The following is a 56701-nucleotide window of genomic DNA, read 5'->3' as shown; positions in this document are numbered from 1 at the left end:
TGGCCGGCGACCTCGCCGACACCCGCGCCGACCTGGCCACCGCGCGCCGCCGGGCCGGGCTGATGGCCCGTGCGCAGTACCGGGGTCCGGGGATCGCCCCGTACCTGCAACTCCTCGTCGCGCGCGACACGGAGACCGCCCTCGACCGGAAGCAGGTCATCAGCCGCGCCATCGGCAACCAGGCCGCCGTCGTGGCCCGGCTGGAGTCGGGCGCCAAGCGGCTCGACGCGCTGACGGGCTCGTCGCGTCGGGCGCTGGCACGGCAGCGGGAGCTGACGGGCGAGCGGAAGCGGCGCCGGGACCGGGTGGACGACCGGCTGGCCGAGGTGTCGGAGGCGCTGGCCGAGCTGACGCCGGCGAAGCTGGCGGCGCTGGACCGGCTGGAGGTGCGGGGGGCGGAGGCGGACCGGCGGGAGCTGATGGAGCCGGGCGGGGAGGACGACGGCCGCCCCGGCGGCCGGGAGCCGGGGAGCGGGGCGGAGGGCCGCGGGCGCGCCGCCGCCGCCGGGGCGGGAGCGGCGGCGGACGGCAAGTCCCGCGGCGGCTTCGGCGGTACGGAACGGGCCCGGAAGCCGGGTGCGTGGGGCGGCGCGGACCGGGAGCCGTCGCGCGCCGGGCGGCGGGCCGTCTCGTACGCCCTCGACCAAGTCGGCAAGCCGTACCGCGCGGGCGCCGGCGGGCCGCGGGCCTTCGACTCCTCCGGGCTCACCCAGCGGGCGTGGCGCAGTGCGGGCGTCCGCATCCCGCGTACGGCACGGGGCCAGTGGCGGGAGCTGCGCCGGGTGCCGCTGGCCGGGATGCGGCCGGGGGACATCGTGGTGTACCACCGCGACGCCTCGCACGTGGCGCTCTACCTGGGCCGGGGCCGGGTGGTGGAGGCCCCGCGCACGGGCCAGCGGGTACGGGTCGTACCGGTCACCATCCGCCCCCTGCGCGGCGCCGTACGACCCGGCTGACCGCCGCCGGGGGTCAGCCGGTCAGTTCGCCGCGCAGGCCCGGGGTGAGGACGTGGCCGACGCGGCCGACGAACAGTTCCATGTGGTACGCGGCGACGCTCAGGTCGCAGTCCGGCTCGGTCAGCACGCCGAGCAGCGAGCCGTCACCGGCCTGCATCACCACCAGGCAGCCGTCCTCCATCGCCACCATCGTCTGCTTCACCCGGCCGCCGTCCATGACGTCCGCGGCCCCGTTGGTGAGGCCGCCGATGCCGGAGACCACGGTGGCCAACTGCTCGCCCGCCGACGCGGACTGCGGCGGGGCGGCGAGCAGGGGGAGCCCGTCGGCGGAGACGACGACCACGGACCGTACGCCGGGCACCTCCGCGGTGAAGTTGTCGAGCATCCACCGCAGGCTGCTGATGGTCTCCCGCTGGTCCTGTGTGCTGTTCACGTGCTGGCTCCCTGCTCCTTCGCTTCCCATGTCGCGGCCTCCGCGGCGGCGGCCCGCCGCCCGTCCCGGCACCCCTGCTGGAGCCCGCCGAGGAGCCGCCGCACCTCGCGCGCGTCGACGGCCTGCCGCTCCGGCTGCGCGGGTACGGCGGCCACGGGCGCCCTGGTCCGCGTGCCCGCGGCGGGGGCGGCGGCCACGACGGGCCACCCGCCGGACGACTCCGCACCGCGCTGCGCCGCGAGGGCACGGGCGGGCGCGGCACCGGCGGGCGCGAGCGCGGGGTGGCCGGGGGCGGGGTGACCGGGGACCGGGTGGTCGAACCCCGGTTCGTGGTGCCCCGGTCGGCCGGGCGCCGGGTGACCGGCCACCGCAAGGCCGGGAGCGGGGTGGCCGAACGCCGCATGCACGGCCGCCTCGCGGTCGGAGGCCGCACCGTGCGCCGCCACCCCGTGCGCCGCAGGGGCGCCGGTCGCCGCACCGCCGGGCACCGTCCCGCCTGGCCGGCGCCGCGGCAGCATCCCCGCCTCGGCGCGCACCCATCCGCCGGTCCGCGGCGTGGCCGCGGGCCGCGCCGACGCGAACGGCGGCGGCGACTCCAGTACGCCGCCGTCGGGCGGCGGGGCGGAGCGCTGCGGCCCGACCCGTACGGCCGCCGCACCCCCGTCCCGTACGCCCAGGCCCCCCGCGCGCGCACCCAGACCCGCACCCGGCTCCGCGACTACGCTCCCCCGCCCGCCGTCGTCCGTGCCCCCCGCTCCGGGCAACGCCACGGCGTGACCGGCATCCCCGCCGAAGGCCGCCGCAGGAGCACCGCCCGCGAAGTCCACCGCGCCGCCGCCGACCGCACCGCCCCCCGCCGGGTCCACCAGCAGCCGCGCCGGAAGCCGCACTTCCGCGTCCAGCCCCCGGTCCCGCTGGCGCAGCTCGACGCCCACGCCGTGCCGCGCCGCCAGCCGCGCGACCACGTACAGCCCCAGCCCCAGCGCCTCACGCGGCGCGGGCCCCGGGTCGACGTCGGCGAGCCGTGCGTTGAGGTCGTCGACCCGCCCCGCCGGGCTGATGCCGATGCCCTCGTCGCGTACGACCAGCAGCAGGTCGCCCGTCCCCAGCAGCCGCCCGGTGAGCAGCACTTCGGACTCCGGCGGGGAGCAGGACGTGGCGTTCTCCAGCAGCTCGGCCAGCAGGTGGCTCGCGTCGCCGGAGGCGAAGCCCGTGACCTGCATCTGCGGCACGTCCGGGGAGAGCACCACCCGCTGGTACGACTCGATCTCGCCGACCGCCGCGCGCAGCACGTCGATCAGCGGAACGTTCGCGCGCCGCGTGCCGCGGTGGTCGGCGCCGGCGAGCACGAGCAGGTTCTCGCTGTGGCGGCGCATGCAGGCCGCGAGGTGGTCGAGCCGGAAGAGGGTCTCCAGCGTGCCGGGTTCCTGCTCGTGCGCTTCCAGCTCGTCGATGAACGACAGTTGGCGCTCGACCAGGCCCAGCGTGCGGCGCGACAGCCCGACGAACGTGCCCTGCACGCTGGCCTGGAGCCCGCCGATGCGCTCGGCGAGCGCCGCCCGCTCGCGCAGCAGCGAGTCGCGCTCGACGACGTGGTGCTCCTTCGCCTCCGCCAGCTCGGCGCGTACGGCGGCGAGTTCGGCCTCGGCGGCCCGGGCGGCCCGGGCGCTTCCGGCGCCGCCGGCCTCGGTGCCGGAACCGTCGGCGGTGTCCGCGCCGCGTCCGCCGCGCGCCGCGTAGACGACGACGCCCACGGCCAGCAGCACGCACAGCGCGAGCAGCGCGCCGTGCAGTTGGAGCGTGCTCATCGCCTGGGCCCGGCGCGCGGGGTCCGCGGCGCGGACGGTGCGGAGCGCGCCCACCAGGCCGGGCGCGCCCGCCGCGAGCACGGCGGCGCCGACGACGAGGTACGCGGCCCTGGCGCGCGGCGAGGGGCGCGGCGAGGGGCGCGGTGCGGTCGGCGGTGTGGTGGGCTGCGCGGAAGTCTGCGCGGCGGGCGCATCGCCGCGCCGCGACCGCCGCTGCGGCCTGCGCCGGTCGCCGCCCTCCTGCCGATCCGGCTGCACGGGGGTCCGCAATCGCCCTCCTTCAACTCTTTGTCCGCGGCGCCATGTCCATTCATTTCGGACTGTTTGTGACGGAGTCCGATAGCGCCTCGGTCCCGGTGGTTGACCTTGGCAGCAGGGGTCGCGCGCGTGCGGACTTTGCCCCGGCGCTCACTCGAACGAGTGAGGGTTGTTTGCCTGCGGGCCGCCGGGCCGTCCGCTCCGCGTCGGGGGCCGCACGGCCCGTACGGGCAGACTGGGATCATGCGCATCGAACTGGCCGGCGCCCCCGCCGTACCCGAAGCCCCGAACGAGGACTACGCCGCCGTGGCCCTGCCCGCCTCCGGCGCCGGCGGCGCCGCGGTGGTGCTGGACGGCGTGACGCCGCCGCGGGACGGGGACACCGGCTGCGTCCACGGGGTGCCCTGGTTCGTGGCGCGGCTGGGCGGCGCGTTCCTGGAGCTGGCCGGCGCCCGCGAGGGTTCGCTCGCGGACTGCCTGGCGGCGGCCGTCCGCCGTACCGCCGCGGCGCACGGCCCGGCCTGCGACCTGACCCACCGGCGGACGCCGCAGGCCACGGTGGCGGCGGTGCGCTGGGACGGCGAGACGGTGGAGCACCTGGTGCTGTGCGACGCGGCGCTGCTGCTGGAGGGGCCGGACGGCGGGGTGCGGCCGGTGCTCGACCTCAGGCTGTCGCGGTTGCCGCGGGACCGCCCCGCCGAGGAGTGGCGCAACCGCGAGGGCGGCTTCTTCACCGCCGCCGCCGACCCGGAGGTGGCCGCGCGGGCGGTGGTGGGCAGCGTGCCGCGTACGGAGGTGGTGGCGCTGGCGGCGCTGACGGACGGGGTGACGCGCTGGACGGAGGTGTTCGGCCTCGGCGACTGGGCGGCGCTGCTCCAGCGGGTGCGGAAGGCGGGGCCGCAGGGCGTGGTGGAGGAGGTGCGGGCCGCGGAGGCGGCGGACGCGGACCGCAGCCGGTACCGCAGGGGGAAGGTGCACGACGACGCGTCGGCGGTGCTGGTGGAGCTGTAACGGGCCCGGACGGCCGGACGGCCGGACGGCCGGACGGCCGGGAGACCGGGGCCGGAGGCCCGGGAGTCCGGCGAAGCCGACCGGGCCGGCGGGCCGCCGATCCGGCGGAGTGCGGGCAGGAGCAGGACGGGCGTGGCCCGCGGGGCCCCTACCGCACCCGCCCGCCCGCGTTCAGCTCGTTGAACCGGCCCAGCAGCCGGGCCAGTTCGGCGACCTCGCCCCGGTCCCACTCGGCGAGCCGGTGGACGTACTCCGCGTGCCGCGCCTCGCGCACCTTCAGCACCCGCCGCCTCCCCTCCTCCGTCAGCCGCACGAGCGCGGCGCGGCCGTCTGCGGGGTCGGGCTCGCGGTCGACGAGGCCCAGTTCTTCGAGGGTGTGCAGTTGCCGGCTCACGGTCGCCTTGCCGATGTTGAAGTAGCAGGCGAGTTCGGTGGCGCGCCGTCCGCCGCCCTCCAGTTGGGCCAGCATGGCGTACGCGCCGGGTTCGAGCCCGGGGCCCACCTGGCGGGCCATATCCGCCGCGATGCCGCGGGCCCGGCGGTAGAAGACCGCCAACTCCCGCTCCAGATCGAGGAAGACGTGGTCCACACCATTTCCCTCGTTCTCCTGCTCGCCTCCGGGGGTTTCGGCCTTGTGCACGTCAGGGGCCCTTCCGGCTTTCCGCGGGCTGAAAGTTTTCTTCAGAAGCGGCAGAAGCCGCAGCTCCCCCAGTATTTCGCAGGCGTAGACCAAAGGCACCTGTCGGACCCTCTTTCGCTCGCTCACCCGCTGCGCTTACCTTCGGCGCAGCACGTAGTGACATGGTCACACCAAGCATCGGGCCAGGGCCCAGCAGGCGTACGAGGACGGGCCACCGCCGCCCCGCCGCTCCCGCCGCACCCCCGAGCCGGCAGCACCACACGCCCGGCACCTCCGCACCCCTCCTCCTACCGGCACCACCGGAACCCCGGCACTACCGGAACCACGGCAACACCGGCACCACCGGCACCACCGAGGAACCCCCACACCCGGAGGAACGCATGTCATCCCGAGTCCGCATCCGCCCGCGCACCGCCCGCCGCTCCCTCGCCGCCGCCATCGCCGTCGCGGCCACCTCGCTCTCCCTCGTCGTCGGTCTGACCAGCCCGGCCGCCGCGGCCGGCAACCGGCTCAACCCCAACCCCCGCGACATCGAGCGCGGCGAGGCGTACATGGGCGCCGGCATCCGCCTGCACGAGGGCACCGGCGCCCCCGGGGCGTCCGGCGCCGCCGGCGGCCAGGAGGCCGGCCCGCTCGCGACCGTCGAGGGCGTGGACGTCTCCAGCCACCAGGGCAACGTCAACTGGTCCACCCTCTGGAACAGCGGCAACCGCTTCGCGTACGTCAAGGCCACCGAGGGCACCGGCTACAAGAACCCGTACTTCGCCCAGCAGTACAACGGCTCGTACAACGTCGGGATGATCCGCGGCGCGTACCACTTCGCCCTCCCGAACGGCGCCAGCGGCGCCGCCCAGGCCGACTACTTCGCCAGCAACGGCGGCGGCTGGTCCCGCGACGGCAAGACGCTGCCGGGCGTGCTGGACATCGAGTACAACCCCTACGGCGCCACCTGCTACGGCCTCAGCCAGGCGTCGATGCGGAGCTGGATCAGCTCCTTCCTCACCCGCTACCGCGAGCGCACCGGCCGCTACGCGGTGATCTACACGAACACCAACTGGTGGACCCAGTGCACGGGCAACTACGGCGGCTACGCCGGCAACCACCCGCTGTGGGTCGCCCGCTACGCCTCCGCGCCGGGCACCCTCCCGGGCGGCTGGGGCTTCTACACCTTCTGGCAGTACACCTCGACGGGCCCGACGGTCGGCGACCACAACAAGTTCAACGGCGCCTACGACCGCCTCCAGGCACTCGCCAACGGCTGACCCGGGCGCACACCGCCCCGCCGGCCCCCGCCGGTCTCCCCGGAGCTGCTCCTCCGGGGAGACCGGCGGTACCCGTCGGCCCCCGCGCACGCCGAACGGCCCCTCCCGGGTGGGTGGTCGGGAGGGGCCGAGTCCGTGCGGGTCGCCCGGCGGTCAGGCCGCCAGGGGGACCTCCGGGCGGTCCGGCTCGGCCGCCGCGCCGGCCGGCGTCAGGGCCAGCTCCAGCACGCGGCGGACGTCCGAGACCGGGTGGACCTCCAGCTTCTCCAGCACCTCGGCCGGCACGTCGTCCAGGTCCGGCTCGTTCCGCTTCGGGATGATCACCGTGGTGACCCCCGCGCGGTGCGCCGCCAGCAGCTTCTGCTTCACGCCGCCGATCGGCAGCACCCGGCCCGTCAGCGACACCTCACCGGTCATCGCCACGTCCGTGCGCACCTGCCGGCCGCTGAGCAGCGACGCCAGCGCCGTCGTCATCGTGATGCCCGCGCTCGGCCCGTCCTTCGGGACCGCGCCCGCCGGTACGTGCAGGTGGATGCCCCGGTCCTTCAGGTCGGCCACCGGCAGTTCCAGCTCCGCGCCGCGCGAGCGCAGGAAGGAGAGCGCGATGTGCGCCGACTCCTTCATCACGTCGCCGAGCTGGCCGGTCAGGGTCAGCCCGGAGGCGCCCGACTCGGCGTCGGCCAGCGACGCCTCGATGTACAGCACGTCGCCGCCGGCGCCCGTCACCGCCAGGCCCGTCGCCACGCCGGGGACCGCCGTGCGGCGCTCCGCGGGGTCGGTGGCGGCCTCCGGGGTGTGGTGCGGACGGCCGATCAGCGGGCGGAGCTGTTCGACGCCGACGGGGTAGGGCAGCTTCGCGTCGCCCAGTTCGTGCTGCGCCGCGATCTTGCGGAGCAGCCGGGCGAGGGAGCGTTCCAGGTTCCGTACGCCCGCCTCGCGGGTGTACTCGCCGGCGAGCTTGCGCAGCGCCTCGTCCTCGATGGCGACCTCGCCGGCCTCCAGACCCGCGCGTTCCAGTTGCCTCGGCAGCAGGTGGTCGCGGGCGATGGTGACCTTCTCGTCCTCGGTGTAGCCGTCGAGGCGGACCAGTTCCATCCGGTCCAGCAGCGCCTCGGGGATGGCTTCGAGGACGTTGGCGGTGGCCAGGAAGACCACGTCGGACAGGTCCAGCTCGACTTCGAGGTAGTGGTCGCGGAACGTGTGGTTCTGCGCCGGGTCCAGGACCTCCAGCAGGGCCGCGGCCGGGTCGCCGCGGAAGTCGGAGCCGACCTTGTCGATCTCGTCCAGGAGCACGACCGGGTTCATCGACCCGGCCTCCTTGACGGCCCGTACGACGCGGCCGGGCAGCGCGCCGACGTACGTACGCCGGTGGCCGCGGATCTCCGCCTCGTCCCGGACGCCGCCGAGCGCGACGCGGACGAACTTGCGCCCCATGGCCCGCGCCACGGACTCGCCCAGCGACGTCTTGCCGACGCCGGGCGGGCCGACGAGCGCGAGCACCGCGCCGCCGCGCCGGCCGCCGACGAGGCCCAGGCCCCGGTCCGCGCGGCGCTTGCGCACCGCCAGGTACTCGGTGATGCGCTCCTTGACGTCCTCCAGGCCCGCGTGGTCGGCGTCCAGGATCTCCTTGGCGCCGGCGATGTCGTACGCGTCCTCCGTACGCTCGCTCCACGGCATCTCCAGGACCGTGTCGAGCCACGTCCTGATCCAGCCGCCCTCGGGCGAGGCGTCGGAGCTGCGCTCCAGCTTGTCGACTTCCTTCAGGGCCGCCTCGCGGACCTTCTCGGGCAGGTCGGCGGCCTCGACGCGGGCGCGGTAGTCGTCGGACTCCTCGCCGTCGGGCTCGCCGTTCAGCTCGCGCAGCTCCTTGCGCACGGCCTCCAACTGCCGGCGCAGCAGGAACTCGCGCTGCTGCTTGTCGACGCCCTCCTGGACGTCCTTGGCGATGGACTCGGCGACGTCCTGCTCCGCCAGGTGCTCCTTCAGCCAGCGCGTGGCCAGCTTCAGCCGGGCCACCGGGTCGGTGGTCTCCAGCAGCTCCACGCGCTGCTCGGTGGTGAGGAACGGCGAGTAGCCGGCGTTGTCGGCGAGCTGGCCGACGTCGTCGATCTGCTGCACGCGGTCCACGACCTGCCAGGCGCCGCGCTTGCGCAGCCAGTCGGTCGCGACCGCCTTGTACTCCTTGGTCAGCTCCGTGACGGCGCCGGGAACGGGATCGGGTACGGACTCCTCGATCTCCGTGCCCTCCACCCACAGCGCCGCCCCGGGGCCGGTGGTGCCTGCGCCGATACGGATCCGGGTGACGCCGCGGATCAGCGCGCCCGGGTCGCCGTCGGCCAGCCGGCCGACCTGCTCGACGCGGCCGAGGACACCGGTGCCCACGTACGTGCCGTCGACCCGCGGGACGAGCAGCACCCGGGGCTTGTGCCCGCTGCCGCGCGCCGCGGCCTGCGCGGCCTCGACCGCGGCCCGGACCTCGCCGTCCGAGAGGTCGAGCGGCACGACCATGCCGGGGAGCACGACCTCGTCATCGAGCGGCAGGACGGGCAGGGCCAGCGGCGCGTTCGAGCTGGACTCAGTAGCCATTGATCTCCCCTTCGGCATGCAAGTTGAGTTACATGGGCTCAACCCGGAGGGGTGCCGTGATGTTCCCGGCCGTCTGTTCGCTGTCAGCGATCGGGCAGGATGGGGCCATGAGCAGCCAAGACGACGCGGCGACCGCGGTGACGGTCGACCGCAGGTCCGGCCCGTACGGGGAGGTCGTGCTGCGGCGGCGCGGCATACACCACGAGATCATCGCCAACGGCGTCTTCCTCATGGATACCTCGGACGGCCGCTCCGAGCGACTGCTGATCCGGGCCGCCGCGGACGCCGTGCGCGGCGGCCCGGATCGGGCACCGGCGGTGCTGATCGGCGGCCTCGGCGTGGGCTTCTCGCTCGCCGAGGCGGCGGCGGACCCGCGCTGGGCGCGGATCACGGTGGTCGAGCGCGAGCCGGCGGTCGTCGAGTGGCACACCGGCTCCCCGGCGCAGCCCCCCGGCACCGCGGCCGGCGGACCCGTACCCGCAGCCGCCGCAGCCGCAGCCGGCGGGGCCGAAGCCGCGCCCCTGGCCCGCCTCAGCGGCCCCGCCCTCGCCGACCCCCGCGTCGCACTCGTCCAGGCCGATCTCCTCGACCACCTCGCCACCACGCCCCACCGCTACGACGCCGTCTGCCTCGACATCGACAACGGCCCCGACTGGACCGTCACCGAGGGCAACTCCGGCCTCTACGCCCCCGCCGGCCTCGCCGCCTGCCGCGAGCGCCTGACCCCCGGCGGCGTCCTCGCCGTCTGGTCCGCCCGCCCCTCCCCCGACTTCGAGGCCGCCCTGCGCACCGCCGGCTTCACGGACGTACGCACCGAGGAGATCCCGGTCCGCCGCGGCGTACCGGACGCCGTCCACCTCGCCGTCCGCCCACCGGACACCGCACCCGCAACGCACCCCGGGGCTGTCCGTTCCCCGTAGCCGAGGCGTGTCACCTCCCCATACGCTGCTAGCTGAACCGGAGGGCCTACGGGGAAGAGACGGCGAGGGCCACGAACACATGGCAGACAGACAAGCCCTGAACGGCCGTGCCGACCACGCGGCCGCAGTGACGCCCGGTGCCCAGCGCAGGGTGCTGGTCGTCGAGGACGACCCGACCATCGGGCAGGCGATCTCGGCGCGGCTGCGCGCCGAGGGCTTCCAGGTACGTACGGCCGGAGACGGCCCGGCCGCGGTGGCGAGCGCGGCGGAGTGGGGACCCGACCTGCTCGTGCTCGACGTGATGCTGCCCGGCTTCGACGGGCTGGAGGTGTGCCGCAGGGTGCAGGCCCAGCGGCTCGTGCCGGTGCTGATGCTGACCGCGCGGGACGACGAGACGGACATGCTCGTCGGCCTGGGCGTCGGCGCCGACGACTACATGACCAAGCCCTTCTCCATGCGCGAGCTGGCCGCGCGGGTGCACGTCCTGCTGCGCCGCGTGGAGCGCGCCACGCTCGCGGCGGGCGCCTCCCGGGACGACACGCTGCGCCTGGGCGAGCTGGAGATCGACCACACCGAGCGGCGGGTGCGGGTCGGCGGGGACGACGTCCATCTGACGCCGACGGAGTTCGAGCTGCTGGCGTGTCTGGCCAACCAGCCGCGGGCGGTGCTCTCCCGCGAGCAGCTTCTGGTGGAGGTGTGGGAGTGGGAGGACGCCTCGGGGACGCGCACCGTCGACAGCCACATCAAGGCGCTGCGCCGCAAGATAGGCGCCGAGCGGATCCGTACGGTCCACGGCGTGGGTTACGCGCTGGAGACCCCCGTCACATGACGGTGCCGGACGGCGGCGGGGCGGAGCCCGGGTTCTGGCGCCGGGTGTGGGACGCGCTGCGCCCGCTGGACCCGGTGCGTTCGGTGAACGCGGCGCTGGGCGCCCTGGTCATCGGCTCGGTGGTGATCGCCACCGGCCTGGTGTGGGTGGCCATCCGCTCCTCCACCGAGGTCCGGCTGATCACGGTCTTCTCGCTGATCGCCTCGCTGCTGATCACCCAGTTCGTGGGCCAGCGGCTGACGTCGCCGCTGGTGCAGATGACCGCGGTCACCCGCGCCATGGCGCACGGCGACTACACCGCCCGGCTGGCCACCCGCCGCCGGGACGAGTTCGGCGAGCTGGCGCAGACGTTCAACCGCATGGCGGCCGACCTCCAGTCCGTCGACCGGCACCGCAAGGAGCTGGTGGCCAACGTCTCGCACGAGCTGCGCACCCCGATCGCCGCGCTGCGCGCCGTGCTGGAGAACGTGGTGGACGGCGTCTCCGAGGCCGACCCGGACACGATGCGCACCGCGCTGCGCCAGACCGAGCGGCTGGGGCGGCTGGTGGAGCAGTTGCTCGACCTGTCGCGGATCGACAGCGGGGTGGTGCCGCTGCGGCTGCGGCGGTTCTCGGTCGAGCAGTACCTCGCGGGCGTCCTGAAGGAGGCGCACTTCGGCAGCGGCGCCCACGGCGCGGCCGACGCCCCGGAGGCGAACGGCGACGCCCCCGGCCCCCGCGGTCGCGGGGACGTCCGGCTGCACCTGGACGTCTGGCCGCCCGAGCTGGTCGTACGGGCCGACGCCGAGCGGCTGCACCAGGTGATGGCGAACCTGATCGACAACGCCGTGAAGCACAGCCCGCCCGGCGGCCGGGTCACCGTGCGCGCCCGCGCCGGCGCCCAGCCCGACGGGCTGGAGGTGGAGGTGCTCGACGAGGGCCCCGGCATCCCCGCCGCCGAGCGGCACCGGGTCTTCGAGCGCTTCAACCGCGGGCGGGAGACCGGGCTGCTCGGCGACCACGGTGCGGACGGCGGGGGCACCGGGCTGGGGCTGGCGATCGCGCGCTGGGCGGTGGATCTGCACGGCGGCCGGATCGGTGTGGCCGAATCGCCCCGCGGCTGCCGGATCAGGCTCACCCTTCCGGGTTAACGCTCGTTCGTGACTTGACCTACACTTGACCTTGCCAGAGCGTGGGAACGCCCCGGCAACGGCGGCAGAGCAGCCGGTGAATGGCCCCGTACGACAACGGGAAGCGGCGCCACCGCCTCGATGCCCCCATGCCGCACGCGGGCAAACTTTCTTTATTTCCCGCCAATTCCTGGACCCAAACCACGTTCGCATTGTGACTTACGCGACCTCCGGCGGGTGCGGCCTGCACGTTCCAGCTCGGGGGGCGTAGCCTTGTTTTCCGCTGTCCATCACCTTGTGAAGCGGAAGAGGGCGGTTGCCGCCGTGTCGTCACAGTCCCCTAAGAGCAGCTCGTCGAGCGTCCGGACCGAAGAGCCCAGCCAGGGCCGAGACCCTGCTGCCGCCTTCGGTCCCAACGAGTGGCTCGTCGACGAGATCTACCAGCAGTACCTCCAGGACCCCAACTCGGTGGACCGGGCCTGGTGGGACTTCTTCGCCGACTACAAGCCGGGTACCGCCGGCGGGAACCAGGGGGCAGTGACCCAGGCGGCGCAGCCCGCCACCGCCACGGCCCCGTCGCCGGACGGTGCGGGGCCCGCCGCGCCACCGGCCCCCGCGGCCCAGGCCCCGGCCCAGACCCAGGCGCCGGCTCCGGCCACGCCGCCGCAGCAGGCCCCGGCGCCCGCCGTCGACGGCCGGCCCGCGGCCCGGCCGCCGGCCCAGACCGCGGCTGCGCCCACCGCGCCCACCGCGCCGGCCGCGAAGCCCGCGGCCAAGCCGGCGGAGAAGCCCGCGGCCAAGCCGGCCGCGAAGCCCGCCGCCGCCCCGGGCGAGGGCCCCGAGCTGGTCACCCTCCGGGGCCCGGCCGCCGCCGTCGCCAAGAACATGAACGCCTCGCTGGAGCTGCCGACGGCCACCTCGGTCCGCGCGGTCCCGGTGAAGCTGCTCTTCGACAACCGCATCGTCATCAACAACCACCTGAAGCGCGCCCGCGGCGGGAAGGTCTCCTTCACGCACCTCATCGGGTACGCGATGGTCCAGGCGATGAAGCTGATGCCGTCGATGAACCACTCCTTCGCGCAGAAGGACGGCAAGCCCACCCTGGTCAAGCCCGAGCACGTCAACCTCGGGCTGGCCATCGACCTCGTCAAGCCCAACGGCGACCGCCAGCTCGTCGTCGCGGCCATCAGGAAGGCCGAGACGCTCAACTTCTTCGAGTTCTGGCAGGCGTACGAGGACATCGTCCGCCGCGCCCGCGCCAACAAGCTCACGATGGACGACTTCACCGGGGTGACGTGCTCGCTCACCAACCCCGGCGGCATCGGCACCGTCCACTCCGTGCCGCGGCTGATGCCCGGCCAGTCCATGATCCTCGGCGTCGGCGCGATGGACTACCCCGCCGAGTTCCAGGGCACCTCCCAGGACACCCTGAACCAGTTGGGCGTCTCCAAGGTCATGACGCTCACGTCGACGTACGACCACCGCGTCATCCAGGGCGCCGCCTCCGGCGAGTTCCTGCGGATCATGAACCAGTTGCTGCTGGGCGAGAACGACTTCTTCGACGAGGTCTTCAAGTCCCTGCGCATCCCCTACGAGCCGGTCCGCTGGCTCCGCGACATCGACGCCAGCCACGACGACGACGTCACCAAGGCCGCCCGGGTCTTCGACCTGATCCACTCCTACCGGGTCCGCGGCCACGTGATGGCCGACACCGACCCGCTGGAGTACAAGCAGCGCAAGCACCCCGACCTCGACGTCAACGAGCACGGCCTGACGCTCTGGGACCTGGAGCGGGAGTTCGCCGTCGGCGGCTTCGCCGGCAAGTCGATGATGAAGCTGCGCGACATCCTCGGCGTGCTGCGGGACTCGTACTGCCGCACCACCGGCATCGAGTACATGCACATCCAGGATCCGAAGGAGCGCAAGTGGATCCAGGAGCGCGTGGAGCGCCCGCATGACACCCCGGAGCGCGAGGAGCAACTGCGCATCCTGCGCCGGCTGAACGCCGCGGAGGCGTTCGAGACGTTCCTCCAGACGAAGTACGTCGGCCAGAAGCGCTTCTCGCTGGAGGGCGGCGAGTCCGTCATCCCGCTGCTGGACGCGGTCATCGACGCCGCCGCCGAGTCCCGCCTCGACGAGGTCGTCATCGGCATGGCGCACCGCGGCCGGCTCAACGTGCTGGCGAACATCGTCGGCAAGTCGTACGCGCAGATCTTCCGCGAGTTCGAGGGGAACCTCGACCCGAAGTCGATGCACGGCTCCGGCGACGTGAAGTACCACCTGGGCACGGAGGGCACCTTCACCGGCCTGGACGGCGAGCAGATCAAGGTCTCGCTCACCGCCAACCCCTCCCACCTGGAGGCCGTCGACCCGGTGCTGGAGGGCGTGGTCCGCGCCAAGCAGGACATCATCGGCAAGGGCGGTACGGACTTCACCGTGCTGCCGCTGGCGCTGCACGGCGACGCCGCGTTCGCCGGCCAGGGCGTGGTGGCCGAGACGCTCAACATGTCGCAGTTGCGCGGCTACCGCTGCGGCGGCACCGTGCACGTCGTCATCAACAACCAGGTCGGCTTCACCGCCCCGCCGGAGTCCGCGCGTTCCTCGATGTACGCCACGGACGTGGCCCGCATGATCGAGGCGCCGATCTTCCACGTCAACGGCGACGACCCCGAGGCCGTCGTGCGCGTCGCGCGGCTGGCCTTCGAGTACCGCCAGGCGTTCAACAAGGACGTGGTCATCGACCTCATCTGCTACCGCCGCCGCGGGCACAACGAGGGCGACAACCCGCAGTTCACCAACCCGCAGATGGTCGAGCTGATCGACAAGAAGCGCTCGGTGCGCAAGCTCTACACCGAGTCCCTGATCGGCCGCGGCGACATCACCATGGAAGAGGCGGAGCAGGCCCTCCAGGACTTCCAGGGCCAGTTGGAGAAGGTCTTCACCGAGGTACGGGACGCCACCGAGACGCCCGCGCCGGCGGAGGTGCCGGCGCACGCGCTGCCCGGCTTCCCGGTGGCCATGGACACGCACATCTCCGAAGAGGTCGTCAAGCGGATCGCCGACTCCCAGGTGAGCCTGCCCGACCAGGTCTCGGTGCACCCGCGGCTGCTGCCGCAGTTGCAGCGCCGGGTGTCGATGGTCGAGGACGACACCATCGACTGGGGCATGGGCGAGACGCTGGCGTTCGGCTCGCTGCTGATGGAGGGCACCCCGGTCCGGCTCGCCGGCCAGGACTCCCGGCGCGGCACGTTCGGCCACCGGCACGCGGTGCTCGTGGACCAGAAGACCGGCGAGGACTACACCCCGCTGAACTACCTCGCCCCGGACCAGGCCCGCTACAACGTCTACGACTCGCTGCTCAGCGAGTACGCGGCGATGGGCTTCGAGTACGGCTACTCGCTGGCCCGCCCGGACTCCCTGGTGCTGTGGGAGGCGCAGTTCGGCGACTTCGTCAACGGCGCGCAGACCGTCGTGGACGAGTTCATCTCCTCGGCCGAGCAGAAGTGGGGCCAGACCTCCGGCGTCGTGCTGCTGCTGCCGCACGGCTACGAGGGCCAGGGCCCGGACCACTCCTCGGCCCGTATCGAGCGGTTCATGCAGCTCTCCGCGCAGAACAACATGACCGTCGCGATGCCCTCGCTGCCGTCGAACTACTTCCACCTGCTGCGCTGGCAGGTCCACAACCCGCACCACAAGCCCCTGGTGGTCTTCACCCCGAAGTCCATGCTCCGGCTGAAGGCGGCGGCGTCGCGGACGGAGGAGTTCACCACGGGCGGCTTCCGGCCGGTCATCGGCGACGACTCCGTCGACCCGGCGGCGGTCCGCAAGATCGTCTTCTGCTCCGGCAAGGTCTACTACGACCTCGACGCCGAGCGGCAGAAGCGCGGCGCCCAGGACACCGCGATCGTCCGGCTGGAGCGGCTGTACCCGCTGCCCGGGGCGGAGATCCAGGCGGAACTGGCGCGCTACAGCGGTGCGACGAAGTTCGTCTGGGCCCAGGAGGAGCCGGCCAACCAGGGCGCGTGGCCGTTCATCGCGCTCAACCTGGTCGACCACCTGGACCTGATCATCGGCTCCCAGCCGGTGCCGGAGGCGGACCGGCTGCGCCGGGTCTCGCGCCCGTCGTCGTCCTCGCCGGCGGTCGGCTCGGCCAAGCGCCACCAGGCGGAGCACGCCCAGTTGCTCGCCGAGGTCTTCGACCTCTGAGCCGTACGGAAGCACGGAAGGGCCCCGCTCGCGCGGGGCCCTTTCGCGTACGGGGTGCGGGGCGGCACCCCCGGGCTACGTCGGCTGCGGCTCGAAGTCCCAGTACGGGCGCTCCCGGCGCCGCGACGCGAGGGTGTGCGGGTGGTCGGCGCCCAGGGTGTCGCTGAGGATCTGGATCGCCTCCCGCTCCACCTTCTTCGCCTCCTGCGAGCGGCGCAGCGACCGCAGGTCGTCCACGAGCGCCATCATCGCCGACAGCGCCATGGGGTGCTTGTCGCCGAGGACCTCCCGGATGGTGCCGAGCGTCTGCCGGCTCAGCTCCTCGGCGTGGTCCGGGGAGTCCATCCGGTTGCGGGCGGCGGCGGCGTTCAGCGCGCAGCCCAGCGTCCACGGGTGCGTGGGTCCGACGGCGGCGGTCATGCGGGTGAGCGCCAGCTCCGCGATCTCGGACGCCTCCTGCCAGTCGCCGGTGGGCCACAGGGCGAGCCCGACGTTGCCCAGGGTGCCGGCGGTGAACGGGTGCTGCTCGCCGAGCATCGCCTCGTACCGCCGGTTGACCGACGCGGCCAGCTCCCGCGCCCGGCGCAGGTCGCGGTGCTCGCGCAGGAAGGTGGCGTAGTCGGCCTCGACCATCAGGGTCTCGGGGTGCCGGGGGCCCTGGACCTGGGTGAACCGCTCGACCACCGACTCCATGAGGGTCTCGGCCTCGGTGAGCCGGCCCAGGCGGCGCAGGCAGAGCGCGAGGTTGTGCTCGGCGCGCAGGGTCTGGGGGTTGTGCTCGCCCATGACCTGGCGGTGCAGCGCGGCGTTGCGCTGCTGCCGGGAGTGGGCCTCCTCGTAGCGGCCGAGGAGCCGGAGCATCCAGGCGTAGCGGGTGCCGGAGGCCATGGTCTGGTGGTGGCGCGTACGCAGCCGCCGCTCGCGCTCGACGAGCACGCCGCGGTGGATCTCCAGCGCGTCCTGGTAGCGACCGAGGAGGGCGAGGGAGAAGGCGAGGTTGCTGCGGAGCGACATGGTGCGCGGGTGGTCGGTGCCGAGGAGGTCGGCGTACTTCTGCCGTACGTCGTCGAACGCCACGCGCGCCGCCTCGTACTCGCCGAGGCCCAGCAGGGCGCCGCTCAGGCCGTTTCTGGCCTGGAGCAGGTCGGGGTCCTCCTCGTCCCGCACCGGGGTCAGCACGTCCACCAGGCGCCGGCCGGCGGCCTCGGACTCGCGGTAGCGGCCGAGGTTGCGCAGCGCCTCGGCGTGCCGGTGCACCAGCGTGATCATCGAGCGGTGCGTGGGTTCGAGCCGGATGCTCCAGGGGGCGAGCGTCAGCTCGCACATCTTCAGGGCGGCGCGGTACTCGCCGCGCTGGAGCAGGTAGTCGATGCAGTGCAGGACCAGTTCCTGCACGGCCGGGTCGGCGCTCTCCAGCGCGCCGGCCGGCTCCAGATGCGGCAGCAGCTCGGCGTACCTCCCCCACTCCCGGGTGTCCGTGGGGCGCCGGGGGTCGGCCGCGGCGAGGATCCGGCAGGCCGTCGCCGACATCGCCTCCCGCTCGTCCTCGGGCAGGTCGCTCCGCAGGAAGCGATGGTACAGACGGTGCATTTGGACCTTTTCGACCTCGGTCTCCGGCGAAGGGTCGGTGAGGTAGTCGATGGTGACCGCGGTGGACTCCGACAGCCGGCGCAGGGCGGAGTGCCAGCTAATGGGATCGCCGGCCAGCTCCGCCAGATACCTCGGCAACTGGTCGCTGCGCTCGACGATGCGGGACACCGGGATGGTGTCCGGGGAGAAGAAGGCGAGCAGGTTGAGCATCGCCGCCGCGGCCGGGGCCTTCTCGCGCATCCCGTTGAGCGTTATCGACCAGCTCGTCAGGAAGCCCATCGGGTAGTCGGAGCCGATGCTGATGCCGACCTTGCCGGGTTCCTTGTCGCGCAGCAGCTCGATGTACTCGGCCGGCGCCATCGTGCTGGAGTCGAGCCACGCCGCGGTCTGGCTCAGCACCAGCGGCAGGTCCTGCACCGCCTCGGCCAGCCCGTCCGCCTCGGCCTCGGAGAGCCGGGGGGCGCGGCGGCGGGCGAAGGCGACGCTCTCCTCGCGGGTGAAGTGCGGGACCTCGATCTCCTGGGCGCCGCCGCTGACGGCCCAGTCGCGGGTGCGGGTGGTGATGAGCACGTGCCCGGCGCCCTCGGGGATGAGGTCGTCGAGCAGCTCCATCTCGTCGGCGCTGTCGAAGACCAGCAGCCAGCGGCGGTACGGGCGGCCGGTGCGCAGCGCGTCGCGGACGCGCCGGACCCGCTCGCCGATGTTGCTGCCGACCGGGAGGTTCAGCCGTACGGAGAGGTCGGCGAGCTGCTCGCGGGCCGTCATGCGGTAGTTGGCGTTGACGAACCAGACGACGTCGTAGTCGTTGCCGAACCGGTGGGTGTACTCGATGGCGATCTGGCTCTTGCCGACGCCGGAGATGCCGGACAGCGCGATCCTGGCGCCCTGGCCGGCGGCGCCGGAGGACAGCGTGCCGTGCAACTGCTCCAGGATGTCGTCGCGGCCGGTGAAGCGGTAGTTGCGGCGGGGGGTGTTGAAGACCACGGGCGGGTCGTTGGGGAACCGCGGTGCCCGCTCGGGCTCGCGGTCCGGCCGCACCGGCGCGTCCGGGTCGATGCCGAGCCGGGTGAGGACCCGGCGCCGGGCTTCGACGGTGCCGAGGTCGCGGAGGTCCACGGGCGCCAGCGCCGCCGCGGCGACGGGCATCCCGGTGGCCACGCTGGCGGCGGCGAAACGGTGTCCGTGCTGCGGGATGACCGTCCGCAGGGCGTCGTTCCACTCGTCCTCGTCACGCGGGCCGAGGCCGAAGAACCAGTCGTCGAGCAGCAGCAGGATGCGGTCGGGCGCCGCCAATAACCCCGCCAGCTCGTCGGCCAGCGGGCGGCCGGGCGCCGGGCTCCAGCGCAGCATCGCCGTGGGGTGTCCGAGCAGTTCGAGCTGATGGGCGATCCAGGCCGCCCACGGGCGGTTGAACCCCGCGTAACTGATGCTGATGGGCTCGGCCATACGACCGTCTCCCTCCACAGTCCCAGCAGGTCTTATCCTCCGCACAGTATCCCATCTGGTGGCCCGTCAGCTCACGCACGGCGGCCCCGCGGTGACCTTCCGTTGCGCCGTCACGGCGGTCGCCAGGCGGTGGGCGACGTGCCGGATCAGCCGCTCCAGATCGGCGCAGTACACGGAGGGGTTGCGGAACCCCTCGCCGGCCCGGAAGCGGTGCGCGTAGTTGCCGCCGCCGCACACCCCGACCACCGGGCAGCCGCGGCACTGCGCGGACAGCGCCCGCAGCCCCAGTTGCCGGGCGGCGATGCCGGGGTGGTTCAGCGCCTCGTCGAAGGAGTTGCGGAAGACGTCGAGGCCGGTGCCGGCCGCGCCTTCGTAGACGGACTTCAGCGAGTCGATCTGCTCGATGGCGCCGTCGGTCTCCACCACCAACGCCGTGACCGGGGAGAGGCCCACGGCCTCCGTGCCGCTCGGCCGGCCCAGCAGCAGCCCGAGGATCTCGGTGAACAGCCGCACCCGCGGCGACGGCCGGGGCAGGTCCCACCACCGGTCGAAGACCTCGCAGAGCCAGTCGCCGTACGGGGTGGGGCCGCGGCCCGGCGCGCGGGCGGGCGGCGCCGACCAGTTGGCGTGCGGCAGCAGGAAGTCGACGGCCGGCGGCTCCAGGGCGCACAGCGAGTCCAGCACGGCGGCCGGCGAGGCGGTGACGTCGACCGTGCACAGGATGCCGCCGTGGCTGCCCGGGTGCCGGCGCAGCAGCCGCGCCGCGCGCTCCAGCGCGGGCCAGGCGGGGCGGCCGGCGTGGTCGACGCGGCGGCTGTTCAGCCCGGGGGTGCCGCCGTCGGCGCTCAGGCCCACCCGGATGCCGCCGGCGGCGAGCGTCGCCAGCGCGGACTCGGTGAGCAGCGTGCCGTTGGTCTGCACGCCGACGGCGACGGTGCACTCGGCCGGCAGCGCCGCGCGCACCAGTGCCGTCTGCCGGACCAGCGAGGCGGCGCCGGCGAGCAGCGGCTCGCCGCCGTGCAGTTCGATACGGATCCGGCGCAGCCCGTGCGCGCGTACGTGCTCGGCGATGCGGTGGGCGGCGCGGCGGGTGGTGGCCTCCGGCATCCGGGCCGGACGGCCGCGCCAGCCGCTGTCGGCGCCGTGGTAGACGTAGCAGTAGGTGCACGACAGGTTGCAGCGGCTGTGCACCTTCAGGATGAACTGCCGGAACGGCACCGCCCGGACGCCCACGGCGCGCAGTAGGTCGACGTCCAGCAGCCGGCCGGGCCAGGGCGCCTCCTGCTCCGCGCCCGTGCCTCCGTAGTCCATGCGGCTCCCCGGTCCCCCGAGTCCGGGCGGTGGAGACCCACCGCCCCTGAATGCATGGCGCACAAGTCACACGGGTGAAACCCGGCGGCAGCCCAACTGACTGTTTCTGTACGTAAACTGCCGCGATCCGGCCGCCCGGCATCGTCGGCGGGCTGCAAGGTGGCGTCGGCCGGAGTGTGCGCCGTGACGTTGCGTCGACGTCCTCGTCGTCGTCTTCGTCGAGGTCTTCGTCTTCGTCTTCGTCGACTTCTTCGTTCTGGTCGACGTCCTACTCGTCGTCGTCGGGGCCGTTGTCGAAGCAGGCGCCGGCTTCATCGTCGGACGGCCAGTTGCGGAGCAGGTGGGCGACGGCTCCCGCGAGCACCGGGGGTTCGCCGGCGGCGGCCACCGCGTACACGTCGACATCGCTGAAGTCGGGCAGAAGGACGGCCGGTCCTGCGGCCGACGGTCTCCCGTCCGGCGCCGCCGACAGGGGGTTCTCCACGTGTACTCCTCCGGAAGGGTGTGAGAGTCCTTCCCCGAACAGTCGTGCAGCAAAACGGACCCGGCTCAGTCCTCGGCTTCGAGCGTACGGATCCGCTCCCGGGTCAGCGCCGCCCCGGCGCTGTTCGTCTCCTCCGCGCGGCTCCACTGCTCCCACGCGTCGCGGTACGCCCGGAGCGCCGCCGCGCGCCCCGCCGTCGGCTCCAGCATCTGCGCGCGCCGGTGGTGGGCGCGCGCCGCGTCCACGGCGTCGCCGGCGCGCTCCGCGAGCAGCGCCGAGCGCCGGTAGCAGTCCGCCGCGCGCTCCTGCCGCTGCCGGAACTCGGTCCTCATGTCGAGCAGGAGTTGTACGTCTCCCAGCTCCAGCCACGCCTGCGCGCGCACCCGTTCGGGCGCCTCGTCCTCGCGCGCGGCCAGGTCGAGCACCCACTCCGCCTCGTACAGGTCGGTGCGGGTACGGGTCGACTCGTAGCGCAGCCGCAGGGCCCTGCCGAAGAGCAACTGCCGCCGCGGCAGGTCCGGATGGCGCTGCGGCGTCTCCGCCAGCACCTCGCGCAGCACCGGCACCGCCCGCCCGCGCAGCCCGGCGTCGTCCGGGGCCAGCCGGGCGCGGCGCAGCAGCAGCTCGCCGTGCTCAGTCAGCACCTCGCCGTACAGCGCCGCGCCGGGCGGCAGCAGCCGCAGCGCGTCCGCCAGCCACTCGTCGGCCTCGGCCAGCAGCCCGCCGTCCCCGCCGCGGGTGAACTCCGCGGTCCGCACCTGGGCCTTGCGGCGCAGGCTCTCGGCCTGGAGCCGGTAGTCGTCGAGGGCGGCGGCCAGCCGCCCGGCCCGGTCGAGCGCGGCCAGCGCGCGGCCCGCACCGGCGTCGCCGGCGGCGGTGGTGTTGGCCTCGGCCAGGTCGAGCAGCGCCTCGCACTCCTGCCGGCGCAGCTCCGGCCCGCCCTCCATGCGCAGCAGGTCGACGCCGGTGCGCAGGTCGGCGGCGGCGCGCAGCCCGTACGCCCGGGTCTCGTCTATCGTCTGCTCCGCCTGGGCCCGGCCGAGGGTGACCCGGCCGCGGGCGAGGAACAGCCGCGCGGGCACCAGGTCCTCGTCGGGCCAGCCGGCCAGCAGCTCGTCTATGGTCTCCTCGGCCTCGTGGAGCGCGGCGCCGTCGCCGGTCAGGGAGTGCAGCCGGCGCAGCACCTCGGCGAGCAGGCCGCCGCGCTCCCGCCGGGCGGCGTGCGTGGTGACCAGGGTGCGGCTGTCGCGCAGTTGGGCGGCGGAGGCGCGGAGCGCGGCGACGGCCTGCTCGTGCTCGCCGTCGGCGACGCGCTCGCGGGCCACCTCCCACATCACCTCGGCGTAGGTGAGCCGTTCGCGCAGCGGCGGCCCCTCGGCCGGCACCGGCACGCCGCCGACCGCCCCCGCGCCGGCGCCGTCCGCGGCCAGCGCGCTACGGGCCCACCGCTCGGCCTCCGCCAGCGCGTCCGGCTCGCGCAGCCGCTGCCAGTGCAGCAGCAGGGCCCGCGCGAGCAGCCCTTCCTGTGCGGCGTCCCGCTCCTCGACGACGGCGCTGCGCAGGGCCCGTACGGCGTCCAGCAGGTCGCGGACGCTGCGGGTCTGCTCGTACTGCCGCAGCAGCTCCGGGCCGTCCGCCGCCACCGCCCCGCGGTAGGCGGGCTGGAAGGCGCGCAGCACCTCCTCGGAGACGCGCGCGAACTGGTCGGGGACCTTGCCCCCGCCGAGGTCGGGCTCGCGGTCCTCGCCGGAGAGGTACGCGACGGCGACGGCGGGGAAGTTGCGCGCGCCGTGCCCGAAGGTCCGCTCGATGTACAGCGAGCAGTGCTTGAGGACGAGCGCGGCCTCGCCGTGGCTGAGCCGGCGCAGCAGCAGCTCGCGCACGCCGGGGCGGAAGTCGAACCACGGGTCGTCGCCGGTGGGTTCGCGCGTCGGCTCGCGGGCCACGACCAGCTCGCTCAGCAGGATCTCGGCGGTCTCGGCGGGCCCGGTGTCCGGGAACAGCGCGCGCTGTACGAGCCGGATGACGGGCAGCACCAGCGGCACGGCGGCCAGGTGGATGGCCAGCAGCCGGGCGGCCGGGGAGGCCGTCGCGTCGAACGCGGCGAGCGTGGCGGCCGGGTCGGGGCGTACGTCGGCGGGCCCGGCCGTCGCCGCCGGGGCGGCGGTCGTTTCCCCGGCGGACTGGCACACCCAGCCGGCGGCGCCGGGCAGCGACAGCCCCTCGCCGGCGGCCAGCAGCCGGGCCCAGGTGCCGACGGCGGCGGGCTCGGGCGCGAGGACGGGCAGCGGGCGGGCGCCCGCCGGGGGCACGTCGCCGCGGGTGCCGGGGCGGAAGTCCAGCGTCGGGTACGGGCCGGGGCGGCGGACGAGCAGCCCGGGCAGCGCGGCGAACGGCATCTCCCGCCACCGCCGGTGCGGCAGCGGCTGGACGACGGCGACGGGGGCGGAACCGAGCCAGCCGTGCAGCATCCGCTGCATCCGGCCGTCGCGCCACATCGGGCCCGCGCAGTCGCTCAGCACGAGCGTGAGGCGCCGCCCGCCGGGATCGTGTAACTGGCCGGCGTCCTGGAGCATCGACGGGCGGCCCGGCTCGCCGGTGCAGCCGACGCCGCCGCCCGGCAGCGGGTGCAGGCGCTGCACGGTGACGTCCCGGAACGCGCCGGAGCGCTCGGCGACCGTGCGCAGGTCCTCCAGCAGCCGGCCCCACACCTCCATGGCGGGCGAGGCGTCCATCAGCAGTTGCAGCGTGGCGCGCCGCCGCGGCGTGCGCAGCACGGGAATGACCAGGTCGGCCCGGGCGCTGAGTTCGGCGGTCTCGTCCTCGTCCAGCTCGCCGGGCGCGACGAGCGGGACGCGCGGCTGGAAGCGCCGCAGGGGGCGCAGCGCGCGCTGGAGCGGCACCAGCGCGGGCAGCGCGGGCGGCTCCGGCACGCCGACGCGGCCGACCTGGCGGTAGGCGGGGGCGTCCGCGGCGTCGGGCACCCGCGTACGCGGGGAGAGGCCCGGGCCCGCCGCGAGCCCGACGCGCCGCTCGGGTGCGGCGTGCGCCCCTGCGCCGGTCTCGTCGGAGGCGGCGCCGGAGTCCCCGGCGGCCTCGGCGGCCTCGGAACCGGGGTCGGCGGGGTCGTCTACATCGGAAAAAGTGGCTGATTTCCTACGGGTCGACCCACCCGCACGCGGGTCCGCACCGCCCGCCGCGGCCTCCGCGGCCTCGGCGCTGCGCGCCAGCTCCTCCGCGAGCCACAGGGTGTCGGCGAGGCCGCGGGCGTCCGGCGGCAGCCCGGCGCCCAGCAGCCGGCCCACCAGTTCCTCGGCGCCCTGCCCGCCCTCACCCCCGCGCCCCGCCATCGCGCTCACCGCGGCCTGTTGATGGGCCGCATCAGCTCCTCGGTGACACGCCGGGCGGAGCCGTCCGCCTGATCCCAGTCGGCCTGCCGGGTCAGTTCGATGGCGTTGAGCAGTTGGTCCACGGCCCGTACGTCACCGGCGCCGGCCGCCAGGAAGCGGTCGATCAGCTCCCCGAACCGCTCGTCGTCGCCCTCGGGGAAGTGCGCCCGCACCATCCCCGTCAGCCGCGCCCGGTCCGGCACGGGCAGTTGCAGCTCGATGCAGCGGCGGCGCAGCGGCGCCGGGAACTCGCGCTCGCCGTTGCTGGTGAGCACGATGAACGGGAAGGCGCCGCAGCGCACCCGGCCGCCGCGCACGGGCACTTTCGTACCGTCGTCGCTGAGCACCTCGACGACCGGCGCGCGGTCGGCGATCCGCTCCAGCTCGGGGATCGTGAACTCGCCCTCCTCCAGGACGTGCAGGAGGTCGTTCGGCAGGTCGATGTCGCTCTTGTCCAGCTCGTCGACGAGCAGCACGCGCGGGCGCACGGAGGGCAGCAGCGCGGTGCCCAGCGGGCCGAGGCGGATGTAGCGCCCGATGCCGCCGCCGGGCTCCTCGGCGCCCGCCTCGTCCGCGGTGCCGGCCTGTCGCGCGGCGCGGTCGAGCTGGGCGTCCTGGAGGCGGCCGATGGCGTCGTAGGCGTACAGGCCGTCGCGCAGCGTGCTGCGGCTGACGATCGGCCAGGTGAGGACCCGGCCGAGGCCCAGTTCGTACGCGACCGAGTGCGCGAGGGTGCTCTTGCCGCTGCCGGCCTGCCCGGTGACGAGCAACGGGCGGCGCAGATAGAGCGCGGCGTTGACCATCTCGCACTCGCGGGTGCTGGGCCGGTGGTGGCTGGCCTCGCGGCGCCGCTGGCCGAGTCTGCGCTCGGAGGAGGGCTCCAGCGCGGCCGGCGGTGGCACCGGTGGACCGCCGTCGAATTCTCGCCAGGGAGGCGGTGCCGGCAGTCTGTCCATGCCGTCGTGGGGGGCGCCGGTGCCTCGGTAGATGAGCCATTCGCTCACGTCGTAACCCCTTTGTCGCCGACCGGGCAGCGGGCTTGCCCCACTGTCTGCCCGGCGACGGACGAGGGCAACCCTCACGGGCGTAAGAGGCTAGCCGGGACCGCTGACGTCGGGTGCCGAATCGGCCAATCCGCGTGGTGGCGGGCGGGTTTCGTCCAACTGGGCCCGCGGCGCGTGATGTTCGCCGACGGCGCACGCGGACCCCCGTGCGCCGTTCACCCGTTCACCGGATCCCCTGCTCCGTCACGTCACCCGTTCACCGCCACCCGAGCGCCGCTTTCGTCCCTCCGCGGCGCCTACGCGCCCCCGCGCGCCCCGTGCACGCCGCCCCGTGGCTCAGCCGCCCGCGCCGATGGCGTCGTCCGCGTCGTCGTAGAACAGGATCACGTCCCCCGCGCAGCCCCGCCCGCTCTCCAGCGCCTCCCGGCGCACCTCGTGCAGCCGCTCCGGCAGATCGCGCACGACCGTTCCTGCACCGTCCGTGAGGAGCGTCGCCAGCTCCTCGTGGTACGCCACGCACGCCTCGCCGCACTCCTCGCCCTCGTGGCCCTCCGCGCGCCAGAGCGCCACCGCCGTGCCCTCGTCCAGCAACTGCCCCACGACCGCCGCCCGCCCGCTGCCGCCGCCCAGCGCGTGGCAGAACACCGGCACCGCGCCGTCGTCCGCCCCGCGCCCCCAGCCCGGCGGTTCGGCCCGCACGAGCCGCTGCCGCGGCGCCCGGCTCATCCGCCGCCACCGGTCGCGCCACAGCGGCTCGGGCTCGCGCCCGGCGCGCGCCGCGTCCCGGTGCACCACCGGCCGCACCGTCCCGGCCGGCGGGCGGGCCGCGGTGGCCCGGCCGGAGGCCGGCAGCTCCCAGCGGTACGTGGCCTGCGCCTGCCGCTCCTCCGGCAGCGCCACCTCCAGCCGCACCCGCGTCTGCGCCTCCGCGTCGGCGCCGAGCAACTGCGGGGCCAGCGCCTGGAGCACCTGCTCCTCCGCCTCCTCGAACGGCCCGCCGGCGTACGACTGGTCGAGCGCGACGTGCTCCCACTCCCCCTTGCCGTAGCCGCGCCGCACGGTCCAGTTGTAGCGCGGCACGGCCGGTGCCGCGGGGTCGCGGAACGGCAGTTCGTCGAACGTGACGAGGACGCTGACCGGCGCGCGCCGCACGGCGCGGATCTCCTGCCGCTGACGCGGAGTCAGCTCGCCCGACCGCTCGGCTACCCACGCGTCGAGGGAGTCGGCGGCGGCCCGTGCCCCGCCGACCGCCCCCGCGGCCGGACCCGCGGCCGGGCCGGTGGCGGACCCGGCGTCCGCGGCGGCCTCGCGGGCGACGAGCTTGAGGTACAGCAGCATGTCGCGCAGCGCGCGCTCCGGCGCCGCGTGCCGGTGCAGCAGGCCGTGGCCGTCGCGCCAGTCGCGCAGCCGCCGGGAGCCCAGGGGGCGGCCCTGGATGTCGAGCACATGGTGCACCAGCCGCTCGACGACCTCGGGGTCGCGCGGCGCGGGCAGGTCGGCGAGCCGCCTGAGGGCGCTGAGTCGGTCCAGCGGGCCCCAGGCGCCGAAGCGCGGCGGGCCCAGCGCGCGCTGGAGGTCGGTCCAGGAGGTGCGTTCGTCGTCGATGCCGTGGTGGCGGCGCCAGTGCCAGGCGTCGTGCAGCCGCATCAGTTCGCGGTACGGCTCGGGGCCGAGGCCCTGCGCGCCGGGCAGCAGGTGGTCGGGCGAGAGGGCGTGGAGTTCGGCGAGGGACACGGCGGTGCCGCCGCCGGTGCCGCTGCGGTAGCGGGCCTTGACGACGCCGACGACCTCGCCGCGGCCGAGGTGCAGGACGGGCCCGCCGGAGGCGCCCTTGCGGATGGGGGTGGGGGTGCCGAGCAGGATCTGCTGCCCGTTGCGCCCGGCGAACTCGGCGCTCAGCAGCGCCGCCTCCGCCCCGTTGCCGTTCCCGGCGCCGGCACGGCCGTGGGCGCTGAGGAGGACGGCCTGGTCGAGGAAGTCGTCGTAGCGGTCACCGAGCCAGACGGGTTCGCTGCCCGCGGGCGGCCGGGCGGGCTGCCCGCCGCGGCGGCCCTCGCCGCCGAGCTGGGGGCCGAGTTGGGCGCTCCCGAGCTGGGCGCCGACCTGGGCCCCGTACTGGAGCCCGTACTGCGGCCCGTACTGCGCCTCGCTCCCGGGCCCGTCGCCCGCGACCGCCGCCTCGCCCCGCGCCGGCAGCAGCCGCACCAGGGCCAGATCCGGCCCTACCTGCATCACCGCTTCGGCGAACGTCTCGTCCCGTATCTCCGGATCGCGGCCCATCCGCGCGGCCGTGCCGTCCGGCGACGGCATGCTGTATTCCACCCGCCCCGGCACCGTGCGCCCGCCCACGACCACGCCGATCAGCTCGCCCGGCGCCGTACCGCGCCGCCAGCCGTCGGGGTGGACGAAGACGTGCGCGCAGGTCAGCACCCATTCCGGCGCGACGAGGAAGCCGCTGCCCCACAGGGACCCGTCATCCGACCCGGGCGCCGCCCGGATGTCGACGGTCGCCGCCGCGGCCAGCTTGCAGAGCTGGCGCCGCGCGTAGTCCGCGGCCTCGCTGCTCTCGATCGGAACCCTCATACCGGCGCAGACGTCCCGGAAGACGTGCCGGATGCACCAGATGCAGCCGTATCGGGCGCGCTGGTCGACGCCGCGGCACCGGCGGCGGAAGGGCGGGCGGACTGCGAGCCGGGCTGCCAGGTCAGCGTGACGGACAGTTGGGCGGTGGTGTTCGCGTCGGCCAGCAGCGCGATCGCCTTCCCCGGCCCCGCGGAGATCTCCACCCCGAACGTCACGCTCACCTCGTGCGGCGCGGCGGCGGCGGTCGCCGCCCGTACGGAATCGGCCACCCCGCCGACGAGGGGCGCGAGCCCGGCGAGCCGGGCGGTCAGCCGGCCCCAGTCGGCGACGTCTTCGAGGTCCTGGTCGTCGTCCGGGTCGTTGCCCGGGTAGGAGTGCGGGTCGTCGTCGGGGTCGGCACCGAGGCCGGCGCGGAGGCCGGCGTCCTCGCGGGCACCCCCGGGTGCCGGCACCCCCGCCGTCCCCGCCCGCGGCCCCGCCGCGACCCGCTCGTCGAGCGGCGTCGCCCGGACCCACACCTCGGTGCCGTCCGGCAGCGTCACGCGCTGCGGCAGGTTGCTGCTCATCCGGTTCCCCCGACTACGCTCGGTGCCCAGTGCACCGACATTAGTCCGCCGACCGCCGCCCCGCGACGGTACCCGCGGCTGTTCGCCGGTCGCCCTGCGCGGTGAGCAATACTGAACCGTCACTTTCCCCCTTCCGGAGCACCCACCATGTACTTCACCGACCGCGGGATCGAGGAGCTGGAGAAGCGGCGCGGCGAGGAGGAGGTCACCTTCGAGTGGCTTGCCGAGCAGTTGCGCACGTTCGTCGACCTCAATCCGGAGTTCGAGGTTCCGGTCGAGCGGCTGGCCACCTGGCTCGCCCGTCTCGACGACGAGGACGACGAGTAGACGAGCAGGTCGGCGCACCCGCGCTTGACTTCCCCGCACCGCGATATATCGTGTCTTGGCAGAGACGCGATATGTTGCGTTGGGTGTGAGCGCTCGCCAGAGCCCGAGTCAGGAGGCCGTGGATGTCGGTGCAGCTTGTGGGCGATCCCCGGACGCTCGCTTTCGAGGAGCCGGTCACGGCCCTGAAGGTGCGGATCGTCAACGGAGCCGTGCACGTCGTGGGCACCCACGACGACACCGGCCGGCCGGGCGCGGCGCGCCTGGAGGTCAGCGAGATCGAGGGCCCGCCGCTGCGCGTCTCCCTGGAGGACGGCGAGCTGACGGTCGCGTACGAGGACCTGCCCTGGCGCGGCTTCCTGAAGTGGCTCGACCGCAAGGGCTGGCGCCGCCGCGTCGTCGTCTCCCTCGCCGTGCCCGCCGCCGCCCGCGTCGAGGTCGGCGTCGTCGGCGCGGACGCCGTCGTCTCCGGCATCTCCGGCCGTACGGACGTACGCGGCGTCAGCGGCGGAGCCACCCTCGTCGGCATCTCCGGCCCGGTCCGCGCCGACACCGTCTCGGGCGAGCTGGAGGCCCAGGCACTCGAAGGCGACCTGCGCTACAACTCCGTCTCCGGCCCGCTCACCCTCATCGACGGCGCGGGCGCCAGCGTCCAGGCCGACACCGTCAGCGGCGACATGGTCATCGACCTCTCCCCCGCCGCCCGCGCCGCGGACATCCGCGTCAACTCGGTCTCCGGCGAGATCGCCATAAGGCTGCCCGAGGAGCCGGACGTCGAGGTGCACGCGAGCACGACCAGCGGCGCGGTCTCCAACGCCTTCGAGACGCTGGACGTCAGCGGCCAGTGGGGCGCGAAGTCCGTCGACGGCCGCCTGGGGGCGGGCAAGGGCGCGCTGCGCGCGACCACCGTCTCGGGCGGCCTGGCCCTGCTCCGCCGCCCGTCCGGTGTGGACGACGAACCGGAGGACGCCCCGCCGGGCCCGTACGACTCGACAGGTCCCGCCGACCCGGCGGGCCCGGCCGACAAGAAGGTGCTCTGACATGCCCCCCGTCTTCGCCCACGGCCGGCTCCGGCTCTACCTGCTGAAGCTCCTCGACGAGGCCCCCCGCCACGGCTACGAGGTGATCCGCCTCCTCGAAGAGCGCTTCCAGGGCCTCTACGCCCCCTCGGCGGGCACCGTCTACCCGCGGCTCGCCAAGCTGGAGACCGAGGGCCTGGTCACGCACACCTCCGAGGGCGGCCGGAAGGTCTACGCGATCACCGAGGCGGGCCGCGCCGAGCTGGCCGCCCGCCAGGCGGAGCTGGCCGAACTGGAGCTGGAGATCCGCGAGTCCGTCGCCGAGCTGGCCGCCGAGATCCAGGCCGACGTCAGCGGCACGGCCAGCGACCTGCGCCGCGAGATGCGCCAGGCCGCCAAGGACGCCCGCACGTCGGGCGGCGCGGGCGGTGCGGGCGGTGCGAGCCCCGGCGAGAAGGAGTCGTGGCGGCAGGCGAAGGAGGAGTTCAAGCGGGCCAAGCAGGAGTTCAAGGAGCAGGCGCGGCGCGCGAAGGACGAGACGAAGCGGGCCCGGCAGGACGCGGAGCAGGCGCGCCGGTACGCGCATGAGACGCAGGAGCGGGTGCGCAGCGAGGCGGAGCGGATCGCGCGGCAGGTGCAGGAGCAGGTGCAGACGCGGATCCGTACCGGCGACTGGCAGGGCGGCCTGATGGACGGCCTGGCGGAGCTGACGCGGGAGTTGGGGAACCTGGGCGGCTTCGGCGGACGCGGTACGGCCCCGGGCACCGGCACGCCGTCCGGCACGGGCCCTGGCACGGGCACGACGCCCGGCACCCCGGCCGACAAGGTGGCCGACGCGGCCACCCCCGCCACCCCGACCGGCACCCCCGGCGGGATGTCCCCCGGCACGGGCAACGGCGGCATGGGCGGCGTCTCCACGCCGTGGCCGTCGTTCGTCAAGCCGGACCCGGCGGACACCCCGGAGTGGGCCGAGGACGACACCCCGCAGGACGCCACCCCCGCCGAGCTGGCCCGCGAGCTGGAGCGCCTGCTCGACCGGTTCCGCGACGACGTCCGCGACGCCGCCCGCGACAACGGCGTCTCGCCGGACCAGCTCCGCGAGGCCCGCCGCCACCTGTCCACGGCGGCGGCCCACCTCACGGCACTGCTGCGCGTGGGCGGCCACCGGGGCGGCGACAGGGGCGGTAAGAAGAGCTGAACGGCAGGGCGCCGCAGCCATCTTGAAATGTACGCGGTAGGTGTGCGAAAAAGGTCTGGACCTTTGCTCGCACGATGAGAGGCGTCCCTGTGAGGCCCACCCCCACGCTCGCCGCGCTGAGCACCACCGCCGCCTGCCTCCTGGCCCTGACCGTGACCTCCTGCGGCTCGGACAGCGATGCCGCCGAGCCGCCGGAAACCCCCACCGTGCCGACCGGCGTGACCGTCTACACCAGCACGTCCACGTCGGTGCACGTGATGTGGAACAAGGCGGCGGAGGCGGAGAACATCAAGCGGTACGAGGTGTATCGCAACGGCAAGAAGATCCAGAACGTACCCGCGGCGAAGCACATGATCGACATCACCGGCCTCAAGCCGTCGTCCTCGTACACCTTCGCCGTACGCGCCCGGGACGAGGACGGCAAACTCTCCGGCGCGGGCAAGGCCCCCGCGGTCACCACCCCGTCCGCGGACGCCGACGACAGCGAGGCCCCCACCCGGCCCGCGAGCCTCAAGGCACGCGCGGACGGGCCGCGTTCGGCCACCCTGACCTGGGCGAAGTCGAAGGACAACAAGGAAGTCACGTCCTACGACATCTACCAGGAGGGCACCAAGATCCACAGCGTCGGCGGCACCGAGACCACCGCCTCCGTCACCACCCTCCGCCCCGACACCGACTACACCTTCACGGTCCGGGCCCGCGACGCCGCCGACAACTCCGGCCCGGACAGCCCTTCCGCCTCCGTCACCACCCAGTCGGAACCCGAGGGCAAGACGGGCGCGGAGGTCCCGACGGACCTCCAGGCGACGGCCCGCAAGGACGCCGGCGTGTGGAACCTCGACCTGGTCTGGAGCGCCCCGAAGGCGGACGGGGACGTCACGGGGTACGAGGTCTACCTGGACGGGGAGTTCGCCTCGCAGTTGACGCTGGGCGAGTCGGCGCCGAAGGACACCGGCCGCCTCAGCCTGCCGCTGGAGAAGCAGAAGAAGGCGACGTACGCGGTGAAGGTACGGGCGAAGCTCCCGGACGGGAAGTGGGGCCCGTTCACGAAGGAAGTCACGGTCACGGCGGGCGGCTGACCTCCCGGCCGCCCCCGGCCGTCAGCCCCGCAGAGTCACCCGGGCCCACACGGTCTTCCCCAGCGGCTCCCGGTCGTGATGCCCCATGCCGTCCGCCAGCTCCGCAACCAACCGAAGCCCCCGCCCGCGCTCGTCCTCGGCCCCGGCGGCGAGCCGGCGTGGCGGCACGCGGATCGCGTCGCTCACCTCGATGACACAGACCCGCCCACGGAGCGTGAGCCGGACCATGAACAACCGCCCGGGCACGTAGCCGTGCTGGACGGCGTTGGTCGCCAACTCGCTACAGATCAACACCACGTCCGCGGCGGCGTCCCCGCAGCAGCCCCACCCGGCGAGTGCCTTGGTGACCTGGGCTCGGACGAGACGGACGCTCTTGGCGTAGGGGGTGAAGAGCATCTTCCACGTGGTGGTCATGGGCTGGCTCCGTAGGCCGGTTGAGCAGTTGGGCAGGGGGGCTGGACAGCTACGCTCCGTAGCCGATTGACTACGAGCATGAGGCCGCGAGGGGTGCGGTTGGACGCCCCAGGGGTCTACGGGGATTTCTGGAGCCCCAAAATCAACAACGTCTATGGAGATCAGCGCATGCCACAGCGGAATGTGATTACCGGCCTTAGCCTTGAGCCCCGCCAACGGTTCGCACAGGAACTCAAGTTGCTGCGCACAAAGAAGGGGGACACCCTTCGGCAGCTCAGCGAGGTGCTGGGGTGGGACGCATCGCTGTTCCACAAGATGGAGACGGGGGAATGCCTCGGCGGACCGGAAGTGGTCGAGGCACTGGACCAGCACTACGGGACGCCGGGCCTGTTACTGGCGCTGTGGGAACTGGCGGTGGCGGACACCAGGCAGTTCAAGGAGCAGTACCGGCGCTACATGGCGCTGGAGCGGCAGGCGACGAGCCTGTGGCACTTCGCGGTGAGCTACATCCCCGGGCTCCTCCAGACGGAGGGGTACGCCCGTGCGGTCATCGCGTCCGGCGGCACGGCGGGCGAAGAGCTGAACAGACAGGTCAGGGCCCGCATCACTCGCCACGAGTGGCTGGAAGGCAAGGGTGCGCCGCACTTCCGTAGCATCATCTCCGAGGCCGCACTCCGTACTGCGCCGCGCGACGCCCCAGCGTGGCGCGCACAACTGGAGCACCTGATTGAGGTCGCCGGGTGGCCACACGTTGCACTCCAGGTCTTGCCGTTCAGCGCCGGGCCCTACGGCCTCGACAGCACCGCGGTCATGTTTCTACGCCTGCTGGAGGGGCGTACCGTGGCCTACACGGAGAACGCCTATCGCGGCGAACTCGTCCAGGAAAACAGGTCAGTTGAGCGTTTGCAGCTCGCATACGATGCGGTGCGCGACCTGGCGCTCTCCCCGACCGAGTCGCGCAATCTCATCGTGAAGACGCTGGAGGAAGTACCGTGCGACGCATCGACCTGAGTCTCGCCACCTGGCGCAAGAGCAGCTACAGCAACTCCGACGGCGGCGAATGCATCGAGGTCTCCCACGACTTCCTGCACGCCGCCACGTGGCGCAAGTCGAGCCACAGCAACTCCGATGGCGGCAACTGCATCGAGGTCTCCGACGACCACCCCGCCCTCGTGCCCGTGCGTGACAGCAAGGACCCCGACGGTCCCGCCCTGATCTTCGAGGCCGCCGCCTGGTCCGCCTTCGTCGGCGCCGTCAAGGCGGGCGAACTCACCGCCTGAACCCCGTCTCCGCCCGCCACCGGCAGGTGTCCCCTGCCGGTGGCGGGCGGCGGGCCTCACAGGAAGCGCCGTACGGGGCGGATGGCGAGTTCCTTGGCCCGCTGGCGGACCGGGCGGCGGCGCCAGCGGTCGAGTTCGATGCGCTCGGCGAGCTTGAGGTCGGCATCGAAGTGTTCGTCCAGTACGGCGGTGAACGAACTGTCGATGACGGCGAGCATGACCTCTTCGTCGTGGTCGAGGGACCGGCGGTTGAAGTTGGTCGAGCCGATCAGCGAGGCCATGTGGTCCATCGTGACCACCTTGGTGTGCATCATCGTCGGCTGGTACTGCCAGATCCGTACGCCGCACGCCAGCAGGTCGTCGTAGTGGTCCTGTCCGGCGATCTGGCACACCCGCTTGTCCATGTGCGGCCCCGGCAGCACGATCTCCACCTCCACCCCGCGGCGGGCGGTGGCGCACAGCAGGCCGACGAAGTAGTCGTCGGGGGCGAAGTAGGCGGTGGTGAGGCGGAAGCGCTTCTCGGCGGACTCCAGCATCACGCGCATCAGGGTCTGCATGTCCTGCCAGCCGATGCTGGCGGACCCGCGTACCACCTGCACGACGGAGTCGCCCTGCGGGGTGTGGTCGCGGAACAGGTCGAAGTGGTCGAAGAGGACGTCGTGGCACTCCGCCCAGTTCTGGGCGAAGGCGGCGGCCAGGCCGTCGACGGCGGGGCCGCGCACTTCTGCGTGCGTGTCTCGCCATTCGTTCTCGTTGCGGGCGTCGCCGCACCACTCCTCGGCTATCCCGACGCCGCCGGTGAAGGCCACCTGCTCGTCGACGACGAGCACCTTGCGGTGGCAGCGGTGGTTCTGTTTGAACAGGGAGAGTCGGCCCGGCCGCCGGAACCACGACACCTCCGCGCCCGCCCCCTCGATGAGATCGAGCTGGTCCTTCTCGATCAGCCGGCTGCCGAAGCCGTCGAGCAGCAGGCGTACGCGCACGCCGTTGCGGGCCCGCTCGGCAAGGGCTTCCGCGAACCGGCGGGCGATGTCGCCCTTCCAGTACACGAAGGTCATCATGTCGATGGTGTGCTCGGCGGCGGCGATGGCGTCGAGCATGGCGGGGAAGATCTCATCGCCGTTCCGCAGCGGGCGCAGGGAGTTGCCCTCCGTCGCCGCGACGCCGACCAGCCGCTCAAGGCGCCGTCTGAGCCGGGTCGCGGCTTCCGCGGTCGGGGTTTCCGCTGTCTGGGACACAGTCCTGGGACTCCTTCTCGTCAATGGGGGGGCGTCCCCGCGGCTACCCGTTTCGCGGCCATCGAACTCCGTTTCGAGTCGTATTCGCCGGGTACCCGCCGTCTTCCGTGGCCGCCGGTGCCCGGTCCACGTAGACGAGTGGAGTTCCACGCTGAAAGGCGGACTGAGCATGATGGTTGTCGGGATTGTTGCGATTTGTGCGGTGCTGCTGGTGTTGGCCTTCCTGGTGCCCCGGCTGTCACGGCACCCCGAGCGGGGTACGCAGAAGTCCCTGGGCGTGGGGACGCGCACCGCGGGCAAGGCCCCCGGGATACTCGGCCGGATCTTCAGCAAGCCGTTCCGGAGCAGCCAGAAGGCGGTCGGCCGCAGCGGCTCCGCGGGCCGCAGGGGCCGCAGGAAGATGCCCTTCTGAGGTAGTGGCCCAACGGGCCGCGGCGCCGGTGGGCGCCGACTCTCGGTACTTCCCAGAACGTCCCAGGACTTCCCAGGAGTGAAGAGAAGATGCTCGCCATAGCCGCCGCCGTGCTCTTCGGTATCGCGTTCCTCGTGAACGCCACCGAGACGTCGACCGACCCCGTCTTCAGTCCGACGAGCCTGATGCTCGTCGGACTGACCCTGCTCGCCCTGCAAATGGCCGGTCTGGGAACGAACTGGGCCCCCCGCAGAGGCCGCAGACGCTGACGCCGGGTACCGCTGCCGTCAGCGCAGTTGCTCGGCCAGTCCGACGATGATGCCCTCCGGGCCGCGGACGTAGCAGAGCAGGTAGCTGTCCTCGAACCGCGCCATCTCGCCGACGAGTTCGGCGCCGTGGGGGCGCAGGCGGGCGACGGTGTCCTCGATGTCGTCGACCGCGAACATGACGCGGTGCGTGCCCAGGATGTTGTGGGGCGCGTTCCGCGGCCCGGTGCCGATCGCGGCGGGGGTGCGGTACCTCGCCAGTTCGAGCCTGCTGTGGCCGTCCGGGGTCCGGACCATCGCGATGTCGCAGTGGACGCCGTCGAGTCCGGTGCACTTGTCGGCGACGGGGCCCGCGACCTCGGCCCTGCCCTCCAGCTCCATACCGAGTTCCACGAAGAACGCGACGGCGGCGTCCAGGTCCTCGACGACGATGCCGACGTTGTCCATCCGCTGAAGCGCCATGGTGGTGTCTCCTTCTGTCCCGTGCGGCCGGTGGTGGCCGCTGATGCCCCTGGGACGGAGCCGGTGCCACGTTCTCGACATCCGCGGACCACCGATTTCCAGAAACCCGGGCCCCTCACCCCACCAGGTCGCGGGCCACCAGCGCCGCCTGCACCCTGTTCGCCACGCCCAGCTCCGCCAGGATGCGGCTCACGTGGGCCTTCACCGTCGACTCGCGCAGCCGCAGCAGCGCGCCGATCTCGGCGTTCGTCATGCCGTCCGCCACCGCCGACAGCACCTGCCGCTCCCGCGGCGTAAGCCGCGCCGCCGCTTCCCTGGCGGCCTGGCTGCGGGTGGCCTCGGGGTGGTGGAAGCGGCTGATGACCGTGCGGGTGACCGTGGGCGAGAGCATCGCGGCGCCCGCGGCGACCACGTGGACCGCCTGGAGGATGGCGTCCGGCGGGGTGTCCTTGAGCAGGAAGCCCGCGGCGCCCGCGGCCAGCGCGCCGTACACGTACTCGTCGAGGTCGAAGGTCGTGAGCACGATGACAGCGGGCGGCTCCGGCAGGCGGCTGAGGGCGGCGGTGGCGGCGATGCCGTCCATGCCGGGCATGCGGATGTCCACCAGGGCGACGTCGGTGCGCCGGTCCCGGGCCGCCGCCACGGCGGCCCTGCCGTCGGCCGCCTCCCCGACGAGTTCGAGCCCGTCGTCGGTGGCGACCAGGTCCCGGAGCCCCGCGCGCACGAAGGCGTCGTCGTCCACGACCAGGACGCGGATCACCGGGCCCCCGCCGCGCTCAGCACGGGCGGCTCCTCCGCCGGGTGTACGGGGACGGGCAGGTCGGCGGTGAGGACGAACCTGCCGGGCGGGCCGGACCCGGTGGTGAGTTCGCCGTGGAGGGCGGCCACCCGCTCGGCGATGCCCACCAGGCCGTAGCCGCGCGGCGGACGGTCGGACGACGGTTCGGCCGTGCCGCACTCGTTCTCGGCGCGTATCGCCACGCGCGTCCTGCTCACCGCCACCGTCAGCTCGACCGGCATGCCGGGGGCGTGCTTGCGGGCGTTCGTCAGGGCCTCCTGCACGATGCGGTGGGCGGCGAGGCGGACGGCGGCGGGCAGGCCCGCGAGGTCGTCGGTGCGGGCGCGGACCCGGGTGCCCGCCCGCTCGGCCTCGGCGACGAGGGCGGGCAGGTCGTCGGCGGTGGGGGCGAGCGGGACGGGGCCCTCGTGGTCCCGGAGGGCGCCGAGGAGGTCCCGCAGGTCGTCCAGGGCGTGCGCGCTCGTCGTCCGGAGCAGGTCGAGGCGTTCGCGTACGGGCTCGGGGACGGCCTCGCCGCGGCGCTGGAGCACGCCGGTGTGCAGGACCAGCAGGCTGAGCCGGTGGGCGAGCACGTCGTGCATCTCGCGGGCGATGCGCGCCCGTTCCGCCATCCGCACCTGCTCGTCGCGCAGCCGGTTCGCCGCCTCCAGGTGCTCCAACTGCCGCGCCAGCGACGAGGTCAGGTCGCGCTGGCTGCGCGCGGCCAGGCCGACGGCCAGCGGCACGGCGAGCACCGCGCAGGGGAAGAGCATGACCTGCGGCATGTGCACCAGCTCGCGGTACGGGCCGAAGGCGGCGGGTACGAAGACGGCCCCGGTCAGCGCGATGGCCACGACCCGCGAGCGCCACACCGTGACCGCGTACAGCGCGATGAACACCGGCCAGAGCTGGCTCTCCAGCAGGAACCCGGCGCCGGTGACCGCCGCCGCCGTCACCGGCATCCGGCGGCACAGCGGCAGCACCGCGCACAGCGCGACGGCGACGGCGGCGCTCGCCTCCGGCGACGTGACCAGGCCCGCCTGCTCGGTCAGCGCCGCACGCACCGACTTGGCGACGACGAAGACGAACCCGGCGGCCAGCAGCAGCCGGAGCTGGAGCGGCGTCAGCAGTGCGCGGCGCACGCGCGGCGGTTCGGCGGTGGACATACCGGCATCGTAAGCACCGCCGCTGACACGCACATTCGACGAAAGTCGGGGGTCGCGGCGGCCCGCCACCGCCGTTGGTCGGTGCGCGGCGCCTCCGGGCGGCGGATGCGGCGCCCGGTGTACGGGCCGGAGGGTGGAGCCGTACGCAGGTCGAGGAGGGACATCAGATGCAGGACGGCCAGATGCAGGACGGAAACGGCGGATCGGTGGGACGGCGGCGCGTGCTGGGCGGGGCGGCGGCGATGGCCGCGGCGGGTGCGGGCCTGGCGGCCGGCGCCCGGACGGCGTCGGCGCAGGAGCGCGACCGGCGCCCCGGCGGCGGGGGCGGGAGGGGCGGCAGGTACGCGGGGAAGACCGTGCTCGTCACCGGCGCCACGTCCGGCATCGGGCGGGCCGCGGCGATCGCGTTCGCGGCGGAGGGCGCGCGGGTCGGGTTCTGCGGCCGGCGCCGGAACCTGGGGCAGGACGTCGAGCGGCAGATCCGCAAGGCGGGCGGGGAGGCGACGTACATCCGGGCGGACGTGCGGCGACCGGAGGAGGTGCGGGGGTTTGTCGACGCGGTGGCGCAGAAGTACGGCGGTCTCGACATCGCGCTCAACAACGCGGGGATCCAGAAGCCGTTCACCGACCTGCACGAGGTGTCGGTGGCGGACTTCGACGACGTGACGCTCACCAACACCCGCGGCATCTTCCTGGCGATGAAGTACGAGATCCCGCACCTGCGGGCGCGCGGGGGCGGCGTCATCCTCGTCACCGGCTCGTCCAACCAGTACGCGACCCGGCCGGGCCTCGGCTCGTACACGGCGAGCAAGAACAGCGTCACGGGCCTGGTGCAGGCGGCGGCGGTCGAGAACGGCACGCACGGCATCCGCGTGGTGGCGCTGGCGCCGGGGATGACGGACACGCCGATGCTGGACGTGCACCGGCCGCCGGGCGACACCGACGAGCAGTGGGCGGCGCGCAAGGCGGAGTTCGGCCGCCAGGGGATCGACGCCTTCAAGAGGATGGCGCGGCCGGAGGAGATGGCGTCGGCGGCGCTGGCGCTGGCGTCCGGGGACCTGGCGTTCCAGACGGGGACGACGGTGGTGGTCGACGGCGGCCAGTTGGCGGGCATGTGACCGCGGCCGGGCGGTGAGGCCGGCCCCGCCACCGGCCGACGTCACCGGCCGCCCCGGATACGTACCGGTCGGGCGGGCCGGGCCCGGTGCACGACCGGGGCGTGCCGTGCGGGGTCGGTTCGGCCCGGCACGCCCCGGCGGTGCTCACCCCGCCCGCTGCACGGCGGGCAGGGCGGCCTCGATGGCGGTGTACGTCGCGCCGTGGTCGGCCAGGACCTCGGCCGGGATGCCGGGGGAGGCGGCGAGGGCGAGCAGGATGTGCTCGTCGCCGATGGCCCTGTCCCCGCGGCCGATGGCCGCCCTGAGGGAGCGTTCCAGCACGGCCTTGGCGTCGGCGTCGAACCGGGTACGGCCGCGCCGCCACGGCCGCCGCGGGGCGAGGGCACCCGGCCCGTGCGCGGACTCGACGCGGCCGACGACCGCCTCGACGTCGATGCCGATCCCGGCGAGGGCGTCGGCGTCCGACCTGGTCAGCCCGCCCCGCCGCCGCGCCTCGTCCAGCCCCCGTTCGACGCCGGCGCGCCGCTCCTCGCTGTCGACGCCGGCCGCGGCGAGCGCGACGGCTCCGGCGGTGCCGGAGGTGGCGAGAAGCTGGCGGAGCAGGTGCTCGGTGGTGACGTAGGGCTCGTCGGATCGTTCCGCGCGGTCGGCCGCGCCGCGGACGAGGTCCTTGGCCGCCTTCGTGAATCGTTCGAACATCAGCGCCTCCCGTGCTTCTTGTGTACCGCCTGCCGGCTGACCCCCAGCTCGGCCGCCACCTCCTGCCACGACCAGCCCTGGTTGCGCGCGCTCCGCACCTGCACGGCCTCCAGTTGCTCCAGCAGCCGCCGCAGTGCGGCAACGGCCCGGAGCCCTTCCCGGGGATCGGCGCCCCCGGCCCGCTCGGCAAGCTCGGTTGCATCGCTCATGCCGTCAACCTACGTTGACATCGGGAGGCTGTCAATCACGGTTGACGTCAGGCGCCCGTCGGGCCCGGCGGGGCGGGCCCGTGGGCGGAGGGCGCGGCAGCCCTCCGCCCACGGCGCTCACGGCAGTTCCTGCACCTGGATGTCGCGGAACGCCACCTCGTCCTCCCCACCGTGGTTCTGGATGCCGACGTGTCCGTCCGCCAGGCTGCGGGCGGGGTCGGTGTTGGTGAAGTCGTTGATCTTCACGCCGTTGAGGAAGACCTGAAGGCGCTCCCCCTCGACCCGGATCTCATAGGTGTTCCACTCCCCCGGCGGATTGAGCGCCTTGTCCCGCGCGGCGGTGTCCGGGGCCTGGAAGCCGTAGATCGCGCCGGTGGTCCTGTCCGCGGAGTCGGTGGCGTCGATCTGCACCTCGTGGCCGGTGTTGATGGCCGCCCCCGGGTCGGCGGGCGGCGGGAAGCCGACGAAGACGCCGGAGTTGTCGTCCCCGGCCATCTTCCAGTCGAGCTTCAGCGAGTACGAGGAGTACTCCTCGGCCTCGTACCAGAACAGGCCCATGCCGCCCTCGGAGACCAGCGTGCCGTCCTCCAGGCGGAAGGAGCCGGGGCCGGTCTGCTTCCAGCCCTCGGTGGAGGTGCCGTCGAAGATCGGGGTGTACGCGGGCTTCGGGTCCTTGCAGTCGCCCTCGACCGCGCCGGTGGCGTACCGGATGCCGCCGAGCAGGTGGGTGCGGAAGGCGGCGTCGCCGTACGACTCCTTGGTGTGCCCGCCGCCGGTGTAGAAGGCCCGGCCGCCCTCGTAGCTCTGGCACCAGGCGATGGGGTGGTCCCCGTCCATGGTGCCGCCGGTGTAGGTGGACTCGTCCAGGCTGGCCAGGACGTGGGCGGTGGCACGCGGGTTGGTGCGGTAGTTGTACCACTCGTCGGTACGCACCCACTCCTCGTCCAGGTGCTCGGTGGCGGGGTGGTCGTGGTCCTCGACCTTGACCGTGGCCTCCTGGATGGCGGGGTGGCCGTCGAAGTAGGCGCCGACCAGGCCGCCGTAGAACTCCCAGTCGTACTCGCTGTCGGCCGCGGAGTGGACGCCGACGTAGCCGCCGCCGGCGGCGACGTAGTCCTCGAACGCCTGCTGCTGGCCGGCGTCGAGGACGTCACCGGTGGTGGAGAGGAAGACGACGGCCTCGTACTTCTCCAGCTTCTCCGCGGTGAACGCGCCGCCGTCCTCGGTGGCGTCGACGGCGAAGCCGTTCTCGGCCCCCAGCTCCTTGATGGCGGTGATGCCCTCGGGGATGGAGTCGTGCCGGAAGCCCGCGGTCTTGGAGAAGACGAGGACGTTCTCGTCCTCCTCGACCACGCCGCCGGTCGTGAACGTGAAGTCGTCCACGTCGAAGAGGAACGGGCCGGAGGTGCCGGTGAAGACCAGGTAGAGCTTGGTGGTGCCCGCCGGAAGATCCGACAGGTCCGCCGTCACGTCCTGGAAGGTCTCCCAGCCGCCGGTCACCGGGACCTCGGCGGAGCCGAGGAGGGCGCCGTCCGGCGCTCCGGCGCGGACCTCCAGGGTGCCGCCGGCACCGGCGGAGGAGATCCGGGCGGTGAGCTTGGTGGCGTCCGACAGGGCGTACGGCTCGAAGGCGATCCAGTCGCCGTTGTGGATGTCGCCGACGGTCTTGCCGCCGTGCGCGGGAGCCTTGTCGTAGAGCTTGACGCCCTGCGAGTCGGTGTAGTGCTCGGCCTGCCGGTGCTTGGGCTGGGCCAGGTTGGTGTCCTTGCCGGTCAGGGGCGCCTGGCCGCCGCTGCCGCCGTCCGTGTACTCGGCGGTGAAGTTGCCGAAGAGGTTGGCGTTGGGGTCGTGCTCACCGTCCGCAGGCGAGTTGATGGTGCCCGTGCAGCCGTTGGCCGAGGTGATGGGGTGGGTGTGCTGGTCGTGCCCGAGACCGTAGGTGACCTTCACCTTCGCGCAGTCGATGTCGCCGTCCTCGGGGTCGGTGACGGTGACCTCGAAGGGGACGCTGTCGCCGAAGGAGAACAGCTTGCCGTCGACCGGCAGGTCCAGCTTCACCGTGGGCGCGGTGTTGCCCACGACGACCTGCACGTTGGCGCTGCCGCTGAGCCCTTCGGGGTCGGTGACGGTGAGGGTGACGTCGTAGGTGCCGTTCTCGGCGTACGTGTGCGAGGGGCCGGGCTCTTCGGAGGTGGCGCCGTCACCGAAGTCCCAGGCGTACGTCAGGTCCGTGCTGTCGGGGTCGGTGGTGCCCTCGGAGGAGAACTTCACGGCCAGCGGCGCCTGTCCGGAGGTCTTGTCGGCCGACGCCGCGGCGATCGGGGACCGGCCGCCGGTGACGTTCTCGATCCGGTACAGGGCGCGGGTGTCGGAGGAGGTGCCGTAGTCCAGGACGTACAGCGCACCGTCGGAGCCGAAGTCCATGTCCATCACCTGGGTGCCGGTCCAGGGGAAGTCGTTGATCGTCTGCACGGTGCCGTCGTCGCCCTGCTCGATCCGCTTGATCCACTTGCGGCCCAGCTCGCCGGCGAAGAAGTCGCCCTCGTAGTCGGCGGGGAACTTCACGGCCGAGTCGGGGTCCGTCTCCGCCTCGCGGTAGACGGGGCCGCCCATCGGGGACTCCGAGCCGCTGCCGAACTCGGGGACGGAGCCGCCGTCGTAGGGGATCCACGCGGCCTGCGCCGGGGGCAGCTCGGTCAGGCCGGTGTTGTGCGGGGAGTTGTTGACGGGGGCCGCGCAGTCGTAGGCGGCGCCGGAGGTGCCGGAGCCGAAGTCGTACTCCTTGTAGGCGTCGTTGTCGCCGGTGCAGTACGGCCAGCCGAAGTTCCCGGCCTCGGTGATCCGGGCGAACTCGACCTGGCCGCCCGGGCCGCGGTCGGGGTTCGCCGAGCCGGCGTCGGGGCCGTAGTCGCCGACGTAGACGGTGCCGGTGGGCTTGTCCACGGTGAACCGGAAGGGGTTGCGGAAGCCCATCGCGTAGATCTCGGGCCTGGTCTTCTCCGTCCCCGGCGCGAAGAGGTTGCCCGCGGGTATGTCGTACGAACCGTCGGCCTTGACCTTGATCCGCAGGATCTTTCCGCGCAGGTCGTTGGTGTTCGACGAGGAACGCTGGGCGTCGAAGGCCGGGTTGCGGTCGGCGCGCTCGTCGATCGGGGTGTAGCCGTCGGACTGGAACGGGTTGGTGTCGTCGCCCGTGGAGAGGTAGAGGTTCCCGTCGCCGTCGAAGTCGATGTCACCGCCCACGTGGCAGCACACGCCGCGCGAGGCCGGCACGTCCAGGACCTTCTCCTCGCTGCCCATGTCGAGCGTGCCGTCGTCCTTCAGCACGAACCGGGAGAGCCGGTTGACCCCGTCGAACGGCGCGAAGTCGGCGGCGGTGCCCGTCTCCGGCGCGTCGCCCGCGGGGGTGTCGAGCGGGGGCGCGTAGTAGAGGTAGACGAAGCCGTTCTCCTCGAACGCGGGGTCGACGCCGATGCCCTGGAGGCCCTCCTCGTCGTGGCTGTAGACGGTGAGCTTGCCCGCGACGCTGGTGTCGCCGGCGGCGGTGGTCAGCCGCACCGTGCCGTCGCGCGAGGTGTGCAGGACCGAGTTGTCCGGGAGCATCGCCAGGGACATCGGCTCCCCGGTCTCCGCGTCGCCCTTGGCCAGCGGCACCTGCTGGAACTCGGCGGCCGGGGCCTCCGGTTCGTGCGCCGCCGCCCCGGAGGCCGCGGTGCTCAGCAGGACGGCCGGGCCGGTGAGCAGGCCGGCGGCCAGCAGGCTGAGGAATCTGTGGAACCTTCTCTTGTGCACGTGATCTCTCCTACGAGAATTGGGGGATCTGCGTGTCGAGTACGGTGCGGTCGAGGGCGGTCAGGGCGGTCAGCGGCGGTCGGGCACGGTCAGGGGCGGTCAGGCACGGTCAGCGGCTGGCCCAGAGAAGCCCCTGCCGGGTGAGGGTGCGCACGTGGGGGTTGGCGAAGTCGGCGGGGGTGCGGCCGACGGTGGAGACGAAGAGGCGGCCCTTGCCCCACGTCCTGGTCCACACCGCGGGGATGGTCACCGCCCGCTGCCGCGTGTCGTCGGGGTCGACCGTGACGGTGGCCAGCACGTCGTCGAGGGGGTCGGTCAGCGCCCAGCACGCCTCGGTGTCCACCGTGAAGTCGCCGAGCCCGGCGAGGACCGGATGGTCGGCGTGCTCGGCGCACAGGTCGACGCGCAGCGGCCCGCCGCCCGGCGGGTGCCCGACGAACGTCCCGCCCGTCATCAACTGGTAGCCCGGGTCCTCCCGGAAGGCGTCGACCACTCCCCGGTGCCAGCCCGCGAAGCCGGTTCCGGCCCGGACCGCCGCGAGCAGCCCGGCGCTCTCGCCGGCGGTGATGTCGCCCCGGGTCCAGCACTGGAGGACGAGGTCCGTCTTAAGCAGCAGGTCCTCGTCCTCGTAGACCTCCAGCGAGTCCTCGACGAGGACCTCGAACCCGTTCTCGCGGAGAAACGCGAGGAACAGGTTCGTCGTCTGGACGGGATGGTTGCCCTCCCACCCGCCGCGCACCACCAGAGCCCGCCGCCGTCCGGAAGTCATGGTGCCGTCGCTCCTTCCTGTCCCCTAAAAAAGTTTCGCAATTCTTGTCGTTCGGCAGGGACGATAGGAACGCGCTCGGGCAGCCGTCAAGGCTTCGCGCACGGGCGATACGAAAGAAAAACCGGAACCCGGTGCGGGGCGGCGGCGGAGCGGTGCGCTCCGGTCAGTGGCGGGCTGCGGTGCTGTCGCGTACGACCAGGGTCGTCGCCAGCTCGACGCGCGGGCTCTCCAGTTCGTCGCCGTTCATCAGCCGCAGCAGCGTGCGCAGCGCGCTGCCGCCCATGTCCTTGAGCGGCTGGCGCACCGTCGTCAGCGCCGGGGCGACCCAGCGCGCCTCGGGCAGGTCGTCGAAGCCGACGATGCTGACGTCCTCGGGCACGCGCAGCCCCGACCCGGCCAGGGCCTCGTACCCGCCGATGGCCATGTGGTCGGAGCAGATGAACAGCGCCGTCGGCGGCTCGGGCGCGTCGAAGAGCGCGCGCACCTGCTCCACGCCGCTCGCGCGGTCGTACGACCCGTGCCGGACCAGCTCGGGCGGCACCTCGACGCCGGCCGCCGCCATGGCGGAGCGGTAGCCGGCGGTGCGGGCGCGGGCGTAGAGGTGGTGCGGCGGGCCGGTGACCAGCGCGATCCGCCGGTGACCGCGGTCGAGCAGGTGGGTGGTGGCCTCGTAGGCGCCGGCCCAGTTGGTCGTGCCCACGGAGATCACGTCGGGCGGCGGGTCGCTCAGCGGGTCGATGACCACGATGGGGACCTGCGCCTGCCGCAGCCGGGCGAGCTGGTCGGGGGCCGGCTCGATCAGGCCGAGCACCACGCCCGCGCTGTCGCGCTCCAGCACGCGGTCCACCCAGTCCTGCGCGCCGTGGTTGTTCGCGGAGGCGCCGCGCCGGGCCACGGAGATCACCACGTGCACCCCGGCCTCGTACGCCGCCGCCTCCAGACCGCTCGCGACGCTCGCCGGCCAGGACCCGTCGAGGCCGTTCATCACGAGGTCGACGGAGCGCACGCCGGGCTCGTGCAGCGACGCGCCGCGGCGGCGGTAGCGGTGCTCGCGCAGGGCGGAGTCGACCTTGGCGCGGGTGTCCTGCGAGACGTCGTCCCGGCCGTTGAGGACCTTGGAGACGGTGGAGATCGACACACCGGCCGTCTCGGCGATCTGCGCGAGTGTGGGTCGCGGCGTCCTGGTACGGGTCACGATCCGCTCTCTGCCCTACCGAAAATTATCGGAACCCGCCGTAGTCAGCGCGGCACGTTCCCCTGGCCAGCCCCTTCGCTTGCACCATACTCGACTACCCGCGCTCCCACCATGGTCGGTCTGCTGTCGAGGATCTTGACGGTGCGCGGCGCGGCACCTAGCTTCCGTAACGCCGCTTCGAAAGTTTTTCCGGGAGTTCACGTAGGCACGAGGGAGATGCCATGTCGTCGCCGAAGCCACCGGCTGTCCTGCGCGTCACGGTCTGGGGCGAGGGCCTCCACGAGGAGCGCGAACCCGAGATCGCCGAGCGGTACCCGCGGGGCATGCACGGTGCCATCGCCGAGGGGATCGCGGAACACCTGGGCGCGACGGCCCGGCTGCGCACGGCGACGCTGGCGGAGCCCGAGCACGGGCTGACCGAGGAGGTGCTCGCGGAGACCGACGTGCTGACGTGGTGGGGGCACCTGGCCCACCGCGAGGTCTCCGACGAGGTCGTCAAGCGCGTCCACCGGCGGGTGCTCGCCGGCATGGGCCTGATCGCGCTGCACTCCGCGCACTGGTCGAAGGTCTTCACCAGGCTCATGGGCACCACCTGCACCCTGCGCTGGCGCAACGAGGGCGACCGCGAACTCCTCTGGACGGTCGACCCCACCCACCCCATCGCCGCCGGTGTGCCGCACCCGCTGGTCATCGAGCAGCAGGAAATGTACGGGGAGTTCTTCGACATCCCCGCCCCCGACGAGCTGGTCTTCATCAGCTCGTTCAGCGGCGGCGAGGTCTTCCGCAGCGGCTGCACCTTCCGGCGCGGGCACGGCAAGATCTTCTACTTCAGCCCCGGTGACCAGGACTACCCCGTCTACCACCACCCGGACGTACGCCGGGTCATCGCCAACGCCGTTCGCTGGGCCGCCCCGGACGGCAACGGCACCGCACCCCGGCTGGTGCACAGCGACACCGGCTGGTGGGCCGGGGGCAGCGACGGCGAGCGGCCGTGACGGGCCGGTCCTTCGGCACCGTTCCCGACGACGGCGCGCCGCTGCGCGTCGTCGTCGTGGGGGCCGGCGGGATGGCGCGGCTCTGGCTGCGCACCATCGCCGCGTCGCCGGACGTCACCCTGGCCGGGGTCGTCGACATCGAACCGGCGGCGGCCGTCAGGGCGCTGGCGGAGACGGGCGCCGGCGACGTGCCCACCGGGCCGGGCCTGACGGCGCTGGTGCCCGCGGCCCGGCCGGACGCGGTCATCGACGTCACCGTTCCCGAGGCCCACCTGCCCGTCACCCTGGAGGCGCTGCGGCTCGGGCTGCCGGTGCTCGGCGAGAAACCGCTCGCCGCCACGCTCGCCGAGGCCCTGCGGCTGGCCGCCGCGGCCGAGGCGGCGGACCGGCTGTTCATGGTCAGCCAGTCCCGCCGCTACCACCCGCACCTCTTCGCACTCCGGGACCTGGCCGCCGGACTGGGCCGGCCGGGCATCCTCACCACCGAGTTCTTCAAGGCCCCCCGCTTCGGCGGGTTCCGCGACGCCATGGAGCACCCGCTGCTGCTCGACATGGCGATCCACCCGTTCGACACCGCCCGCTGGCTCCTGGACGCCGAACCCGTGTCGGTCCACTGCGAGGAGTACAACCCGCCCTGGAGCTGGTACGCCGGAGCCGCCGCCACCACCGCCGTCTTCGAGATGACCGGCGGCAGCCGCTACGTCTTCACCGGAAGCTGGTGCAGCCCGGGCCTGACGACCTCCTGGAACGGCGCCTGGCGGCTCAGCGCCGAACACGGCTCGCTCCGCTGGGACGGCGAGAACCCGGCCACCGTCGAGGCCACCGCCGGAGCCGAAGCCGCAGCCGCAGCCGGGCCCGTCCCGCCGCCGGCGGACCCGGGGGCCGCGCCGGCGAAGGGCGTCGCCGGCGCCCTGGCCGAGTTCGTACGCGCACTGCGTACGGGCGAGGCGCCGATGGGTGAGGTGCACGACAACGTCATGAGCCTCGCCATGGTCACCGCCGCCGTCGAGTCCGCGGAGACCGGCCTGCGGGTCCGTATCGACGACCTCCTCGGCACCGCCCTGGCGGAAGCCCTCGCGTCCGCGGACCCCGCGGAACGCCGGGTCCTGCGCTCCCGGCCCGCCCCCGGCCGCTTCGGCCGGGCAGCGGGGCCGGACTGACACCGCCTTCTCAGGGCGTCAGGACCACCTTGCCGAACAGGTCGCCCGCCGCCATCTTCGCGAAGCCCTCCCGCGCCCGGTCCAGCGGCAGCACGGTGTCGACCACCGGCCGTACGCCCTTCGCCGCGCAGAAGTTGAGCAGCCCCGCCAGCTCCTCCTTGCTGCCCATCGTCGAGCCGACGACCTTCAGCTCCAGGAAGAAGATCCGCTGAAGCTCCCCCGCCGCCGGGTTCGGCCCGCTGGTCGTACCGGAGATGACCAGCGTGCCGCCGGGGCGCAGGGACTTCACCGAGTGCGACCAGGTCGCCGCGCCGACCGTCTCCAGGACCGCGTCCATCCGGTGCGGCAGGCGCGTGCCCGGCTCCACCGCGGCCTCGGCGCCGAGGTCCTCGGCGCGCCTGCGCTTCGCCTCGTCGCGGCTCGTGGCGAACATCCGCAGGCCCGCCGCGGCGCCCAGCACGATCGCCGCCGTGGCGACGCCGCCGCCCGCGCCCTGGACCAGGACGGAGTCGCCGGGGCGTACGCCGGCGTTGGTGAAGAGCATGCGGTACGCCGTGAGCCAGGCCGTCGGCAGGCACGCGGCCTCCTCGAAGCTCAGCTCCTTCGGCTTCGGCAGGACGTTCCAGGCCGGTACGGCGACCTGCTCGGCGAACGTGCCCTGGTACCGCTCGGTCAGCAGGGAGCGCGGTTCGTTCGGGCCCACGCCGTGGCCGGTCTGGCCGATGACGGAGTGGAGGACCACCTCGTTGCCGTCGGCGTCGACGCCGGCCGCGTCGCAGCCGAGGATCATCGGCAGGGCGTCCTCGCCGAGTCCGACGCCGCGCAGCGACCAGAGGTCGTGGTGGTTGAGGGAGGCGGCTCTGACGTCGACGACGGCCCATCCGGGCGGGGCCTGCGGCGCGGGCCGCTCCCCCAACTCCAGGCCGTTCAGCGGCTCGTCACGGTCGATGCGGGCGGCGTAGGCGGCGAACATGACCATGAAGTTACGCCCCGGGGCGGGGGCCGTACCAGCCCCCGCCCCGCCAAGCGAGCTTTCTCACCCGGGCCCCCGGGGGCCCGGCGGTACCGGAGCTGCGGGAGGGCCCGGCCGGAGAACCGACCCACGGCGCCGTCCCGGTACCACTGCGCGGGCTCCCCGCCGGACCCGCCGGGCTCGGCGCAGCGTCACAGCACCTTGGACAGGAACGCCTTCGTCCGCTGGTGCTGCGGGTTCGTCAGCACCTCGCGCGGGTGCCCCGACTCCACCACCGCGCCGTCGTCCATGAACACCAGCGCGTCACCGACCTCCCGCGCGAACCCCATCTCGTGCGTGACGACGATCATCGTCATGCCCGACTGGGCGAGGTCCCGCATCACGTCCAGCACCTCGCCGACCAGCTCCGGGTCGAGCGCCGAGGTGGGCTCGTCGAAGAGCATCAGCTTCGGCTCCATCGCCAGCGCCCGCGCGATGGCGACGCGCTGCTGCTGGCCGCCGGAGAGCTGCGTCGGGTAGCCGCCCGCCTTGTCCGCCAGGCCCACGCGGTCCAGCAGCCGCAGCGCGCGCTCGCGCGCCGTCGCCTTGGACTCCCGCTTGACCTGGACCGGCGCCTCCATGACGTTCTCCAGGGCGGTCATGTGCGGGAAGAGGTTGAACCGCTGGAACACCATGCCGATGTCCTTGCGCTGCGCGGCGACCTCCTTGTCCTTCAGCTCGTAGAGCTTGTTGCCCTGCTGCCGGTAGCCGACGAGGCGGCCGTCGACGTACAGCCGGCCGGCGTTGACCTTCTCCAGGTGGTTGATGCACCGCAGGAAGGTCGACTTGCCGGAGCCCGAGGGGCCGACGAGGCAGAAGACCTCGCGCGGCGCGACCTCCAGGTCGATGCCCTTGAGCACGTGGGTGAGCCCGAAGGACTTGTGTACGCCCTCGGCCCTGACCATTGGCGTCATGGAGTCGCTCACCTCGTTCCCTTCATCCGCGGCCCGGAGAAGATGTTCCGCCGGAGCTTCTGCATCGGTGTCAGCGGCAACTGGCGTACGGAGCCCTTGGCGTAGTGCCGCTCGATGTAGTACTGGACCACGCTGAACACGCTGGTCATCGCCAGATACCAGATGGCGACGACGATGTACATCTCCATCGGGTTCAGGTTGGTCGCGGAGATCTCGTTCGCCACGAAGGTCAGCTCGGTGTACTGGATGACCATCGCCAGCGACGAGGTCTTGAGCATGTTGATGAACTCGTTCCCCGTCGGCGGCACGATCACCCGCATCGCCTGGGGCAGCACGATGCGCCGCATCGTCTTCTGCCGGCTCATGCCGAGCGCGTGCGACGCCTCCGTCTGGCCCTCGTCGACCGACTGGATGCCGGCGCGGACGATCTCGGCCATGTACGCGGCCTCGTTGAGCCCGAGGCCGAGGAGCGCCGCCACGAACGGGGTCATGACGTCGGTCATCTCGTTCTTGTACAGCGGACCCAGGTTGAGGGTCTGGAAGACGAGGCCGAGGTTGTACCAGAGCAGCAGTTGCAGCAGCACCGGGGTGCCGCGGAAGAACCAGATGTAGAGGTTGGCGAACGCCGAGGTCACCGGGTTGTCCGAGAGCCGCATGATCGCGAGCACGATGCCGAGGACCACGCCGAGCAGCATGGCGAGCACGGTGATCAGCAGGGTGTTCCCGGCGGCCTCGACGACCCGGTCGGAGAACAGGTACTCGGGGACGTCGCCCCACTCGATCTTGGCGTTGGCGAAGGCGTAGACGAGCAGCCCGAGGAGCGCGAGGACGACGGCGGCGCTCACCCAGCGCAGGGGGTGGCGCACGGGGATCGCCTTGATCGCCTCGGGCGGCACCGCGGTGGCGGCGCCGGTCTTCGAGGGCCCGGGCCCGGCCGGTTGCTTGTCGGCCGGGCCCGGTGAGTTCGGGTCGGTCACGGGAGGACTTCTCTCTGGAACGGCTGCGGGCGGTGGTTACTCGTTGCCTCCGTTGACGGTGGCCTTGTCGACGCCGCCCTTGGTGACGTTCCACTTCTCCAGGACCTTCTGGTACTCGCCGTTCTCGATGATGGCGTCGAGCGCCTTGGCGAGCGCGTCCCGCAGCTCCGGGTTGTCCTTGGAGACCGCGATGCCGTACGGAGCGGCGTCGATCTGCTCGCCGACGACCTCGAAGTCCTCGCCGCCGCCCGACTCGCGGGCGTTGTACGCGGCGACCGGGAAGTCGTTCAGGTCCGCGACGGCCCGGCCCTGCTTGACCTGCTGGAGCGCCTCGGTGTCCTTGGTGAAGGGCAGCGTCTTGATCGGCTTGTCGCACTTCTCGTTCTGCGCCTTGGCGATGTCCGCGCTGACCGTGCCCCGCTGGAAGGCGACGGTCTTGCCGCACAGGTCGTCGAGCGTCGAGATGCCCTCGGGGTTGCCCTTCTGGACCAGGATGGAGACGCCGGCGGAGAAGTAGTCGACGAAGTCGACCTCGGCCTGGCGCTCCTTGTTGTCGGTCATCGACGACATGATGATGTCGAAGCGGCCGGAGTCGAGCGACGGGATCAGGTTGTCGAAGACGTTGTTCTGGAACTGGAACTCGACGCCCAGCTCCTCGCCGAGCGCGTTGGCGATGTCGATGTCCACGCCGACGGGCTTGCCGCCCTGGTCGAACTCCATCGGGGCGTACGCGATGTCCGAGCCGACCTTGATCACGCCGGCGTCCTCGATGCCCTTCGGCAGCGCGCCGGGCGCCGCGTTCGCCGAGCCCTCGGTCTTCTCACCGCCGTCGCCACCGTCGCCCCCGTCGTCGGTCTGGTCGCCGCAGGACGAGAGCACGAGTGCCCCCGCGGCGGCGAGTGCCCCGATGGCCACCAGTCGTGACTTGGCTGCTCCGGTGCGCCGGGTGCTGCGAGGGCTCATTGCGGGATCCTCCTGCAAGGGTGAACGGGGGTCAGAAGTCCACGGCCTCGGGCGCGACAGTTGGTGCGCCTGGGGCGGATGTCGACGATTGCCGACGACGGCATCTTTGCATCCGGAAGCCACGGCTCAGGAAGGCTGCCGGGTCAAAATCCGATAACAGGTTCGGTAGTGAGACGTAGCTCACGTTGCTACATAACGCCAATAACGAGCGATTCGCGACTTTTCGCAATATGCGAAGCCCCGCATGGCTATGCGAACGGACTCCACCCACTCTCGCAAAGTGGCTCGCACGGGGCGCTCGGCTTCCTGTAGAACGGACACTTACACCCCAAATCCGGGGCCCAGGGCGCGAGTGCGGCGCGCCCGGTGTCCGGGCCTCACCGTGGCCATGGCGCTCACTCCGCGGCCAGGCGGCCGGACACGTGCCCGCCCACCCCTCGACCGAGAGGGGTGGTCCCTCTTTCTTTGACTGTGACTAAGGGGTCAACAACGTGGCAGCGGAGATCGTCAACCCTCCGAGCGGGACGGAAACGTCCGACAGCCCAGACGACGACTACTTCGACCCGGCCTTCGCCCTCCACCGCGGCGGGAAGATGGCCGTCCAGGCGACCGTGCCGGTCAACGACAGGGACGACCTGTCGCTGGCCTACACACCGGGCGTCGCCAAGGTGTGCACCGCAATCGCCGAGCAGCCCGAGCTGGTTCACGACTACACCTGGAAGTCCCAGGTCGTCGCCGTCGTCACGGACGGCAGCGCGGTCCTCGGCCTCGGCGACATCGGGCCCGAGGCGTCCCTTCCGGTGATGGAGGGCAAGGCCATCCTCTTCAAGCAGTTCGGCGGCGTGGACGCGGTCCCCGTCGCGCTGGACTGCCGCGGGGTCGACGAGATCGTCGAGACGGTGGTGCGCCTCGCCCCCTCCTTCGGCGGGGTGAACCTGGAGGACATCTCCGCCCCCCGCTGCTTCGAGATCGAGCGCAAGCTACAGGAGCGCCTGGACATCCCGATCTTCCACGACGACCAGCACGGCACCGCCGTCGTCACGCTCGCCGCGCTGCGCAACGCCGCGAAGCTCAACGGCCGGGCGCTCGGCTCGCTGCGCGCGGTGATCTCCGGGGCCGGCGCGGCCGGCGCGGCGATCGCGAAGATCCTGGTGGAGGCCGGCATCGGGGACGTGGTGGTCGCCGACCGCAAGGGCATCGTCTCCGCGGACCGCGAGGACCTGACCGACGCCAAGCGCGAGCTGGCGGAGCTGACCAACCTCGACGGGCGTACGGGATCGCTGGAGTCGGCGCTCGCGGGCGCCGACGTCTTCATCGGCGTCTCCGGCGGCACGGTGCCGGAGCGGGCGGTGGCGACGATGGCCGAGGGCGCGTTCATCTTCGCCATGGCCAACCCGAACCCGGAGATCCACCCGGACGTGGCGCACAAGTACGCGGCGGTCGTGGCCACGGGCCGCAGCGACTACCCGAACCAGATCAACAACGTGCTGGCGTTCCCCGGCATCTTCGCCGGGGCACTCCAGGTGCGCGCCTCGCGGATCACCGAGGGCATGAAGCTCGCGGCGGCGGAGGCGCTGGCGGACGTGGTCGCGGGCGAGCTGAGCCCGGACTGCGTGATTCCGTCGCCGTTCGACGAGCGGGTGGCGCCGGCCATCACGCGCGCGGTCGCCGCGGCGGCGCGCGCGGAGGGCGTGGCGCGGCGGTAGCCGCCGCAGCGGTCCGTACGGTGCGCGCCCCGCGGGCGGCGCCGTACGGACCGCGAGAACCCCGTGCGGGGCCGTCCGGCGCGTGTGCCGGACGGCCCCGCCGCACGTCGCACGGACGCCGGTGCGGGGCGGCCGTACGCCGGGCGCCCCCGGCTCCGTACCCCTCAGGCCGCCACGCGCTCCTCCGGCACCCGGCGCCGCAGCCCCGGTCGCAGGATCGCGGGCGGGTCGTACGCCATGTCCAGCCGGCCGACCTCCGTGCCCGGCGGCACGACGGCGTCGATCTCGTCCAGCACGTCGTCGCCGAGCACCGTCCCGGCACCGGCGAGCAGGTCGTCGAGCTGCTCCATGGTGCGCGGCCCGATGATCGCGGACGTGACACCCGGGTGGGAGATCACGAAGGCCAGCGCCATGTGCGTCAGCGACATCCCCGCCTTCTCCGCGAGCGGAATCAGTTCCTCGACGGCGTCGAGCCGGCGCTCGTCGCCGAGGTACTTGAAGCCGTAGCCGCCGCGGAAGGTGGTCGGCTCCTGGCCCTTGCGGTAGCGGCCGGTGAGCATGCCGCCGGCCAGCGGGCTCCACACCAGCGCGCCCATCCCGTAGCGCTCGCAGACGGGCAGCACCTCGCGCTCGATGCCGCGGTCGAGGAGCGAGTAGTTCGGCTGCTCGGTACGGAACCGCGCCAGGCCGCGCCGCTCGGCGACCCACTGCGCCTCGACCAGGTCGGAGGCGGGGAAGGCGGAGGTGCCGATCGCCCGCACCTTGCCGGCGCGCACCAGGTCGGTGAGCGCGGAGAGGGTCTCCTCGATGTCGGTGTCCGGCGCGGGCCGGTGGATCTGGAACAGGTCGACGTGGTCGGTCCCGAGCCGGCGCAGGGAGTCCTCCAGCGCGCGGACCAGCCAGCGCCGGGAGTTGCCCTGCCGGTTGGGGTCGTCGCCCATGGGCAGGTGCGCCTTGGTGGCGAGCACGACGTCGTCGCGGCGGCCCCTGAGGGCCTTGGCGACGATCTCCTCGGACTCGCCGTGGGAGTAGAAGTCGGCGGTGTCGACGAAGTTGACGCCCGCGTCCAGCGCCTTGTGGATGATGCGGACGGATTCGTCGTGGTCGGGGTTGCCCTGTGCGCCGAACATCATCGCGCCCAGGCAGTAGGGGCTGACCTTGATGCCGGTCCGGCCCAGCGTGCGGTACTGCATGGCTCTCCTCCTGCGTGGACTGCGGGTCGGACGCCCCGCTAGACTGAAAACGGAACGCCGTTCAGTTCCGAGAATACGGAACAACGTTCCACTTTTGCAAGGGGTCCGCGCATGTCCGATCGCAGCACCGCGGAGGAGCCGGCCGCCGGCCGCCGCATGCGGCCCGACGTCCGGCGCAGCCTCGACGCGCTGCTGACCGCGGCGGCCGAGGTCTTCGAGACGGAGGGCGTGGACGCGCCCGTACGCCACATCACGGCGAAGGCCGGGGTGGGGGCGGGGACGCTCTACCGGCACTTCCCGCAGCGCTCGGACCTCATCACGGCCGTCTTCCGCAACGAGGTCGACGCCTGCGCCGCCGCGGCCCCCGTCCTGGCCGCGCAGTACGAGCCGGTGGAGGCGCTGACGCGGTGGCTGCACCGCTTCACGCGGTTCGTCGCGGCCAAGCGGGGACTGAAGGCCGCCCTGCACTCCGGCGACTGCGCGTACGAGAGCCTGCCCGGGTACTTCCAGGAGCGCTTCGTCCCCGCCCTGGCACAACTGCTGGACGCCGCCGCCGAGGCCGGCGACGTCCGCTCCGACGTGGCGCCGTACGACCTGCTCCAGGCGCTCAGCGGCATCATCGACCCCGACGACCCGGAGTACACCCAACGCATGATCGCTCTGCTCGTCGACGGCCTCCGCTACCGCGCCTGACGGCGCGTCCGCTCAGCGCAGCGCCAGCACCGCCGCGTCGCGCGCGGAGGCCCAGACCGTACGGGCCTCGGCGAAGCCCGCGGCGCGCAGCGTCTCCGCGTGCCAGGCGGGCGGCTGGACGTCGCCGTCGGCGTGGCCCTCGTTGGGGTCGTTCGGGTCGCCGAAGATCGCGAAGCGCTCGGCCGCGGGGCCGCCGAGCACCGGGTCCGCGGCGACCGCGCGCCACCAGTCCGCCCAGTCCAGCACCCCTTCGGCCCGCTCGCGGTCCTGGCGGACCTTGCTCCAGTTGCGCACCGCCTCGTCGATGCCCGGCGTGGCCGGGTCGGGCATGTGGTCGGCGTTGACGAAGATCCCGCCCTCGCGGACGACGCCGGCGATCTGCCCGTAGAGCGTGGCGAGCTGGTCGGAGAAGAGCCAGTGCAGCGCGGTGGAGGTGAGCACCGCGTCGTACGAACCGTGCGGCAGCCGCGCCGTCCAGTCGGGCTTGGCCAGGTCGACGGTGACGAAGTCCGCGCGCGGGTCGTCCGCGAAGGTGCCGCGCGCGATGGTGAGCAGCGCGGGGTCGAGGTCGGCGCCGGTGGTGCGCGCGCCGGGGAACCGGCGCAGCAGCCGGGCGCTGATGCTGCCCGTGCCGCAGGCCAGGTCGAGCACCCGCGGCTCGGGCCCCACCAGGGCCTCGACCGCGTCGAGCATCACCCGGAAGCGGTCCTCGCGATCCGGCATGTACCACTCCTGCTGGCGGTCCCAGCTCGCCTGCCACGCCTGCCAGTCGGCGCCCACGGGCGTCGCGGCCCCGGTCTCTGCGGCCATTGCTGCCTCCCCTGCCTCCGCTGCGTAATACCCTCTATGCAGGGTCGTCCATTACGAACCCCGCCGCGTCAGCATAAGCCGAGCCCGTAAGGACTGCAAGTGGAACTGGCCTATTACTCAGATATGGCGGTGCGCCTCGTCAACACCGAGGAACCGGAGCGCGGCACCGACTCGCTGACCTCGCTGGACGCGGCCAAGCAGCTCTTCCGGGACAGCGGAAACTTCACCCGGCGGGCCACCGACGCCGACGTCAGCCGGCTGCGCCAGGTACGCGGGCGGCTGCGGGTGATCTTCGAGGCGGCCGACGAGGGCGACGAGGTGCGCGCCGTGGACATGCTGAACGCGCTGCTCATCGACTTCCCCGTCAGCCCGCGGATCAGCGGGCACGACTTCCGCGACGAAGACGGGCGCCCCAAGTGGCACCTGCACATCGCCGAGCAGTCGGCCAGCTCCGGGGCAGGCTTCGCCG

48 protein-coding genes (2 of these 48 only partly in view) are annotated in these 56701 nt (G+C 73.3%); 21 read left to right on the top strand and 27 right to left on the bottom strand.

The window, feature by feature from the left end:
* Positions 1-956: the 3' portion of an NlpC/P60 family protein gene (locus QBL21_RS06885; RefSeq protein ID WP_407561096.1), read on the top strand. Its footprint begins 331 nt before the window's first position; the window shows 956 of its 1287 coding nt (coding positions 332-1287); its start codon lies beyond the left edge, outside the window; it ends in the stop codon at positions 954-956.
* A 13-nt stretch (positions 957-969) separates the two neighbouring features.
* On the opposite strand, the gene QBL21_RS06880 is transcribed toward QBL21_RS06885, so the two are convergent.
* Positions 970-1389 (bottom strand): roadblock/LC7 domain-containing protein, encoded by a 420-nt coding sequence (locus QBL21_RS06880; protein WP_407561095.1) that lies wholly within the window; start codon positions 1387-1389, stop codon positions 970-972.
* Positions 1386-3467, bottom strand: a complete 2082-nt coding sequence (locus tag QBL21_RS06875; protein WP_407561094.1) for an ATP-binding protein — start codon at positions 3465-3467, stop codon at positions 1386-1388. The genes QBL21_RS06880 and QBL21_RS06875 overlap by 4 nt, the downstream gene beginning before the upstream one ends.
* A 231-nt stretch (positions 3468-3698) precedes the next feature.
* On the opposite strand from QBL21_RS06875, the gene QBL21_RS06870 reads away from it, so the two are divergent.
* On the top strand, positions 3699-4466 hold the full coding sequence (locus QBL21_RS06870; RefSeq protein WP_407561093.1) for a protein phosphatase 2C domain-containing protein: 768 nt from the start codon (positions 3699-3701) through the stop codon (positions 4464-4466).
* A gap of 148 nt (positions 4467-4614) precedes the next feature.
* Here the strand turns inward: QBL21_RS06870 and QBL21_RS06865 are convergent, their stop codons facing one another.
* Positions 4615-5106 (bottom strand): MarR family winged helix-turn-helix transcriptional regulator, encoded by a 492-nt coding sequence (locus QBL21_RS06865; protein WP_407561092.1) that lies wholly within the window; start codon positions 5104-5106, stop codon positions 4615-4617.
* A 380-nt stretch (positions 5107-5486) separates the two neighbouring features.
* Here QBL21_RS06865 and QBL21_RS06860 point away from each other — a divergent pair, with 380 nt between their 5' ends.
* Entirely contained in the window at positions 5487-6368 is an 882-nt protein-coding gene (locus QBL21_RS06860; protein ID WP_407561091.1) for a lysozyme, read from the top strand.
* Between the two features lie 153 nt (positions 6369-6521).
* Here QBL21_RS06860 and lon read toward each other — a convergent pair whose 3' ends face one another.
* A complete protein-coding gene (gene lon, locus QBL21_RS06855; protein ID WP_407561090.1) occupies positions 6522-8954 on the bottom strand; it encodes an endopeptidase La in 2433 nt (810 codons plus the stop codon).
* A 107-nt stretch (positions 8955-9061) separates the two neighbouring features.
* Here lon and QBL21_RS06850 point away from each other — a divergent pair, with 107 nt between their 5' ends.
* From QBL21_RS06850 to QBL21_RS06835, 4 genes are all read left to right on the top strand, one after another.
* Positions 9062-9874: a spermidine synthase gene (locus QBL21_RS06850; protein ID WP_407561089.1), complete on the top strand. Its 813-nt coding sequence runs from the start codon at positions 9062-9064 to the stop codon at positions 9872-9874.
* A gap of 79 nt (positions 9875-9953) precedes the next feature.
* Complete coding sequence (locus tag QBL21_RS06845; protein WP_407561088.1) at positions 9954-10703, top strand: response regulator transcription factor; 750 nt, start codon at positions 9954-9956, stop codon at positions 10701-10703.
* Positions 10700-11833 (top strand): ATP-binding protein, encoded by a 1134-nt coding sequence (locus QBL21_RS06840; protein ID WP_407561087.1) that lies wholly within the window; start codon positions 10700-10702, stop codon positions 11831-11833. The genes QBL21_RS06845 and QBL21_RS06840 overlap by 4 nt, the downstream gene beginning before the upstream one ends.
* Positions 11834-12136: 303 nt before the next feature.
* Entirely contained in the window at positions 12137-16018 is a 3882-nt protein-coding gene (locus tag QBL21_RS06835) for a multifunctional oxoglutarate decarboxylase/oxoglutarate dehydrogenase thiamine pyrophosphate-binding subunit/dihydrolipoyllysine-residue succinyltransferase subunit (protein ID WP_407561086.1), read from the top strand.
* 75 nt (positions 16019-16093) lie between these two features.
* Here the strand turns inward: QBL21_RS06835 and fxsT are convergent, their stop codons facing one another.
* The 7 genes from fxsT to QBL21_RS06800 all read right to left on the bottom strand — a co-directional run bounded on the left by fxsT (position 16094) and on the right by QBL21_RS06800 (position 28391).
* Complete coding sequence (fxsT, locus tag QBL21_RS06830) at positions 16094-19054, bottom strand: FxSxx-COOH system tetratricopeptide repeat protein (protein ID WP_407561085.1); 2961 nt, start codon at positions 19052-19054, stop codon at positions 16094-16096.
* 66 nt (positions 19055-19120) lie between these two features.
* Entirely contained in the window at positions 19121-20365 is a 1245-nt protein-coding gene (locus QBL21_RS06825) for an FxsB family cyclophane-forming radical SAM/SPASM peptide maturase (protein WP_407561084.1), read from the bottom strand.
* A 268-nt stretch (positions 20366-20633) separates the two neighbouring features.
* Complete coding sequence (locus tag QBL21_RS06820; protein ID WP_407561083.1) at positions 20634-20849, bottom strand: hypothetical protein; 216 nt, start codon at positions 20847-20849, stop codon at positions 20634-20636.
* Positions 20850-20914: 65 nt separating this feature from the next.
* Complete coding sequence (locus QBL21_RS06815; RefSeq protein ID WP_407561082.1) at positions 20915-24199, bottom strand: SAV_2336 N-terminal domain-related protein; 3285 nt, start codon at positions 24197-24199, stop codon at positions 20915-20917.
* Between the two features lie 5 nt (positions 24200-24204).
* Entirely contained in the window at positions 24205-25242 is a 1038-nt protein-coding gene (locus QBL21_RS06810; protein WP_407561081.1) for an AAA family ATPase, read from the bottom strand.
* Positions 25243-25578: 336 nt separating this feature from the next.
* Positions 25579-27825: a trypsin-like peptidase domain-containing protein gene (locus tag QBL21_RS06805; RefSeq protein WP_407561080.1), complete on the bottom strand. Its 2247-nt coding sequence runs from the start codon at positions 27823-27825 to the stop codon at positions 25579-25581.
* Positions 27822-28391, bottom strand: a complete 570-nt coding sequence (locus QBL21_RS06800) for a CU044_2847 family protein (protein ID WP_407561079.1) — start codon at positions 28389-28391, stop codon at positions 27822-27824. Before QBL21_RS06800 ends, QBL21_RS06805 begins: the two co-directional genes overlap by 4 nt.
* A 147-nt stretch (positions 28392-28538) precedes the next feature.
* Here QBL21_RS06800 and QBL21_RS06795 point away from each other — a divergent pair, with 147 nt between their 5' ends.
* The 4 genes from QBL21_RS06795 (at position 28539) to QBL21_RS06780 (ending at position 32011) form a co-directional block, all read left to right on the top strand.
* The gene (locus QBL21_RS06795) at positions 28539-28718 is read left to right on the top strand and encodes a DUF6104 family protein (protein WP_027753926.1); all 180 of its coding nucleotides are present in this window, start codon (positions 28539-28541) and stop codon (positions 28716-28718) included.
* A 122-nt stretch (positions 28719-28840) separates the two neighbouring features.
* A complete protein-coding gene (locus QBL21_RS06790) occupies positions 28841-29755 on the top strand; it encodes a DUF4097 family beta strand repeat-containing protein (RefSeq protein WP_407561078.1) in 915 nt (304 codons plus the stop codon).
* Position 29756: 1 nt separating this feature from the next.
* Positions 29757-30932, top strand: coding sequence for a helix-turn-helix transcriptional regulator (locus QBL21_RS06785; protein ID WP_407561077.1), 1176 nt, complete (start codon positions 29757-29759; stop codon positions 30930-30932).
* An 89-nt stretch (positions 30933-31021) separates the two neighbouring features.
* Complete coding sequence (locus QBL21_RS06780; RefSeq protein ID WP_407561076.1) at positions 31022-32011, top strand: fibronectin type III domain-containing protein; 990 nt, start codon at positions 31022-31024, stop codon at positions 32009-32011.
* A 21-nt stretch (positions 32012-32032) separates the two neighbouring features.
* On the opposite strand, the gene QBL21_RS06775 is transcribed toward QBL21_RS06780, so the two are convergent.
* Positions 32033-32425: an ATP-binding protein gene (locus QBL21_RS06775; RefSeq protein ID WP_407561075.1), complete on the bottom strand. Its 393-nt coding sequence runs from the start codon at positions 32423-32425 to the stop codon at positions 32033-32035.
* Positions 32426-32593: 168 nt separating this feature from the next.
* Here QBL21_RS06775 and QBL21_RS06770 point away from each other — a divergent pair, with 168 nt between their 5' ends.
* A complete protein-coding gene (locus QBL21_RS06770) occupies positions 32594-33436 on the top strand; it encodes a helix-turn-helix domain-containing protein (protein WP_407561074.1) in 843 nt (280 codons plus the stop codon).
* Positions 33418-33705: a DUF397 domain-containing protein gene (locus QBL21_RS06765; RefSeq protein WP_407561073.1), complete on the top strand. Its 288-nt coding sequence runs from the start codon at positions 33418-33420 to the stop codon at positions 33703-33705. The genes QBL21_RS06770 and QBL21_RS06765 overlap by 19 nt, the downstream gene beginning before the upstream one ends.
* 56 nt (positions 33706-33761) lie before the next feature.
* Here QBL21_RS06765 and QBL21_RS06760 read toward each other — a convergent pair whose 3' ends face one another.
* Positions 33762-34943, bottom strand: a complete 1182-nt coding sequence (locus tag QBL21_RS06760; protein ID WP_407561072.1) for a phospholipase D-like domain-containing protein — start codon at positions 34941-34943, stop codon at positions 33762-33764.
* A 169-nt stretch (positions 34944-35112) separates the two neighbouring features.
* Here QBL21_RS06760 and QBL21_RS06755 point away from each other — a divergent pair, with 169 nt between their 5' ends.
* Both QBL21_RS06755 and QBL21_RS06750 read left to right on the top strand, forming a co-directional pair.
* Positions 35113-35355 carry a DUF6411 family protein gene (locus QBL21_RS06755; RefSeq protein ID WP_407561071.1) on the top strand — a complete coding sequence of 81 codons (243 nt, stop codon included), beginning with the start codon at positions 35113-35115 and terminating at the stop codon, positions 35353-35355.
* A gap of 89 nt (positions 35356-35444) precedes the next feature.
* Entirely contained in the window at positions 35445-35624 is a 180-nt protein-coding gene (locus tag QBL21_RS06750; RefSeq protein ID WP_407561070.1) for a hypothetical protein, read from the top strand.
* An 18-nt stretch (positions 35625-35642) separates the two neighbouring features.
* Here the strand turns inward: QBL21_RS06750 and QBL21_RS06745 are convergent, their stop codons facing one another.
* The 3 genes from QBL21_RS06745 to QBL21_RS06735 all read right to left on the bottom strand — a co-directional run bounded on the left by QBL21_RS06745 (position 35643) and on the right by QBL21_RS06735 (position 38027).
* The gene (locus QBL21_RS06745; protein WP_407561069.1) at positions 35643-36083 is read right to left on the bottom strand and encodes a VOC family protein; all 441 of its coding nucleotides are present in this window, start codon (positions 36081-36083) and stop codon (positions 35643-35645) included.
* A 115-nt stretch (positions 36084-36198) separates the two neighbouring features.
* A complete protein-coding gene (locus tag QBL21_RS06740; protein WP_407561068.1) occupies positions 36199-36843 on the bottom strand; it encodes a response regulator transcription factor in 645 nt (214 codons plus the stop codon).
* Positions 36840-38027 carry a sensor histidine kinase gene (locus tag QBL21_RS06735; protein WP_407561067.1) on the bottom strand — a complete coding sequence of 396 codons (1188 nt, stop codon included), beginning with the start codon at positions 38025-38027 and terminating at the stop codon, positions 36840-36842. Before QBL21_RS06735 ends, QBL21_RS06740 begins: the two co-directional genes overlap by 4 nt.
* A 167-nt stretch (positions 38028-38194) precedes the next feature.
* On the opposite strand from QBL21_RS06735, the gene QBL21_RS06730 reads away from it, so the two are divergent.
* Positions 38195-39145 (top strand): SDR family NAD(P)-dependent oxidoreductase, encoded by a 951-nt coding sequence (locus QBL21_RS06730; RefSeq protein WP_407561066.1) that lies wholly within the window; start codon positions 38195-38197, stop codon positions 39143-39145.
* Positions 39146-39289: 144 nt separating this feature from the next.
* Here the strand turns inward: QBL21_RS06730 and QBL21_RS06725 are convergent, their stop codons facing one another.
* From QBL21_RS06725 to QBL21_RS06705, 5 genes are all read right to left on the bottom strand, one after another.
* The gene (locus QBL21_RS06725; protein WP_407561065.1) at positions 39290-39844 is read right to left on the bottom strand and encodes a Clp protease N-terminal domain-containing protein; all 555 of its coding nucleotides are present in this window, start codon (positions 39842-39844) and stop codon (positions 39290-39292) included.
* Positions 39844-40053: a DNA-directed RNA polymerase sigma-70 factor gene (locus tag QBL21_RS06720; RefSeq protein ID WP_018835100.1), complete on the bottom strand. Its 210-nt coding sequence runs from the start codon at positions 40051-40053 to the stop codon at positions 39844-39846. The genes QBL21_RS06725 and QBL21_RS06720 overlap by 1 nt, the downstream gene beginning before the upstream one ends.
* 117 nt (positions 40054-40170) lie before the next feature.
* A complete protein-coding gene (locus tag QBL21_RS06715) occupies positions 40171-43845 on the bottom strand; it encodes a ThuA domain-containing protein (protein WP_407561064.1) in 3675 nt (1224 codons plus the stop codon).
* A gap of 109 nt (positions 43846-43954) precedes the next feature.
* The gene (locus tag QBL21_RS06710) at positions 43955-44614 is read right to left on the bottom strand and encodes a ThuA domain-containing protein (protein WP_407561063.1); all 660 of its coding nucleotides are present in this window, start codon (positions 44612-44614) and stop codon (positions 43955-43957) included.
* A gap of 163 nt (positions 44615-44777) precedes the next feature.
* Positions 44778-45809 carry a LacI family DNA-binding transcriptional regulator gene (locus QBL21_RS06705; RefSeq protein WP_407561062.1) on the bottom strand — a complete coding sequence of 344 codons (1032 nt, stop codon included), beginning with the start codon at positions 45807-45809 and terminating at the stop codon, positions 44778-44780.
* A gap of 221 nt (positions 45810-46030) precedes the next feature.
* Between QBL21_RS06705 and QBL21_RS06700 the strand changes: the two genes are divergently transcribed.
* Both QBL21_RS06700 and QBL21_RS06695 read left to right on the top strand, forming a co-directional pair.
* Positions 46031-46804, top strand: a complete 774-nt coding sequence (locus QBL21_RS06700) for a ThuA domain-containing protein (RefSeq protein WP_407561061.1) — start codon at positions 46031-46033, stop codon at positions 46802-46804.
* Positions 46801-47964 carry a Gfo/Idh/MocA family protein gene (locus QBL21_RS06695; RefSeq protein WP_407561060.1) on the top strand — a complete coding sequence of 388 codons (1164 nt, stop codon included), beginning with the start codon at positions 46801-46803 and terminating at the stop codon, positions 47962-47964. The genes QBL21_RS06700 and QBL21_RS06695 overlap by 4 nt, the downstream gene beginning before the upstream one ends.
* A 10-nt stretch (positions 47965-47974) precedes the next feature.
* Here QBL21_RS06695 and QBL21_RS06690 read toward each other — a convergent pair whose 3' ends face one another.
* The 4 genes from QBL21_RS06690 to QBL21_RS06675 all read right to left on the bottom strand — a co-directional run bounded on the left by QBL21_RS06690 (position 47975) and on the right by QBL21_RS06675 (position 51830).
* On the bottom strand, positions 47975-48937 hold the full coding sequence (locus tag QBL21_RS06690) for a zinc-binding dehydrogenase (protein WP_407561059.1): 963 nt from the start codon (positions 48935-48937) through the stop codon (positions 47975-47977).
* A 191-nt stretch (positions 48938-49128) separates the two neighbouring features.
* Entirely contained in the window at positions 49129-49881 is a 753-nt protein-coding gene (locus QBL21_RS06685) for an amino acid ABC transporter ATP-binding protein (protein WP_407566331.1), read from the bottom strand.
* Between the two features lie 17 nt (positions 49882-49898).
* Positions 49899-50867, bottom strand: coding sequence for an amino acid ABC transporter permease (locus QBL21_RS06680; RefSeq protein ID WP_407561058.1), 969 nt, complete (start codon positions 50865-50867; stop codon positions 49899-49901).
* 36 nt (positions 50868-50903) lie between these two features.
* The gene (locus tag QBL21_RS06675; protein WP_407561057.1) at positions 50904-51830 is read right to left on the bottom strand and encodes an ABC transporter substrate-binding protein; all 927 of its coding nucleotides are present in this window, start codon (positions 51828-51830) and stop codon (positions 50904-50906) included.
* 491 nt (positions 51831-52321) lie between these two features.
* Here QBL21_RS06675 and QBL21_RS06670 point away from each other — a divergent pair, with 491 nt between their 5' ends.
* Positions 52322-53536 (top strand): NADP-dependent malic enzyme, encoded by a 1215-nt coding sequence (locus tag QBL21_RS06670; protein WP_407561056.1) that lies wholly within the window; start codon positions 52322-52324, stop codon positions 53534-53536.
* 164 nt (positions 53537-53700) lie between these two features.
* Here the strand turns inward: QBL21_RS06670 and QBL21_RS06665 are convergent, their stop codons facing one another.
* The gene (locus QBL21_RS06665; RefSeq protein WP_407561055.1) at positions 53701-54729 is read right to left on the bottom strand and encodes an aldo/keto reductase; all 1029 of its coding nucleotides are present in this window, start codon (positions 54727-54729) and stop codon (positions 53701-53703) included.
* A 111-nt stretch (positions 54730-54840) separates the two neighbouring features.
* Here QBL21_RS06665 and QBL21_RS06660 point away from each other — a divergent pair, with 111 nt between their 5' ends.
* Positions 54841-55422, top strand: a complete 582-nt coding sequence (locus QBL21_RS06660; RefSeq protein ID WP_407561054.1) for a TetR/AcrR family transcriptional regulator — start codon at positions 54841-54843, stop codon at positions 55420-55422.
* Positions 55423-55434: 12 nt separating this feature from the next.
* Here QBL21_RS06660 and QBL21_RS06655 read toward each other — a convergent pair whose 3' ends face one another.
* Positions 55435-56232 (bottom strand): class I SAM-dependent methyltransferase, encoded by a 798-nt coding sequence (locus QBL21_RS06655; RefSeq protein ID WP_407561053.1) that lies wholly within the window; start codon positions 56230-56232, stop codon positions 55435-55437.
* Between the two features lie 99 nt (positions 56233-56331).
* Here QBL21_RS06655 and QBL21_RS06650 point away from each other — a divergent pair, with 99 nt between their 5' ends.
* A protein-coding gene (locus QBL21_RS06650) for a CGNR zinc finger domain-containing protein (RefSeq protein WP_407561052.1) crosses the window boundary here: on the top strand, positions 56332-56701 show its 5' portion. It continues 251 nt past the right edge of the window; the window shows 370 of its 621 coding nt (coding positions 1-370); the start codon lies at positions 56332-56334; its stop codon lies off the right edge, out of view.

It is taken from the genome of Streptomyces sp. 184 (genome assembly GCF_045781775.1).
Classification (GTDB): Bacteria; Actinomycetota; Actinomycetes; order Streptomycetales; family Streptomycetaceae; genus Streptomyces.
The sequence above is the reverse complement of the archived record's forward strand: the minus strand, read 5'-3'. Positions and strand labels throughout refer to the sequence as shown.

Excerpts from the sequence above, each read along its gene's own strand:
- QBL21_RS06870 (WP_407561093.1), top strand. The coding sequence starts at position 3,699 with ATGCGCATCGAACTGGCCGGCGCCCCCGCCGTACCCGAAGCCCCGAAC.
- QBL21_RS06860 (WP_407561091.1), top strand. The coding sequence starts at position 5,487 with ATGTCATCCCGAGTCCGCATCCGCCCGCGCACCGCCCGCCGCTCCCTC.
- lon (WP_407561090.1), bottom strand. The coding sequence starts at position 8,954 with ATGGCTACTGAGTCCAGCTCGAACGCGCCGCTGGCCCTGCCCGTCCTG.
- QBL21_RS06850 (WP_407561089.1), top strand. The coding sequence starts at position 9,062 with ATGAGCAGCCAAGACGACGCGGCGACCGCGGTGACGGTCGACCGCAGG.
- QBL21_RS06845 (WP_407561088.1), top strand. The coding sequence starts at position 9,954 with ATGGCAGACAGACAAGCCCTGAACGGCCGTGCCGACCACGCGGCCGCA.
- QBL21_RS06840 (WP_407561087.1), top strand. The coding sequence starts at position 10,700 with ATGACGGTGCCGGACGGCGGCGGGGCGGAGCCCGGGTTCTGGCGCCGG.
- fxsT (WP_407561085.1), bottom strand. The coding sequence starts at position 19,054 with ATGGCCGAGCCCATCAGCATCAGTTACGCGGGGTTCAACCGCCCGTGG.
- QBL21_RS06825 (WP_407561084.1), bottom strand. The coding sequence starts at position 20,365 with ATGGACTACGGAGGCACGGGCGCGGAGCAGGAGGCGCCCTGGCCCGGC.
- QBL21_RS06815 (WP_407561082.1), bottom strand. The coding sequence starts at position 24,199 with ATGGCGGGGCGCGGGGGTGAGGGCGGGCAGGGCGCCGAGGAACTGGTG.
- QBL21_RS06805 (WP_407561080.1), bottom strand. The coding sequence starts at position 27,825 with ATGAGGGTTCCGATCGAGAGCAGCGAGGCCGCGGACTACGCGCGGCGC.
- QBL21_RS06800 (WP_407561079.1), bottom strand. The coding sequence starts at position 28,391 with ATGAGCAGCAACCTGCCGCAGCGCGTGACGCTGCCGGACGGCACCGAG.
- QBL21_RS06795 (WP_027753926.1), top strand. The coding sequence starts at position 28,539 with ATGTACTTCACCGACCGCGGGATCGAGGAGCTGGAGAAGCGGCGCGGC.
- QBL21_RS06790 (WP_407561078.1), top strand. The coding sequence starts at position 28,841 with ATGTCGGTGCAGCTTGTGGGCGATCCCCGGACGCTCGCTTTCGAGGAG.
- QBL21_RS06785 (WP_407561077.1), top strand. The coding sequence starts at position 29,757 with ATGCCCCCCGTCTTCGCCCACGGCCGGCTCCGGCTCTACCTGCTGAAG.
- QBL21_RS06775 (WP_407561075.1), bottom strand. The coding sequence starts at position 32,425 with ATGACCACCACGTGGAAGATGCTCTTCACCCCCTACGCCAAGAGCGTC.
- QBL21_RS06770 (WP_407561074.1), top strand. The coding sequence starts at position 32,594 with ATGCCACAGCGGAATGTGATTACCGGCCTTAGCCTTGAGCCCCGCCAA.
- QBL21_RS06755 (WP_407561071.1), top strand. The coding sequence starts at position 35,113 with ATGATGGTTGTCGGGATTGTTGCGATTTGTGCGGTGCTGCTGGTGTTG.
- QBL21_RS06750 (WP_407561070.1), top strand. The coding sequence starts at position 35,445 with ATGCTCGCCATAGCCGCCGCCGTGCTCTTCGGTATCGCGTTCCTCGTG.
- QBL21_RS06745 (WP_407561069.1), bottom strand. The coding sequence starts at position 36,083 with ATGGCGCTTCAGCGGATGGACAACGTCGGCATCGTCGTCGAGGACCTG.
- QBL21_RS06735 (WP_407561067.1), bottom strand. The coding sequence starts at position 38,027 with ATGTCCACCGCCGAACCGCCGCGCGTGCGCCGCGCACTGCTGACGCCG.
- QBL21_RS06730 (WP_407561066.1), top strand. The coding sequence starts at position 38,195 with ATGCAGGACGGCCAGATGCAGGACGGAAACGGCGGATCGGTGGGACGG.
- QBL21_RS06725 (WP_407561065.1), bottom strand. The coding sequence starts at position 39,844 with ATGTTCGAACGATTCACGAAGGCGGCCAAGGACCTCGTCCGCGGCGCG.
- QBL21_RS06720 (WP_018835100.1), bottom strand. The coding sequence starts at position 40,053 with ATGAGCGATGCAACCGAGCTTGCCGAGCGGGCCGGGGGCGCCGATCCC.
- QBL21_RS06710 (WP_407561063.1), bottom strand. The coding sequence starts at position 44,614 with ATGACTTCCGGACGGCGGCGGGCTCTGGTGGTGCGCGGCGGGTGGGAG.
- QBL21_RS06700 (WP_407561061.1), top strand. The coding sequence starts at position 46,031 with ATGTCGTCGCCGAAGCCACCGGCTGTCCTGCGCGTCACGGTCTGGGGC.
- QBL21_RS06690 (WP_407561059.1), bottom strand. The coding sequence starts at position 48,937 with ATGTTCGCCGCCTACGCCGCCCGCATCGACCGTGACGAGCCGCTGAAC.
- QBL21_RS06685 (WP_407566331.1), bottom strand. The coding sequence starts at position 49,881 with ATGGTCAGGGCCGAGGGCGTACACAAGTCCTTCGGGCTCACCCACGTG.
- QBL21_RS06675 (WP_407561057.1), bottom strand. The coding sequence starts at position 51,830 with ATGAGCCCTCGCAGCACCCGGCGCACCGGAGCAGCCAAGTCACGACTG.
- QBL21_RS06665 (WP_407561055.1), bottom strand. The coding sequence starts at position 54,729 with ATGCAGTACCGCACGCTGGGCCGGACCGGCATCAAGGTCAGCCCCTAC.
- QBL21_RS06660 (WP_407561054.1), top strand. The coding sequence starts at position 54,841 with ATGTCCGATCGCAGCACCGCGGAGGAGCCGGCCGCCGGCCGCCGCATG.
- QBL21_RS06655 (WP_407561053.1), bottom strand. The coding sequence starts at position 56,232 with ATGGCCGCAGAGACCGGGGCCGCGACGCCCGTGGGCGCCGACTGGCAG.